45 protein-coding genes and 3 pseudogenes are annotated in these 57671 nt (G+C 53.5%); 25 read left to right on the top strand and 23 right to left on the bottom strand.

The genetic code is table 11. The features are described from left to right. The first annotated feature begins 68 nt into the window (after positions 1 to 68). Positions 69 to 1061: a 2-hydroxyacid dehydrogenase gene (locus H0248_RS09835; protein ID WP_180785798.1), complete on the top strand. Its 993-nt coding sequence runs from the start codon at positions 69 to 71 to the stop codon at positions 1059 to 1061. Between the two features lie 33 nt (positions 1062 to 1094). On the opposite strand, the gene H0248_RS09830 is transcribed toward H0248_RS09835, so the two are convergent. Then, entirely contained in the window at positions 1095 to 1385 is a 291-nt protein-coding gene (locus H0248_RS09830; RefSeq protein WP_039467674.1) for a putative hemolysin, read from the bottom strand. Positions 1386 to 1560: 175 nt separating this feature from the next. Next, on the bottom strand, positions 1561 to 1749 hold the full coding sequence (locus H0248_RS09825; protein ID WP_180785797.1) for a hypothetical protein: 189 nt from the start codon (positions 1747 to 1749) through the stop codon (positions 1561 to 1563). Positions 1750 to 1822: 73 nt separating this feature from the next. Between H0248_RS09825 and H0248_RS09820 the strand changes: the two genes are divergently transcribed. The 3 genes from H0248_RS09820 to H0248_RS09810 all read left to right on the top strand — a co-directional run bounded on the left by H0248_RS09820 (position 1823) and on the right by H0248_RS09810 (position 3868). Then, positions 1823 to 2095, top strand: a complete 273-nt coding sequence (locus tag H0248_RS09820) for a hypothetical protein (protein ID WP_180785796.1) — start codon at positions 1823 to 1825, stop codon at positions 2093 to 2095. A gap of 544 nt (positions 2096 to 2639) precedes the next feature. Further along, a complete protein-coding gene (ttcA, locus tag H0248_RS09815) occupies positions 2640 to 3575 on the top strand; it encodes a tRNA 2-thiocytidine(32) synthetase TtcA (protein WP_039496602.1) in 936 nt (311 codons plus the stop codon). 50 nt (positions 3576 to 3625) lie between these two features. Beyond that, on the top strand, positions 3626 to 3868 hold the full coding sequence (locus H0248_RS09810; protein ID WP_180785795.1) for a hypothetical protein: 243 nt from the start codon (positions 3626 to 3628) through the stop codon (positions 3866 to 3868). Positions 3869 to 3946: 78 nt separating this feature from the next. Here H0248_RS09810 and zntB read toward each other — a convergent pair whose 3' ends face one another. Both zntB and H0248_RS09800 read right to left on the bottom strand, forming a co-directional pair. Continuing rightward, positions 3947 to 4930 (bottom strand): zinc transporter ZntB, encoded by a 984-nt coding sequence (gene zntB / locus H0248_RS09805; protein WP_180785794.1) that lies wholly within the window; start codon positions 4928 to 4930, stop codon positions 3947 to 3949. Between the two features lie 123 nt (positions 4931 to 5053). Next, positions 5054 to 6670 carry a peptide ABC transporter substrate-binding protein gene (locus tag H0248_RS09800; RefSeq protein ID WP_180785793.1) on the bottom strand — a complete coding sequence of 539 codons (1617 nt, stop codon included), beginning with the start codon at positions 6668 to 6670 and terminating at the stop codon, positions 5054 to 5056. A gap of 165 nt (positions 6671 to 6835) precedes the next feature. Between H0248_RS09800 and mpaA the strand changes: the two genes are divergently transcribed. Both mpaA and tpx read left to right on the top strand, forming a co-directional pair. Further along, a complete protein-coding gene (gene mpaA / locus H0248_RS09795) occupies positions 6836 to 7555 on the top strand; it encodes a murein tripeptide amidase MpaA (protein WP_180785792.1) in 720 nt (239 codons plus the stop codon). A 79-nt stretch (positions 7556 to 7634) separates the two neighbouring features. Beyond that, the gene (gene tpx, locus H0248_RS09790) at positions 7635 to 8138 is read left to right on the top strand and encodes a thiol peroxidase (RefSeq protein WP_014915685.1); all 504 of its coding nucleotides are present in this window, start codon (positions 7635 to 7637) and stop codon (positions 8136 to 8138) included. A gap of 62 nt (positions 8139 to 8200) precedes the next feature. Here tpx and H0248_RS09785 read toward each other — a convergent pair whose 3' ends face one another. The 6 genes from H0248_RS09785 to H0248_RS09760 all read right to left on the bottom strand — a co-directional run bounded on the left by H0248_RS09785 (position 8201) and on the right by H0248_RS09760 (position 16185). Continuing rightward, positions 8201 to 9508 carry a DNA-processing protein DprA gene (locus H0248_RS09785; protein WP_180785791.1) on the bottom strand — a complete coding sequence of 436 codons (1308 nt, stop codon included), beginning with the start codon at positions 9506 to 9508 and terminating at the stop codon, positions 8201 to 8203. Continuing rightward, complete coding sequence (locus tag H0248_RS09780; protein ID WP_180785790.1) at positions 9505 to 11622, bottom strand: RecQ family ATP-dependent DNA helicase; 2118 nt, start codon at positions 11620 to 11622, stop codon at positions 9505 to 9507. Before H0248_RS09780 ends, H0248_RS09785 begins: the two co-directional genes overlap by 4 nt. 52 nt (positions 11623 to 11674) lie before the next feature. Further along, positions 11675 to 13243 (bottom strand): transcriptional regulator TyrR, encoded by a 1569-nt coding sequence (tyrR, locus tag H0248_RS09775; protein ID WP_180785789.1) that lies wholly within the window; start codon positions 13241 to 13243, stop codon positions 11675 to 11677. A gap of 136 nt (positions 13244 to 13379) precedes the next feature. Continuing rightward, positions 13380 to 13559 (bottom strand): hypothetical protein, encoded by a 180-nt coding sequence (locus H0248_RS09770; RefSeq protein WP_240346043.1) that lies wholly within the window; start codon positions 13557 to 13559, stop codon positions 13380 to 13382. A 188-nt stretch (positions 13560 to 13747) separates the two neighbouring features. Then, positions 13748 to 14791, bottom strand: a complete 1044-nt coding sequence (locus H0248_RS09765) for a YcjF family protein (RefSeq protein ID WP_180785788.1) — start codon at positions 14789 to 14791, stop codon at positions 13748 to 13750. Next, on the bottom strand, positions 14788 to 16185 hold the full coding sequence (locus H0248_RS09760) for a YcjX family GTP-binding protein (protein WP_039509632.1): 1398 nt from the start codon (positions 16183 to 16185) through the stop codon (positions 14788 to 14790). Before H0248_RS09760 ends, H0248_RS09765 begins: the two co-directional genes overlap by 4 nt. Positions 16186 to 16479: 294 nt before the next feature. On the opposite strand from H0248_RS09760, the gene H0248_RS09755 reads away from it, so the two are divergent. Genes H0248_RS09755 through H0248_RS09735 form a run of 5 tightly spaced genes read left to right on the top strand, consistent with a single transcriptional unit; the run spans position 16480 to position 26962 of the window. Then, positions 16480 to 18222 carry a ShlB/FhaC/HecB family hemolysin secretion/activation protein gene (locus H0248_RS09755; protein ID WP_039509633.1) on the top strand — a complete coding sequence of 581 codons (1743 nt, stop codon included), beginning with the start codon at positions 16480 to 16482 and terminating at the stop codon, positions 18220 to 18222. 11 nt (positions 18223 to 18233) lie between these two features. Beyond that, on the top strand, positions 18234 to 18749 hold the full coding sequence (locus H0248_RS09750; protein WP_039509636.1) for a toxin-activating lysine-acyltransferase: 516 nt from the start codon (positions 18234 to 18236) through the stop codon (positions 18747 to 18749). A 27-nt stretch (positions 18750 to 18776) separates the two neighbouring features. Further along, on the top strand, positions 18777 to 26150 hold the full coding sequence (locus H0248_RS09745) for a hemagglutinin repeat-containing protein (RefSeq protein WP_308415660.1): 7374 nt from the start codon (positions 18777 to 18779) through the stop codon (positions 26148 to 26150). Positions 26151 to 26153: 3 nt separating this feature from the next. Next, positions 26154 to 26411, top strand: a complete 258-nt coding sequence (locus tag H0248_RS09740) for a hypothetical protein (protein WP_039557263.1) — start codon at positions 26154 to 26156, stop codon at positions 26409 to 26411. Continuing rightward, positions 26408 to 26962: a hypothetical protein gene (locus tag H0248_RS09735; protein ID WP_308415659.1), complete on the top strand. Its 555-nt coding sequence runs from the start codon at positions 26408 to 26410 to the stop codon at positions 26960 to 26962. Before H0248_RS09740 ends, H0248_RS09735 begins: the two co-directional genes overlap by 4 nt. 92 nt (positions 26963 to 27054) lie before the next feature. Here H0248_RS09735 and pspC read toward each other — a convergent pair whose 3' ends face one another. The 3 genes from pspC to pspA form a co-directional block, all read right to left on the bottom strand. Next, positions 27055 to 27420 carry an envelope stress response membrane protein PspC gene (gene pspC / locus H0248_RS09730; protein WP_180785787.1) on the bottom strand — a complete coding sequence of 122 codons (366 nt, stop codon included), beginning with the start codon at positions 27418 to 27420 and terminating at the stop codon, positions 27055 to 27057. Continuing rightward, entirely contained in the window at positions 27420 to 27644 is a 225-nt protein-coding gene (gene pspB / locus H0248_RS09725; RefSeq protein WP_110163936.1) for an envelope stress response membrane protein PspB, read from the bottom strand. Before pspB ends, pspC begins: the two co-directional genes overlap by 1 nt. Before the next feature lie 80 nt (positions 27645 to 27724). Beyond that, positions 27725 to 28390: a phage shock protein PspA gene (gene pspA, locus H0248_RS09720; protein WP_010276756.1), complete on the bottom strand. Its 666-nt coding sequence runs from the start codon at positions 28388 to 28390 to the stop codon at positions 27725 to 27727. A gap of 225 nt (positions 28391 to 28615) precedes the next feature. On the opposite strand from pspA, the gene pspF reads away from it, so the two are divergent. After that, a complete protein-coding gene (gene pspF / locus H0248_RS09715) occupies positions 28616 to 29605 on the top strand; it encodes a phage shock protein operon transcriptional activator (protein WP_110163938.1) in 990 nt (329 codons plus the stop codon). A 68-nt stretch (positions 29606 to 29673) separates the two neighbouring features. On the opposite strand, the gene H0248_RS09710 is transcribed toward pspF, so the two are convergent. The 3 genes from H0248_RS09710 to H0248_RS09700 form a co-directional block, all read right to left on the bottom strand. Beyond that, positions 29674 to 31206, bottom strand: coding sequence for a cellulase family glycosylhydrolase (locus H0248_RS09710; protein ID WP_180785786.1), 1533 nt, complete (start codon positions 31204 to 31206; stop codon positions 29674 to 29676). 367 nt (positions 31207 to 31573) lie between these two features. Beyond that, positions 31574 to 32062 carry an RES family NAD+ phosphorylase gene (locus tag H0248_RS09705; protein WP_014915697.1) on the bottom strand — a complete coding sequence of 163 codons (489 nt, stop codon included), beginning with the start codon at positions 32060 to 32062 and terminating at the stop codon, positions 31574 to 31576. Then, positions 32059 to 32499 carry an antitoxin Xre/MbcA/ParS toxin-binding domain-containing protein gene (locus H0248_RS09700; protein WP_095699673.1) on the bottom strand — a complete coding sequence of 147 codons (441 nt, stop codon included), beginning with the start codon at positions 32497 to 32499 and terminating at the stop codon, positions 32059 to 32061. Before H0248_RS09700 ends, H0248_RS09705 begins: the two co-directional genes overlap by 4 nt. A gap of 171 nt (positions 32500 to 32670) precedes the next feature. Between H0248_RS09700 and sapA the strand changes: the two genes are divergently transcribed. The 6 genes from sapA to fabI all read left to right on the top strand — a co-directional run bounded on the left by sapA (position 32671) and on the right by fabI (position 39004). Then, a complete protein-coding gene (gene sapA, locus H0248_RS09695) occupies positions 32671 to 34359 on the top strand; it encodes an ABC transporter substrate-binding protein SapA (protein WP_180785785.1) in 1689 nt (562 codons plus the stop codon). Beyond that, entirely contained in the window at positions 34356 to 35321 is a 966-nt protein-coding gene (gene sapB, locus H0248_RS09690; RefSeq protein WP_180785784.1) for a putrescine export ABC transporter permease SapB, read from the top strand. Before sapA ends, sapB begins: the two co-directional genes overlap by 4 nt. Next, positions 35308 to 36198 carry a putrescine export ABC transporter permease SapC gene (gene sapC / locus H0248_RS09685; protein WP_180785783.1) on the top strand — a complete coding sequence of 297 codons (891 nt, stop codon included), beginning with the start codon at positions 35308 to 35310 and terminating at the stop codon, positions 36196 to 36198. The genes sapB and sapC overlap by 14 nt, the downstream gene beginning before the upstream one ends. A 16-nt stretch (positions 36199 to 36214) precedes the next feature. Beyond that, on the top strand, positions 36215 to 37207 hold the full coding sequence (gene sapD, locus H0248_RS09680; RefSeq protein ID WP_180785782.1) for a putrescine export ABC transporter ATP-binding protein SapD: 993 nt from the start codon (positions 36215 to 36217) through the stop codon (positions 37205 to 37207). Next, positions 37207 to 38022, top strand: coding sequence for a putrescine export ABC transporter ATP-binding protein SapF (gene sapF / locus H0248_RS09675; RefSeq protein ID WP_180785781.1), 816 nt, complete (start codon positions 37207 to 37209; stop codon positions 38020 to 38022). The genes sapD and sapF overlap by 1 nt, the downstream gene beginning before the upstream one ends. Positions 38023 to 38215: 193 nt before the next feature. Continuing rightward, on the top strand, positions 38216 to 39004 hold the full coding sequence (gene fabI, locus H0248_RS09670) for an enoyl-ACP reductase FabI (RefSeq protein WP_137739860.1): 789 nt from the start codon (positions 38216 to 38218) through the stop codon (positions 39002 to 39004). A 43-nt stretch (positions 39005 to 39047) separates the two neighbouring features. On the opposite strand, the gene H0248_RS09665 is transcribed toward fabI, so the two are convergent. Further along, on the bottom strand, positions 39048 to 39596 hold the full coding sequence (locus H0248_RS09665; protein WP_180785780.1) for an NAD(P)H-dependent oxidoreductase: 549 nt from the start codon (positions 39594 to 39596) through the stop codon (positions 39048 to 39050). Positions 39597 to 39706: 110 nt separating this feature from the next. Between H0248_RS09665 and H0248_RS09660 the strand changes: the two genes are divergently transcribed. Both H0248_RS09660 and H0248_RS22130 read left to right on the top strand, forming a co-directional pair. Beyond that, a complete protein-coding gene (locus H0248_RS09660) occupies positions 39707 to 40069 on the top strand; it encodes a winged helix-turn-helix transcriptional regulator (RefSeq protein WP_005972448.1) in 363 nt (120 codons plus the stop codon). Between the two features lie 301 nt (positions 40070 to 40370). Beyond that, on the top strand, positions 40371 to 40730 hold the full coding sequence (locus H0248_RS22130; RefSeq protein ID WP_257981545.1) for a hypothetical protein: 360 nt from the start codon (positions 40371 to 40373) through the stop codon (positions 40728 to 40730). A gap of 38 nt (positions 40731 to 40768) precedes the next feature. On the opposite strand, the gene H0248_RS09650 is transcribed toward H0248_RS22130, so the two are convergent. The 4 genes and pseudogenes from H0248_RS09650 to H0248_RS09635 form a co-directional block, all read right to left on the bottom strand. Beyond that, a complete protein-coding gene (locus H0248_RS09650; protein ID WP_180785779.1) occupies positions 40769 to 41740 on the bottom strand; it encodes an FAD:protein FMN transferase in 972 nt (323 codons plus the stop codon). A gap of 115 nt (positions 41741 to 41855) precedes the next feature. Beyond that, a pseudogene (locus H0248_RS09645) lies at positions 41856 to 44739 on the bottom strand (flavocytochrome c). 346 nt (positions 44740 to 45085) lie between these two features. Next, positions 45086 to 47452 carry a glycoside hydrolase family 31 protein gene (locus tag H0248_RS09640; protein WP_180785778.1) on the bottom strand — a complete coding sequence of 789 codons (2367 nt, stop codon included), beginning with the start codon at positions 47450 to 47452 and terminating at the stop codon, positions 45086 to 45088. A gap of 34 nt (positions 47453 to 47486) precedes the next feature. Continuing rightward, positions 47487 to 48797 carry an MFS transporter gene (locus tag H0248_RS09635; protein WP_180785777.1) on the bottom strand — a complete coding sequence of 437 codons (1311 nt, stop codon included), beginning with the start codon at positions 48795 to 48797 and terminating at the stop codon, positions 47487 to 47489. Between the two features lie 319 nt (positions 48798 to 49116). On the opposite strand from H0248_RS09635, the gene H0248_RS09630 reads away from it, so the two are divergent. Continuing rightward, positions 49117 to 50187, top strand: a complete 1071-nt coding sequence (locus H0248_RS09630; protein ID WP_180785776.1) for a LacI family DNA-binding transcriptional regulator — start codon at positions 49117 to 49119, stop codon at positions 50185 to 50187. On the opposite strand, the gene H0248_RS09625 is transcribed toward H0248_RS09630, so the two are convergent. Further along, the gene (locus tag H0248_RS09625) at positions 50178 to 51080 is read right to left on the bottom strand and encodes a LysR family transcriptional regulator (protein ID WP_180785775.1); all 903 of its coding nucleotides are present in this window, start codon (positions 51078 to 51080) and stop codon (positions 50178 to 50180) included. The genes H0248_RS09630 and H0248_RS09625 overlap by 10 nt on opposite strands. 169 nt (positions 51081 to 51249) lie before the next feature. Between H0248_RS09625 and H0248_RS09620 the strand changes: the two genes are divergently transcribed. From H0248_RS09620 to H0248_RS09610, 3 genes are all read left to right on the top strand, one after another. After that, positions 51250 to 53562, top strand: a complete 2313-nt coding sequence (locus tag H0248_RS09620; protein ID WP_180785774.1) for an FdhF/YdeP family oxidoreductase — start codon at positions 51250 to 51252, stop codon at positions 53560 to 53562. A gap of 237 nt (positions 53563 to 53799) precedes the next feature. Continuing rightward, positions 53800 to 55734 carry an exoribonuclease II gene (locus H0248_RS09615; protein ID WP_180785773.1) on the top strand — a complete coding sequence of 645 codons (1935 nt, stop codon included), beginning with the start codon at positions 53800 to 53802 and terminating at the stop codon, positions 55732 to 55734. A 59-nt stretch (positions 55735 to 55793) separates the two neighbouring features. After that, entirely contained in the window at positions 55794 to 56711 is a 918-nt protein-coding gene (locus H0248_RS09610; RefSeq protein WP_180785772.1) for an aldo/keto reductase, read from the top strand. A gap of 49 nt (positions 56712 to 56760) precedes the next feature. Here H0248_RS09610 and H0248_RS09605 read toward each other — a convergent pair. Further along, a pseudogene (locus H0248_RS09605) lies at positions 56761 to 57078 on the bottom strand (Tn3 family transposase); the annotation flags it as partial. 141 nt (positions 57079 to 57219) lie between these two features. On the opposite strand from H0248_RS09605, the pseudogene H0248_RS09600 reads away from it, so the two are divergent. After that, a pseudogene (locus H0248_RS09600) lies at positions 57220 to 57648 on the top strand (DegT/DnrJ/EryC1/StrS family aminotransferase); the annotation flags it as partial. Positions 57649 to 57671: the final 23 nt, after the last annotated feature.

Genomic DNA, 57671 nt, shown 5'->3' with positions numbered 1-57671 from the left:
CAGGTAACGGTTTGTCACCGCCCGATTTTCTGATAGCTTAACCTAAGGATTTTTCGGAGAAACTATCAATGAAACTGGCAATTTACAGCACGAAGCAGTATGACCGTAAATATCTGGAACAGGTCAATCAGCAGTTTGGCTATGAGCTAGAGTTTTTTGATTTCATGCTGACATCGCGCACCGCGAAAACCGCCGCGGGCTGTCAGGCCGTCTGCATCTTTGTGAACGATGACGGTGGGCGCGAAGTGTTGACAGAACTGGCTGCGTTGGGCATTAAAACGCTGGCACTGCGCTGCGCGGGCTTTAACAATGTCGATTTGGAAGCCGCTAAGGAGCTGGGCATCAGCGTGGTACGCGTTCCTGCGTATTCCCCTGAAGCCGTCGCCGAACATGCCGTCGGCCTGATGCTGACGCTTAACCGCCGCATTCACCGTGCCTATCAGCGTACTCGCGACGCGAACTTCTCTCTGGAAGGGTTGATTGGCTTCAATATGCACAACCGGACGGCGGGCATTATCGGCACCGGAAAAATCGGCATCGCCACCATGCGCATCCTGAAAGGCTTTGGCATGCGGTTGCTGGCCTTCGATCCCTATCCAAACCCGCAGGCCTTGGAATTAGGGGCGGAATACGTCGATCTCAAAACGCTGTATGCCAATGCGGACGTCATCTCCTTGCACTGCCCACTGACGCCGGAGAATCATCATCTGCTGAATCAGACGGCCTTTGCGCAAATGAAAAACGGCGTCATGATCGTCAATACCAGCCGTGGTGGCCTGATCGATTCACAAGCCGCTATCGACGCGTTGAAGCAACAGAAAATTGGTGCGCTGGGTATGGATGTTTATGAAAACGAGCGCGATCTCTTCTTCGCAGATAAATCCAACGATGTGATTCAGGACGATATCTTCCGCCGCTTATCTGCGTGCCACAACGTACTGTTTACTGGGCATCAGGCGTTCCTGACGGAAGAAGCGCTAATCAGCATTTCCCAAACCACACTACAGAACCTGAAAGACATCAGCCAGAACGCGCCTTGCGCAAATCTGGTTACCTCTTAAGTTTTCCTGCGGCAGTGCTGACTGCCGCAACACTCACCCTGCCGGACAACTCCCATTCATCAGCGATTGTTCGCTACAACGCTTACCGTTGGCCAACTGACAGGCTCCCACGCTCGCACCATCAAGCTGCCGGGAGATCGCCATCGTTCCACCAATCAACGTACAGTTAACGTCAACTGGCGAACTGCTTTTCAGCAACACCACGGCGCTTGTGTCATCATTTTGCGTGGCGTTTTGCTGGGTAGCAGCAGTGTTCTCACTATGATTACTGCATCCCGCCAGCAGGAGCGCAGCGGCAGTACATAGCCATGGCAATAATTTCATGTTTTGGCCTCGGATCGGGTGGAGCGAAAGTTCTGATACCACGTTTGGCATCAGCACCTATCGAATAGACTTTTCAGACGAAGACTATATCTATCACACCTCGGAATGGCAACACAGAGCTCAATGTGGGGAACTGGGAAAAGATCAAGGAAACAGCGTTCAGAACGTAACGTGGTTAGTCGATGGCTTGTTGCATAAACTTTTTGATATTTATATTTAAAAATATAATTACCACACTAATTATATTTTTAAATATCTTAATCACTAACATAAAATCTATTATTTTTTGATATGCTTTCACTTTATTCATATAAAGAGAATGGCGTTCTTTCTTGCCAAGAAAAATTAAATAACCTAGTCTCATCTTACTGTCCTGTAAATATATTAACAGGGAAACGCAGCGATATATTATCAATCAAATTAAATGAGGTGAAATAATGTCAGATCAACTTGCTGGTGGATGGACTGCTTTCCGTGATTTGAATGATGCTGATAAATCACTTTTTAAATCTACCGTACATTTACTGGGTGTGGCTTATACGCCGCTATTTGTTGCAACACAGGTGGTATCGGGCACGAACTACTCGTTCCTGACCAAAGGTACGATAACGACACCAGAGGCACCACTAAAAATTGTCAAAATTCATATTTATAAGCCGCTGAGCGGCGATGCGCACATTACTAAAATTGAAGAAGTCCTGCCGCAATAGCGCAATAAATAACGCTACAGCTAGTGGATTTAACTCACAAGCTGTAGCGTGGTTATATATCTCCTACTTCCCTGCTTTGCCAGAGCCACCTCCTGCCTTACCTGAATTGCCACCTGAAGATGAAGGAGCGTTACCTCTATTGCCACCCGATGGATTTCCGGTTGTGCTAGGCCAGTTCCCTCCCTGTTGAGGGTGACTTGACGATGCTCCTCTTGATGCACCTTTACTCATGATATCTTCCTCTCTTGTTTGAACACTCCTCTATCAGGATAGTAATAAGCGACACCGTTGCCAAAAATGGCTTCATGTCACGATTACAGCCAAACAGCATGCAGGTTGTGCTTTTCTGTTATCCCTGTGAAAAAGTGAGTAAAAGTAGCAACGTCCCTTCACCTACGGGGTAATTCTGGAACACCGCTGTAAAACGATCTGGCATTCGTCGCCGTAATCCGTACCATACACGCCATGATCGTGCAGACCGTGTTAGCGTCTGCACTGAACCGTTTTCCATCCGCAACGCCTTTTGCAACGAGCACAGATAAAAATGTCAGAAAATCAACAAATTAACCAGAAACAACAATACAATTTGAACAAATTGCAAAAGCGCCTGCGGCGTAACGTCGGCGAAGCTATCGCTGATTTCAATATGATCGAAGATGGCGACCGCATTATGGTGTGCCTGTCCGGCGGGAAAGATAGCTTCACCATGCTGGAAATTCTGCGCAATCTGCAACAGAGCGCGCCGATTAACTTTTCTCTGGTTGCGGTGAATCTGGATCAGAAGCAGCCGGGGTTCCCGGAGCACGTTCTGCCGCAATACCTCGATAGCATCGGCGTGGAGTACAAGATCGTCGAAGAAAATACCTACGGAATTGTGAAAGACAAGATTCCAGAAGGGAAAACCACCTGCTCACTATGTTCACGTCTGCGCCGCGGGATTCTGTATCGTACCGCGACGGAGCTCGGCGCAACAAAAATCGCCCTTGGTCACCACCGCGACGATATCCTGCAAACGCTGTTCCTGAACATGTTCTACGGTGGGAAGCTGAAAGGCATGCCGCCGAAGCTGATGAGCGACGACGGTAAGCATATCGTCATCCGCCCTCTCGCCTACTGCCGTGAAAAAGATATCGAACGCTTTGCTGAAGCCCGTCAATATCCGATTATTCCGTGCAACCTATGCGGGTCGCAGCCAAATCTGCAACGTCAGGTGATTAAAGACATGCTGCGTGACTGGGACAAACGCTATCCTGGCCGTATTGAGACCATGTTCAGCGCCATGCAGAACGTTGTGCCTTCTCATCTTGCCGATCATGCGCTGTTCGATTTTAAAGGCATTCGTCACGGTAGCGACGTGGTGGATGGTGGCGATCTGGCTTTTGACCGTGAAGAACTGCCGTTGCAGCCCGTTGGCTGGCAGCCGGAAGATGACGATGACGCGCCATCCGTGACCCGCCTTGACGTGCTGGAAATAAAATAAGCGCGACATTCCGGTGCAGGAATGGCATTACCCTAAAGAATAGAGACACGGTGGCAAGAAGCAGCGGTTGCTGTTTCACCACCGTGTTTTTTATTGTCAGCGTGGATGAAGAGGCAAGAATGGGAATAGAGGACAAAAAAAAGCCGACAAAACTGTCGGCATGGTGTGAATCAATTGTGCTATGCAGTAATTCAAAAAAGGAAGTAAGACAATATGGAGCGCAACGCCCATCGCTTGACGTTGCATTCACCTGCGGGAATGATAGTGCCGCACAACAGGGTAAAAAATGTTGATATTGCTCAATTTACGCGTGGTTTTTTAGCCGTTCGCCACAGTTTGTGATTATCTGCGCACCCACTCTCCGCAACTCGTTATAGCCATTTACTGCGTTTTAACCACCATGCAACGCCGCCCACCAATATCACCAACATCAGGCAGAACGTGAAAAAACCAAACGGTGCATCGCCGCCGGGAATTCCCCCTAAGTTGACGCCAAATAGCCCAGTTAAGAATGTCGTCGGCAGGAAAACCATCGCTAAAAGTGACATCGTATAGGTACGGCGATTCATCGCTTCGGTCATCAACGCAGTGATTTCATCCGACAGTACCGTGGTGCGCGCAATACTGGCATCCAAATCCTCCAGCCCACGCCCTAATCGATCGGCAATTTCCTGCATTCTGCGGCGATCGTCATCCTGCATCCAGGGCAGTTTCTCGCCGGAAATACGCGAAAATACATCACGCTGTGGCGTCATATAGCGGCGTAACACGATAAGCTGTTTACGAATCAGCGCCAGCTCGCCGCGCGGCGGGATTTTTTGCTCCAGCAAATCCTCTTCCAGATCGATGATTTTCTCATGCAAATCATCAATAAACTCGCTGGTATGATCGGTCAACGATTCTGCAATGGAAACCAGCCAGCTTCCGCTGTCCGTGGGGCCATTGCCTTCCTTCAGGTCGGTAAGAATCTCATCGATAGCCAGAATTTTACGGCGTCGGGTAGAAACAATCAGTTTGTCGGTAATGAATACCCGAACGGCCACCAGTTGATCCGGTCGCGCATTGGCATTTAGGTTAATGCTGCGCAGGGTGATCAGTGTACCTTCACCCAAACGCGTCACTCTGGGGCGAGCGCTTTCCCCCGCCAACGCATTGCGTACGCTGTCCGGCACCAGCATCGTTTTATTCAACCAGCGCACGCTGGCAGGCAATGTAGAATCTAGGTGTAGCCAGCAGGGTTTCTCGCTGTTAACCACATCCTGCTCGCCAATCGGAGTCACGCCCCCCTTTCCATCCAACTGATACGCATGAACCGCACCGCTGTGTTGCAACTCTTTTCCTGCCAAGGATTCCACGTCTTGCCTCCAACGGTTTTGCTATCAGTTCTTTTGCTATCAGTGTTGTACTCTGTCAGCCGGAGCGACCATCACGACCGCTCCGGCTTTATTGCCACATCATTCAATGTATGACTACGGGACTTAATGCTTTTCGATGTAAAGCATGTGGCTGTATGCCACGTCTTCCGGGTTAGTCATCGGATAGCCCTTCACCCACGGTTTGATCAAACGTCCGTTGGTGTATTGATAGATCGGCGCAATCGGTGCTTCATCCATCAAAATCTGCTCTGCTCGGTTGTAGTCCGCATTCAGTGTCTGCGGGTTAGTCTGATTACCCGCTTCATCTAGGACGCGATCGTAATTCGCATTTTTAAAGCGCGCGATATTCCCGCTGTGGTGCGACGCCAGCAACGAAAGGAATGTCGACGGTTCGTTGTAGTCGCCAACCCAGGACGCTCGCACGACGTCAAAATTACCGCTGTTGCGGCTGTCGATATAGGTTTGCCACTCTTGGTTGGACAAACGCACGTCTACGCCCAGCGTTTTCTTCCACATGGATGCCACGGCAATCGCGATCTTCTGGTGGCTTTCCGACGTGTTGTACAGCAGCGATAATTTCAGAGGATTGTTTGGACCATAGCCCGCCGCTGCCATCAGCGCTTTGGCCTGCGCATCCAGCTCATCCTGAGAATACTGCTGCAACAGGCTTTCCGTCGGTTTGAAACCCGCGGTGACGTCCGGCGTAAAGTGCCAGGCCGGCTTTTCCCCCGTGCCCAATACTTTTTCCGCAATCACTTTACGATCGATGGCGTAAGACAGCGCTTTTCGCACTCGTACGTCATTGGTCGGCGCACGCTGCGTGTTAAACGCGTAATAATAGGTGCCAAGCTGATCTGGCGTATAAACCTGGCCGGGCAAGTCTTTCAGCAGTTTCTGGTACAGGTTTTTAGGAAACGACTCGGTGATGTCGATATCCCCAGACAGGTAGCGCTTCGTCGCGTTCGATTCCTGATTGATCGGCACAAAGGTCACCTTTGTCAGGCGCGTGTGGGCGTTATCCCAATAATATGGATTCTGCGTGAGCACCAGCTTCTCATTGACGACGCGCTGATCCAGCTTAAACGCGCCATTGCCAATCAGATTGCCCGGCTTCGTCCAGTCGTTCCCGAATTTTTCTATCGTAGCCTGATGCACCGGAAACAGGCTGAAATTTGCCGTCAGGCTGACAAAATAAGGTACAGGCTTGCTGAGCTGCACTTTCAGCGTGTGATCATTGACGGCCGTCACGCCAAGCTGATCGACGGGCAGTTTGCCCGCGAGAATCTGCTCGGCGTTCTGAATTCCCGCCAGTCGAGCAAACCAGGCGAACGGCGAGCTGTTTTCAGGGGTGACCAGACGACGCCAGCTGTAAACAAAATCCTTTGCCGTAACGGGTTCACCGTTAGACCAGCGAGCATTATCGCGTAGGGTAAAGATAAATGTGCGGTTATCGGTCGTCTGCCAGCGCAGCGCTACACCGGGAACCAGATTCCCTTTCGCGTCCTGATTGACCAGCCCTTCAAACAGATCGCGCGCCACCTGAGCTTCGGGCAACCCCACCGCTTTTATCGGATCGAGAGAAGCAGGTTCATCTTTAATGTGGCGGACGATTTCTTGCTTCTCAGCCAGAACCGTTCCCGCCGGAACCTGCGCCGCGACGGCATTGCCCGTCATGGCCGCCATCAACGCGGCATAAAATGCAGAATATCCATAGTGCATGATGATTTGACCTGAAAGCGTAATGAATTGATTGAAGAATATAATAGTCAGAAATCAGCGCTATCATCCAGCGATACCCCCGCAATTTGTCAGCCCGCATCGCCGTTTGCGTCTCTGGGCCGATTTTTTTATGATGAAACGCATAGGTAACCACAGGGCAACAACATGGAAAACCCGATCATTCCTCTTCAGGCACGCCAGCAACGAGGTAATTTACCTTCGCTGGGCGAACCGTATGGGAAATCGCTGCTGGGCGCGCCGCTGCTGTATTTCCCCGCCGAATTAGCTCCCTCAGAGAGCGGGCTGATTATTGCCGGAACACACGGCGATGAAACCGCAGCAGTCGTGGCGCTTTCCTGCGCGCTTCGCACCCTCTTTTCAGGCCAGCGCCGCCATCACGTGATTCTTGCGGTGAACCCAGATGGCTGTCAGTTGGGCCTGCGTGCCAACGCTAACGGTGTCGATCTCAATCGCAATTTTCCGGCCAGTAACTGGCAACCGGGGAAGACAGTCTACCGCTGGAATAGCGCCGCAGATGAACGCGATGTCGAGCTATCCACGGGCGAAACGGCAGGTTCAGAGCCGGAAACAAAAGCCCTTTGCACGCTGATTGAGAAACTTAATCCTCACTGGGTTGTCTCTTTTCATGAGCCACTCGCGTGTATTGAAGATCCACATCATTCCGAACTCGGTCTCTGGTTGGCGCAGCGGTGCGAACTGCCGTTAGTATCGAGTATCGGTTACGACACGCCAGGCTCTTTCGGAAGCTGGTGCGCCGATCGTTCGCTTCATTGCATTACCGCTGAGCTTCCGCCAATCTCGGCAGATGCTGCCAGCGAATGCTACCTGAAGGCGATGGTGGCATTGCTAAGCCAGCAATTTTAATCGTAATTTTTATACCAATGTTGCTAATGTTGCCCTAAACTGAGCAGCGTGTTAATCACCTGTAATTAAGGACGCAAACATGTCACAGAACGTACATTTTCAAGGCAATCCTGTGCCAGTAGCAGGGTCATTCCCAGCCAAAGGAAGCAAAGCCCCGGCATTTACTCTGGTGGCTAAAGATCTGTCCGATACCCCGCTGAGCAACTATGCTGGCAAACGCAAAATCCTGAACATTTTCCCAAGCATCGATACCGGTGTTTGTGCCACGTCCGTGCGCAAATTCAACCAACTAGGTTCCGAGCTGGATAACACCGTTGTTCTGTGTATCTCTTCCGATCTGCCGTTCGCGCAGTCCCGTTTTTGCGGCGCGGAAGGTCTGAACAACGTTGTTGTGCTGTCTACCCTGCGTGGCGGTGAGTTCAAAGAGAACTATGGCGTTGCTATCGCCGATGGCGCGCTGAAAGGTCTGACTGCTCGTGCGGTTGTTGTTCTGGATGAAAACGACAACGTGCTGCACAGCGAACTGGTGAACGAGATCACCACTGAACCAGACTATGATGCTGCACTGGCTGTTCTGAAATAAGCTAAGCTACGCTGAAATTACGTAAAAAACGGCTGCGCAAGCAGCCGTTTTGTTATCCTGACTTAAGAAGGATGGGAATTAGCGATCCATTGATAACGAACCGGTCGGTTGTGTTTTTTAATAGCCCCCTCATCAACAGCCCGCTGTAACCAAACGGCAATCTGCGATTTGTGTAGCGCAGTGAAGCTAATGAGTTCCTCCAGACTGACTGCCTCTACCGCCAGCCGATTGAGCTCCTGTAAAAACAACGTATAAAAATCAATGGATTCACTCTTAATAACATTGATTCCCTCTGCTGTAGTAAGGCTATCTTCAATCGTCGCAGCAGTATTTTCGGCACATGTTTTTTGCGAGTCAGGCTGCTCGGGTAGTGTCGTTTGCGGCTCTTCGCGCAAACACAGGCTACCTTGTTCTCCCATGGCAACGGACGTCGATACAAGGCTAACCTGATCGAGTAATTTAGCAATATTCAGAGATCGCCAATCCATATCACACCAGCGTCCACCTGCGGCGACCAACTCCGCATTACCAGCAGACGCTTCGTCTGTTGGCTTTATCCACAGCGGTACCCAGCCTTTCTTCAGGTTTTCCTGGGCGCCGCTGAACGTCCCCCCCTTTTTACCTGAGTGAACGACTAAAGCACTTTCGGCAAGACAATAAATGTATTTATTCCGCGCCATTGCATTGCCCGTACTGAAACCCGCTTCAGGATAGAAAGGAGACACCAACACCGCTCGCCCTTCCATCAATCCTTTACGCCATTTCGTACTCGTACTCGCTTTAAGCAAGCTATCGGCCATTACGCCGATGACAACGCCCCCCTGACTCATAGCACCCAGCATCGCCGTTTCATCCACGCCTCTGGCTCCACCAGAAACAATGGCAATATCGTCAGCGGCAGCTTGCATACCAACCTGATGCGTAAACGATAAATCCATGTCATTAGCATTGCGCGAACCGACCACAGCCAGCCCTCTGGAATTTAAGAGCGCACGATTACCACAGCCAAATAATACGGGAGGAGAATCACTTTTCAGCCGCTGCTTTAAACGCTTGGGATAATCATAATCCGAACGCGTAACGACCCATAATCCCGCTCTTTGCCACTTTTCAATCGCGAGTGCCAAACTATGCCCTCGGTTCAACAGTTGCACAATCCGAGCGACGCTCACCCGTGAATCATGCCAACCACTGAGCAGTGCCGCAGGGTCAGGCACAAGGAGATCCGCAGGGCTCAGTGATTTTTCTTTTAACCACATTGCAAAGCGCCCCCACTCCGTATTAGTGAGTGGTTTGAGATCGTCAGCACTTGCTTTGCTGAAATAACAGGTCAAAAGCAGTGTCGCTTGTGCCATGGGAGATAAATTCATGCATCACTCACCGAAGCAGACGCGAGCGCGGCCGGATAAACACAACCACTGCCCGCTTGTTGTAATAAGGCAGCAATCACCGCCAACGTCCAGCCAGAATCAACAATATCATCAATCAACAACACAGCACCTTTTGGTATCGAGGAGATGACGGCAAACGCACCATCCAGATTACGGCACTGGTGGAAGCGATTTTGCTGACCTTTCTGTGGCTGGTTATCCCGTATTTTATGAATAGCATCCACAAACGGCAGGTTCAACCGTTTAGCCAGGCGCTGAGCAAAATCAGGCACCAATGTAGGGTGATTACGTGAAGGCACACAACAGATCCATTCAGGTGCGGGTTCAGGCTGCCAGCGTTGTTGGATCATCTCCGCCATCGCAGCAACCAATTCGTCACTAAAATGGCCTGCATATTTATTGTCTGCCACCTTCCGTCCCCATCCTGCGTCTCCCCAACGGGACAAGACGCGCCCTTCTTGAGTACGTAAGTTTTGCGCCAGATTTCCACGGAAACTGTATTTAATAAAAGCATTAGCGGCGACCTGTATGTTTGGTCGAATAACAGTTTCAGCCTGTTTGAGAAACATTCCTGCCCGATGAATAAGCTCAGCCTTAAGCGGAATAGCGATCACCGGACGTCCAAGGCAGGAAGTACACTGACCACACGGCGTCGTATCTCGGTCATCCAGTGCGTGACGCAAAAATGTCATCTTGCAACTCGTCTCTGCCAGATAAGCCTGCATCTCCTGCCATTCCCGTTCTCGTTGCCCAGTCAGATGAGCAATGCGACTACGATCCATCGCATAAGGGATAGGCGTCCTACGCCATTTCTGGTCAATTTTTATCACGGGTGCGGGGCTATCGACGCTGAGAAATTTCAACACTTTCTCGATCTGCCCATAACGCAGGTTGGTTTGTTCTTCAATTTCTCGCAATGTCAGACCATCCGCATTTGCGAGCGCCTGCAAAATCTCAGTCACTTGCGTCTCCGCAGGAAAAGCCGATCCCCTGAAAAATTCGTGAATCTCTCTATCTTCAACGCCAGACATCAGGATACCGACAGCTCGCTCGATACCGCGTCCGGCACGCCCCACCTGCTGGTAATACGCAACAATCGATCCTGGCATCTGATAATGAATCACAAAACCTAGATCGGGTTTATCGTATCCCATGCCGAGCGCCGTCGTCGCCACGAGCACCTTAATCTGGTTATTAAGCAGCAATGATTCAAGGTGTTGGCGATACCCATCTGAATCAGCTTTTCCTGCCGACGTCATAAAATCGTCATGCGTTACACCGCTGTAATAAGGCCGTGCGACGATACCCGATTGATTGAGCCAGCGAGAAACCATCTCCGCATCGCGCTGCGTCAGTACATAAACAATTCCGGTCCCTTGTAGGGTTGGAATCGCCTGTACCAGCCATGCAAGACGCGATGATTGGTCGGGTAATCTCATCGTCTGTAACGACAAGCTTTCACGAATGAGTGAACCACGCTGAATGCGAATATTACCTAGTTGAGCCTGAATATCCTCAACCACGCGATTATTGGCCGTGGCTGTCGTACCCAGTACGGGGGTATTAGCCGGCAGTTGGCGAAGAATATTCACAATGCGCCGATAGTCCGGTCGAAAGTCATGCCCCCAATCCGAAATACAGTGTGCCTCGTCAATCACCATCAGGGCAATATGGTCGGCAATAGGCTGCAATACCGTTTCAACGAATGAATCATTCGCCAGACGCTCTGGAGAGATCAGCAAGCAATCCACTTGATTCCGGAGCACGCGCTGTGTGACATTTTCCCATTCACTCTTGTTAGTAGAATTCAGCGTTTCCGCCACAATCCCTAATCGCCCGGCAGAATCTATCTGGTTACGCATCAGCGCCAACAGAGGCGACACAATGATAGTGGGCCCCATGCCGCGATCGCGGAAAATTTTCGTACTGATGAAATAGACCGAACTCTTTCCCCAGCCAGTACGCTGTACTACCAGTAATTTCTGCTGGCGGTTAACCAGCGCGTCAATCGCTTCCCACTGCCCGTCACGAAACTGTGCGGCGGGGTTAGCCAATGCCGTCTGTAGCAGTTGTCGAGCCTGTTCTTGATCCATAATCACTCCTTTGATTAATTATTCCCTACAATGCGTAGACCAAACGCTACTGTTATTCCTCGTCATCCCCAGCCGATTTGCGTTGGCTGAGTCCATATTCCCGCAGTTTGTTGGCTATCGCCGTGTGCGATACGCCTAACCGTTTCGCCAGTTTGCGTGTGCTTGGATAAGATTGATAAAGGCGGGTCAGCACGGAACGCTCGAAACGTTTGTTGATGTCATCCAGCGAACCATCAAGCAAGGTTTCATCTTGCGGCGCATCAATCGAAAACGCTGGGAGATCGATGTCCTGCATATGCAGTTCGTTGCCTTCCAACTGCGTCAGTGCGCGATAAATAGTATTTCGCAACTGCCTAACGTTACCCGGCCAGCCATACTGCGGCAAGAAATGCTCCACATCTGCGGCCAGTTTAGGGCGAGGAATCCCCTGTTCGTCGGCAAAGCGCGCCACAAAAAGCTCGGCCAGCGGCATAATATCCGCTGGGCGCTCACGCAGCGGCGGTAACGTCAGCGAGAGTACATTGAGGCGATAATAAAGATCCTCCCGGAACTCACCGCGCTGCACCAGCTCCAACAGGTTTTTCTTAGTCGCGCAAATCACCCGCACGTCGACATGGACTTCATGATCTTCACCGACGCGGCGGAATGTCCCGTCATTCAGGAAACGCAGCAATTTGGTCTGCATCTGCGCCGACATTTCACCGACTTCATCCAGCAGAACCGAACCGCCGTTTGCCTGTTCGAAGAAACCTTTTTTGCCTTCCTGCGCGTTGAGATACGCGCCGGGCGCATGGCCGAACAGCTCGCTCTCCATCACATCATCGGGTAAGGCCGCACAGTTCAGCGCCAGGAAAGGGTTCTTGCCGCGCGGCCCGCGCAGGTGGCAGGCACGCGCCAGCATATCCTTACCCGTCCCTGTATCGCCCACGATCAGCAATGGCGCGTCCAGCATCGCTAATTTGCGCGCCTGCTCCACCACCTGACGCATTTTCGGGCTAACAGCCACGATATGATCGAACTCATTTTCATCATTCACGGCGAGGTTCTGTAACTGGCGACCCATGCGAGCGGCCGATTTCAGCATCACCAGCGCGCCCGCCGTTGCCACTTTACCGGCATCATCTTCCAGACGGACGGGCGTCATTTCCAGCAGGAAATCCTGACCGCGAATCACCGCACGCTCCGCCACGACGGCGCTGCTCTTCTCCAGCCAACTGGCGAAATTGAAACCGGGGATCATGCTGCCAATCGTCACGTCGCTGATGGTCTCTGCCGATTGTTCAAACAGCGCCAGCGCCGCGGGGTTAAACAGCTCCAGCTTTCCTTTCATATCCAGCGAGAATACGGGTTCAGGCATCGATTCCAACAGCGCATTCAACGCCCGATGCTCGCGCTCAGACGGCATGAACGCCACGGTACGCACATCGCTGACGCTGTCAATACGGCGGATTTCCGTCATCAGCAGACGGAAATCATCAAAATCGAGGGTGGCAAAATTGAGGTAGATACGACCAATAGACGCAATTTCAATGCCGCGTAAATCAATATTGCGTGACGCAAGTAGATCTAACAGTTCACGGACCATACCAATACGGTCTTCACAAATCACTTCCAGATGCATCAACGGCTACCTTCTTCAAGAGACACGATAGGGCTATTACTACTGATAATACCCTTTCGTTTGCACCGGATGAAGTAAGGTGGCAGCAAAAGTTGACACATCTGTACGTTTTTTCCACGTCAATGACGAAACGGGGTTAAGACAGCGGCGTCGTGGCCATCGCCACAATGGTTCGAATACCTTCCAGATAGTTACCGAGGCGCAAATTCTCATCAAAACTATGCTGATTATTGTCGGCATTCACCAGAGGAACGATGACGTAAGGCACTTTCAATACGCTGACCGCGCCGCTCATCGGTAACGTCCCGCCCATCATACGATTCTTATCTGGTGCGATGCCGCGCGCTGCGGTTGTCGTCGCAACCGCCCAGTGACTCAGCGGGGAATCGATCTCACTTCTGACCGCATAGGCGCTTCACCGGCAATGATATGAAAGCCTTTGCTGGCGATGTTAAGCCACGATAAAACAACGATGGCACACTGCCTGTACCATCGTTTTCAGCTCTAACGCCCTTTTTGCAGCGTTTCTTTTATCTGACCAATCAGTTCGCGGCGGAAATCGCCGAGGCGTGGTTTGTCATCCAGCCACGGCAACGGGCGGCACAGTTCCATCGCTTTGATACCCAAGCGCGCGGTCAGCAGCCCAGCACCAATACCCTGCGCAGCACGAGTTGATAGACGTGCGGCCAGATCCTGTGACATCCAATCCATGCCAATTTCCCGCACCAGCTCCGATGCGCCAGCAAACGCGATATTGACCAGCACCAGCCGAAACAGGCGAATGCGGCTGAAATAGCCGAGTTCGATGCCGTACAGCGCGGCAATACGGTTAATCAGGCGCAGGTTGCGCCAGGCGATAAAGGCCATATCCACCAGCGCCAGCGGGCTGACGGCAATCATCAAGGTGGATTCCGCCGCCGATCGGCTGATTTCACGCCGCGCCTGCGTGTCCAGGACGGGCTGAACCAGACGCGCATAAAGCTCCAGCACTTCGCGGTCATTGTGGGTTTCATGGAGCGAAGCCTGCCAGCGCTGTATCGCCGGATGGCCGCTATCCAGCCCTGCCTGACGTGCCAACTTTTCACAGAATTCGCGCCCGCGCCCCACGCCGTGGCTATGTAACAGCTCGCGAGCCACGTCGCGCTCTTCCGCCCGTTCCCGCAAGCGGTAGAGGCGTCGCCACTCGACAGCCAGCGAACCGACGCCCGCTGCCACAATCAGGCTGCCTGCGGTAATGCCGCCCAGCGCGATCCAGTCATGCTGTACCCAGGCGTTATGCAGTGACTGCACGCCCTGTGCCAGCGCGCTAACACCAAACAGCCCAATTCCCGCCATCACCATACGCCGCCACAGGCTGCGCTTAGGACGCAGCGCCGCGCTAATCGCTTCTTCCGCCGCACCTTCTTCCGGTACTTCTTCTTCACGGCTGATCGGGGAAAATGGTGTGCAGCTCTGCTCGTCAAATGCTAACCCGGCACGTAGTTGCGGCTGTGGCTCTTGCGGTGAAACGTCATCGAACGTGACGCGGGGTTTCAGTGGCTCGTTCATCGCAATTTATCCTTTAACAGAAAGTCCATGACTGTATCCAACCGGATATGTGGCAACGGCGTGTCTACCGTCATTTCTCGCGGACGAAATTGATCGAAATGGAAGCCCTGCGTTTGCCAGAATGCCGCCCCCGGTAAACGCGCAGGCACTTCACCAGGGTAGACCGTCAACGGCTGGCCGTCGCTGAGCCGATGCCCTTTCAGCGCCGGAATTTTCTGTCCCTGATGATCGACCACCCCGCTCTGCGTTGACTGGATCGACGCAATGCCTTCGCAGCGCATGTCGATGCCTTCAAACGCCGCGTTCTGCCACGCTTCCTGCACCAGTTGCTGAAGCAGCGACACCAGATTGGCGTGCTGGTCGGCGGTAATGTGATCCGCTTTACTCGCCGCAAACATCAGTTTGTCGATGCAGGGCGAGAACAAACGCCGGAACAGCGTGCGCTTCCCGTAATGAAAACTTTGCATCAGTTGGGTGAGCGCCAGCCGCATATCGTTAAACGCATGAATGCCGCTATTGAGCGGTTGCAGGCAATCGACCAGAACAATCTGCCGGTCGAAGCGTACAAAGTGATCCTTATAAAATCCTTTGACGACCGACTGACAGTAATAGTCAAAACGCTTGCGCAGCATGCCGATGTTGGTTTTTTCATCCGCCTGCGCCAGCTTAGCTTCACCGATCTGATTCACCTGCGGCCAGGGGAAGAATTGCAGCACCGGCGCGCCAGCCAGATCGCCCGGCAGCACAAATCGCCCCGGTTGAATAAAGTGCAGCCCTTCCTGTTTGCAGCGATGCAGATAGTCGGTGTAAGCCTGCGCCACCTCGGCAAGCTGGTTTTCATCCGCCGGGGCCAGCGGATCGACTTTCTCACACAACGCCAGCCAGGGTTTGGCCCACTCGGTGCGCGCCCCTTGCAGCAAACCACTCATCTGCTGCGACCAGCTCAAATACGTTTGCTCCAGCAGCGGCAGATCTAGCAGCCATTCGCCGGGGTAATCGACAATTTCCAGATAGAGCGTCGAGGTGTCTTTGAAATGACGCAGCAAGGAATCCTTAGAGCGATAGCGCAGCGCCAGACGAATCTCACTCACGCCGCGCGTCGGCGTTGGCCAAGCCGGCGGCGAACCATACAGCGCGGCCATGCCTTCATCATAAGCAAAACGCGGCACGCCCAGATCGCGCTGCGGCACACGCTTCCCCCCCAGCAAACGCTCTTCGCGCACGGGAGAAAACATCGGCAAATGCGCACCGCTGTGGGTATTCAATAATTGATTGACGAACGCGGTGATAAACGCGGTTTTGCCACTGCGGCTCAACCCAGTGACGGCAATCCGCAGGTGGCGATCCACGCCGCGATTGACCAGAGAGTTAATTTCGTTCTGTAGTCGACTCATCGAATGAACCATTACTCCTTTGGTTGAGAGATATATCGTATCAATATAATAAAGTCAGACAAACGCCTCACGCTCACGCCGATATAAGTTCAACCCCGCTCACCTATCTCATACCGTATTTTTACCGCCAAAATGTAAAGAAACGATATTTTTAAGACAACTCTTAGCAAGCAATAAGACAACTCTTAGCCAACAAATTGTTAACGTATATAACCTGAAATTGTACCAAGTAACCAATTGTTTCTGGAAACGAATGGTGTCCCAATAACAATTAATAATTCAGGTTAATTCATTATGCTACGGAATGCGTCATTCACTGACGGGTATCAATCTGCGCGTCTCAGCCCGCTTGCGCTATTTATTTTATTGACCACCTCAGCAAGCAGTTGGGCGGCAGATAATAATCTTACGCCTCTTGCCGCACCGAACCGGGTGGATGAACAGCTAAATATCAATCAGCAGGATCGCCAGCGTGCGATGCAGCAGCAATTAGCGCCGCAAACGCCTGATGTGCGTTTGCAACCACCTTCCTCATTCTTTACTAAGTTGCAATTCCCGCAGGAGCAACAGTGCTTTACGCTGTATCACATCATACTGACCGGCAAAGACGATTTCCCCTCCTGGCTGCGTATCCCACTGCAACAGCTGGCCGATCAGGGTAAAGGTCAGTGCCTGGGCGCTCAGGGTGTCAACCTGCTGATGAGCGCACTGCAAAACCGTTTGATCGACCATGGCTACGTGACCGCGCGCGTCATGGCGCCGCCGCAAAACCTGAAAACCGGCACCCTGCATATCACCCTGATTCCGGGCAAAACGCGCCAGATCAAACTGACCAAAGAGAGCGATCGCTACGTGAACCTCTGGAGCGCCCTGCCGGCGCGTGAAGGCGAACTGCTGGATTTGCGTGACATTGAGCAGGGACTGGAAAACCTGCAGCGCGTGCCCACCGTACAGGCAGAGATGGCGATTGTGCCGGGCGAACAGCCCGGTGAAAGCGACATTGACGTCACCTGGAAACAGGAAAAAATGTGGCGTCTCGGTGCGACGCTCGATGACTCTGGCACCGAAACCACCGGTCGTTATCAGGGCGGCTTGACGCTGTATATCGATAATCCCTTCTCACTCAGCGACCTATTCTACATTTCCGGCAACCATGACCTTGAATCCGGCAGCGAAAAAGGCAGCAAGAACTACATGCTGCACTATTCCGTACCGTTCGGTTACTGGATGGCGGGCGTCACCGCCAGCGGCTACGACTACAACCAGAATGTGGCGGGCGCGTATGAAGACTACAACTACAGCGGCAACAGCAAAAACCTTAACTTCCAGTTGAGCCGGGTGCTGCACCGCAGCGGCAGTCAGAAAACTTCAATGAGCTATGAAATTCTGACGCGCGAATCGCAGAACTTCGTCAACGATACCGAAGTGGATGTGCAGCGGCGTAAAACCAGCGCCTGGCGTCTGGGTCTGCAGCATCGCCACTACTTCGGCGCTACCACCCTTGATGCCGCAGTGAGCTACCAGCGCGGCACCCGCTGGTTCGGCGCTATTCCGGCGCAGGAAGAGTATTTCGATGAAGGCACCGCGCTGGCGAAAATTATCCAGTTGAATGCACAACTCGATATGCCGTTTACGCTGGGCAATCAGACCTTCCGCTACAACGTGCAGTATCTGCGCCAGATCAACCATACCAAACTGACGCCACAGGATCAGCTGTCGATTGGTAACCGCTGGACCGTGCGCGGCTTTGATGGTGAACGCACCCTGACGGCCGACAACGGCTGGTTCGTGCGCAACGATCTGGCCTGGCGCACCCCGCTCCCTAATCAGGAACTGTATCTCGGCGCTGACTACGGCGAAGTAGACGGCACGCGTGATTACCTCGCCGGAAAACATCTGGCGGGCGGCGTGCTTGGTCTGCGCGGTAACGCCTTTAACACCGGCTACGACCTGTTTGTCGGTGTGCCGTTCTCCAAACCGGAAGGTTTCCACACCAGCCCGGTCACCCTCGGTTTCAACCTGAGCTGGCAGTACTAAGGAGGCGCGTGATGAAGATTCCTGTTAATGGCTATCAGTTAACCGCCCCGCTGCTCGGCGGTCAGTTCAGCGAAGCGGAAGCGCTTGGCGCGGCGGTCTGGCTGTGGATGCATTCGGAACAGCACCGCGATATTCCGCTCAGTGTGCTGCCGACGCTGCTGCTGCCCGCGATCAAACATCAGCAGTTTGTTATTGCCAGCCGCGATGACAAGCCCCTGTTTTTCCTCAGTTGGGCGTGGATGGACGAAGAAGCGGAACAGCGCTACCTCACCGGCCCCGGCATCCTGGTACAACCGCAGGACTGGACCAGCGGCAACCGCCTGTGGTTCCGCGACTGGGTCGCGCCCTTCGGCGATCAGCTGGCATTTCGTCGCATCGTCGGCGGCACGCTGTTTCCCCACTTATGCGGCCGTGCGCTGTACCACAAAGGGGCGGAACGCGGGCAACGGGTACTGCAATTCCGTGGCGATGACGTCACCCAACAACAATTCAGACTCTGGCAGCAGAACACGCCGCTGGTTGCTTAACATCACTTTTAGCAGGGATAACTTTTCGTGAATAAGAACCTCTATCGCATCATTTTCAACAAGGCTCGCGGCCTGTTAATGGTGGTTTCCGACATCAACCGCGGCCAGGGTAAAAGCGGTGCCAACGGCGTCGGCCATACGCTGAGCCAGCTGATTGGCCGCATGAAGCCTACCGCCTTCCTGACCATGACCGCACTCGGTCTGGTCACGCTCGCGCCACAGACGCTGGCGGCCGGAATTGTCGCCGACAAGAGCGCCCCGGGCGGCCAGCAGCCGAATGTGATGCAGAGCGCCAACGGCATGCCGCAGGTCAATATCCAGACGCCGAGTGCCGGTGGTGTTTCGCATAACAAATACACCCAGTTTGACGTCGATAACAAAGGCGCCATCCTCAATAACTCGCACAAACAGGTGCAGACTCAGATGGGCGGCTGGGTGGCGGGTAACCCATGGCTGGCGAAAGGCGAAGCCAAAATTATTCTTAACGAGGTCAACTCGCGCGACCCGAGCAAGCTGAACGGCTATGTCGAAGTGGCAGGCCGTAAGGCGCAGGTAGTCATAGCCAACCCGGCGGGCATCAGCTGCGACGGCTGTGGCTTTATTAACGCCAACCGTGCCACGCTGACCACCGGCACGCCGCAGATGGCCAATGGTGAACTGCGTGGTTACCGCGTGGGCAAGGGTGAAATCGTGGTGGAAGGCGCTGGCATGGACAGCAGCCGTCAGGATTACACCGACCTGATTGCCCGCACCGTGAAGGTCAATGCCGGTATCTGGGCAAAAGATGTGACCGTCACCACCGGTAAAAACGAGGTGGCCGCCGATAACAGCACGGCCACAGCCAGCAGCGCGGCGGACAGCGACAGCAGCGACGTCAAACCGACGCTGGCGATCGACGTCGCCCAGTTGGGCGGCATGTATGCCGGTAAAATCCGTCTGGTGGCGACCGAGCAAGGGGTCGGCGTCAGCAACAAAGGGACGCTTGGCAGTCAGGCGGGTGACATCACCATTAACGCCAATGGCGATATCGTCAACAGCGGTACGGTCAATGCCGGTCAGGATCTGCTGCTGGGCGGTAAAAAAGTTGACAACAGTGGCACCCTGTTTGCCCAGCGCGATCACAGCACTACCGCCAGCGGCGAGGTGACGAATACCGGCCTTATCGCCGCCAAAGGCAATACCCATGTGCGCGGTGCCAGCATCCGCAACAGCAAAGGCGCGGCCATTGCCGCCGGGATGAAAACCGATGGCACCCTAGCCGACAGCGGCAATCTGACACTCGCCAGCGACGGTAAACTGACCAGCCGGGGTCAGGCGCTGGCCGGTGGCAATCTGAACGCCAGCGCCAGCCAGATTGATCTCAGCGGCAGCGATACCGCCGCGCATCACGCCACGCTGACCAGCAGCAGCGATATCATCACCGACGACGCGCAACTGCTGGCGAGCGGCGATTTGAAACTCTCCGCCGCCGGTAAACTCAGCAACGATCGCGGCGTGATTAACGCCAATGCGCTGCAGGTCAGCACCCCGGTTATCAGTAACCGCGGTGGTCAGTTGCTGCAGAGCGGCGACAGCGATCTGCAACTCAGCAGCGACAGCATTGATAACCAGAATGGCCGCATCGCCGCCAATGCCAAAAAATTCAGCGTACAGAGCGCCAGCCTGAATAACCAGGGCGGCACCATTATGGCGGCCGGTTCCGGCTCGCTGAATGTTGCGGCCAGCAGTGAACTGAACAACCAGAACGGTACGTTGGCCGCTGCCAACGATCTGGCGATCGCCACGCCGGTGCTGAATAACAATCAGGGACAGATCTCCGCCAATAAGCAATTGACGCTCGATCAGCAAAACAGCAGCGCCCTCGCACGCACCGCAGCCACCAGCAGCGATCTGCGTATCAGCAATGAAGGTGGCCGTCTGGTGGCGGGTCAGCAACTGACCTTCCGCAGTCGCGAGATTAATGGCAGCGGTGAAATTCTGTCGCTTGGCGATATGGATCTCAGCTTCGCGGACGGCTTCAGTAACAACAATAAAACGCTGGCAAATGGCGATCTGACGCTGAACGTCAATAACAGCCTGATCAACACGGCACTGCTTGGCGCAGGCGGTAAGCTGAATGTGCAGGCCAGCAACATCGACAACCAGACCACTGGCGAACTAAGTTCCCAACAGACCACGCTGAACGCCAGCGATACGTTGAGCAACCGTGGCCTGATCGACGGCGTGCTGACCCGCATCAACGCCAGCACCGTGAATAATATCGGCACCGGCCGTATTTATGGCGACGGCCTGGCGATCGGCGCAGCGACGCTAAATAATCTGGCGGAAAATAACAGCAGCGCTACCATCGCGGCGCGCCAGCGTCTGGATCTGGGCATCGGTACGCTGAATAACCGCGACCACTCCCTGATCTACAGCAATGGGGATATAGCCATCGGCGGCGCGCTGGATGCGGATACGCTGGCGACCGGCAAGGCAGGCGAAATTAACAACCACAGCTCGACTATCGAATCTGTGGGCAATATGGCGCTGAGCTTCACCGCGCTGAACAATATCAATGACAACTTCGCCACCAGTATGGTGCAGTTGTCGCAGCGGCAGAAAGATGAGTACATGGTGGTCGACCTGAATAATGGCGTCCACTACAGCCCTGACGACTACAACATCAGCTTCTACAAAAATGAAGTGCGCCATATCTGTATCGAAGGCGTGGTGTGTGGTCGCGACCATTACTATCAGTACAGCTATACCGAGACCATTCGCGAAGAGCAGATCGCCCAGAGCGACCCAGCGAAAATCATCGCAGGCGGTCAGATTTCGCTCTCCGGCGATAAGCTGCTGAACGACAAGAGCCAGATTATTGCCGGTGGCACCCTGCTGACGGCGGTGAAGGAACTGGTGAATACCGAAGTCACTGGCCAGAAACTGACGGAGAAAGTCGGTCAGGTCATCGAATGGGATCGTATCCATAAAAAAGGCAAAGACAGCCAGAAAGCACGCGCTTCGGCCTATACACCGCCAACGGAAATTCAGTCCATCAGCCTCAGCCCGACCGTGATGAAGGAGAATACCCAGGCGACCAGCAGCGCACCATCGCTGGCTGAGTATGCCGCACAGCGCGTGGACGTGGCCGGACAGAACACCGATGTGATTCGTTCGATGACACCGGATGCTTCCCTGCCAACCGGCAGCCTGTTCACCACCCTGCCAGATGCCACAAGCAGCTATCTGATCGAAACCGATCCGCGCTTCACCAATCAGAGAACCTGGCTGAGCTCCGACTATATGCTGCGCCAGTTGCAGACCGACCCGTCGATCACGCAAAAACGCCTCGGCGATGGTTTCTATGAGCAACGTCTGGTGCGCGAGCAGATCGTTGAGCTGGTCGGCCAGCGCTATCTCGCCGACTACACCAGCGATGAAGAGCAGTATAAGGGCCTGATGGAAGCGGGCGTCAGCTTCGCGAAGCAATTCAATCTGGTGCCGGGCGTGGCGCTCACCGCCGAACAGATGAAGCAGATCACTCAGGATATGGTGTGGCTGGTGGCGCAGGATGTGAAGATGCCGGATGGCACCACCCAGAACGTGCTGGTACCGCAGGTGTATGCACAGGTGCAGCAAAGCGATATGGACGGCAGCGGTGCGCTGCTGGCCGGTAAGAACGTCAGCATTGGCGTCAGCGGAGGCATGCTGAACAGCGGACGCATCAGCGCCACACAGCTGGTCAGCGTTTCCGGCGACGATATCGTTAACGTCGGCGGCATCATTGCGGGTAAATCCGTGTCGCTGCAGGCGACCAACGATCTCACTAACACCGGCGGTACAATACGTGCCACCGATACCCTGCTGGCGCAAGCCGGACGCGATATCACCGTTGCCAGCGAGACCAACCACGCGGAAAGTCAGAACGGCAGTAACCGCTTCAGCCGCGACAATATCGACCGCGTGGCAGGCATGTATGTGCAGGGTGACGATGGCAAACTGCTGCTGCAGGCAGGCCGTGATGTCAATCTGCAGGCCGCACAGGTGGTCAGCTCCGGTGAAAACAGCCAGACGCAGATCGCTGCTAACCGCGATATCACTATGACCACCGTCACCACCGGCAGCCGCGACAAAGTCGTGTGGGATAAAGATAACCACGTCACGCAGACGCTGACTCAGGTACAAGGCAGTGAAGTTACCAGCGACGGCAATATCTCGCTGAATGCCGGCAATAATATTAACACCCAGGCGGCGAAGCTGAATGCCGATCGGCAGCTTGCGCTGACCGCCACCAATGATATCAACCTCGGCAGCGCCAGCAGCCAGGAATATCTGGATATGAATTCCAAGGTGAAAGGTTCCGGCTTCCTGTCGAAACGCACCACTACCACCCGCGCCGGTTACGATGCCACGCTGGCAAATGGCAGCAGTCTGGGCGGGGAAAATATCTCCATCAGCGCGGGTAACAATCTGAATATCACCGGCAGCGATGTGGCGGCTGATCGGGATCTGGCACTGCGTACCGGTAACGACCTCAACGTCACGGCGGCAGAAGAAAGCCGCGACAGCTGGTCGATGAAGAAAACCACCAAGTCGGGCCTGATGAGCAGCGGCGGCATTGGCTTCTTTGTCGGTTCAATCAAAGAGAGTTCGACCTCCGATACTGCGGCGCTGACCCACAACAACAGCACGCTGGGCAGCGTCAATGGCGATACCAGTCTGGTGGCGGGCAATAATATCGCCGTGCAGGGCTCCGATGTGATCGCCGGTAACGACATCAATATGGTGGCGAACACTATCACCATTGATGCCGCGAATAATCAGAGCACCACCGACACCACCTATGAGCGTAAACAGACGGGTCTGACGCTGGCGCTGTCCGGCGCGATCGGCAGCGCGATTAATGCCGCTTACACCAGCGCGAAAGCCGCCGATGAGCAGCAGGATGGCCGTATGGCGTCACTGCAAAAGCTGAAATCCGGTCTGGCAGGCGTACAGGCCGCTCAGGCCGCGGTACTGGCTTCGCAGAATACCGCGGATCAGAATGCCATTGGCGTCAGCCTGTCGCTGAGCACCTCAAAGTCGAAGAGCGAGAGCCACAGCGAAGCGGTTAACGCTTCCGGCAGTACCGTGCAGGCGGGCAACAATATCAATCTGGTGGCGACCGGTTCAGAAAATGGCGCAGATGGCGATCTGACCATCGGCGGCAGCCAGCTGAAAGCGGGCAACGATGTGCTGCTGTCGGCGAACCGCGATATCAACCTGCTGTCGGCGCAGAATACCCAACTGCAGACCGGCAAGAACAGCAGCAGCGGCGGCGGCGTGGGCGTCAGCATCGGCGCTGGCCAAGGCGGCGCGGGGATCAGCGTATTTGCTAACGCCAGTAAAGGTTCCGGCAACGAAAATGGCGAGGGCCTGACCCACACCGAAACCACGATCGATGCAGGGAATAAGCTGACGGTTAACAGCGGACGTGACACCACCCTGCGCGGCGCACAGCTGAGTGCCGCGCAGGTGGTAGCGAATGTCGGACGTGACCTGACGCTGCAGAGTGAGCAGGACGTCAATAACTATGACTCGAAGCAGAAGAACAGCTCGGCAGGCGCCAGCTTTACCTTTGGCAGCATGACCGGTAGCGTCAGCGCCAGCGTGGCGAAAGATAAGATCCACAGCACCTATAACAGCGTGCAGGAGCAGACCGGTATCTTCGCCGGTGACGGCGGCTTCGATATCACCGTCGGCAATCACACCCAGTTGGATGGCGCAGTGATTGGTAGCACCGCCAGCGAAGATAAAAACCGTCTCGATACCGGCACGCTGGGCTTCAGCAATATCGACAACCGTGCAGAATTTGAAGTATCGCACAGCAGTGTCGGTATCAGCACTGGCGGTCTGGGCGCGCAGGATCTGCTGAAAAATGCCGTACAGAATCTGGCGGCTAATGGTCTGGGAGCGGGTGGCAGCGATGGGAATGCCTCCGGCACCACCTATGCCGCCGTTTCGCCGGGATCGCTGATTATCCGTGACCAGGCGAACCAGCAGCAGGATGTCAGCGAGCTGAGCCGCGATGTCGAGCATGCGAATCAAAGTATCAGCCCAATCTTCGATAAAGCGAAGGAACAGCAGCGTCTGAGCCAATTGCGGTTGATTAGCGATATCGCGAATCAGGCCGTCGATATTACTCTCAAGCAGGGTGAAATTATGGCTAACAGTGCCGGCATTGAAGAAGCTGGTGAGTGGGATGGTAAAGAAAAGCGTGATGTTTACTGGAATCGTGTCAAAAATACAGACGCTTATAAAAGCGTGAGTGACCAGTATAAGGCTGGAGGCGATCTTGACCGCGGAGTTCGCGCTGCTGCTGCTGCAATTACGGCTCTGGCTGGTGGCGACCCAGCGAAAGCGCTGGCCGCCGGAGCTGCGCCTTATATGGCTGGAGTAGTAAAAGGCATGACAGTAGGCTTTGATGAAGACCCGACGGCCGGTCAAATTGCAGCAAATGCTATTGGGCATGCTGTATTAGGTGGTGTTGTGGCTGAATTGTCGGGAACAAATGCTGCTGCAGGCGCCATCGGCGCGGCGAGTGGAGAACTCGCTGCACGTGCTATTCGTGAATATTTATACCCTGGTGTTAAAACGGAAGATCTCAAACCAGAACAACGTACTAAGATTAGCAATCTGGCATCGCTGGCAGGGGCTCTTGCTGGCGGACTCAGCACGGATACTTCTGCTGGCGCTGTCACTGCGCATGATTCCAGTAAAAATGCGGTGGACAACAATGATCTGTTAAGCCCTGGCATGATGTCCTGGGGTTCTGGTGCGGTGTCACTCGCCAAATATGAGATTGAGCATGGCAAAACGCCTGAGCAGGTCAGTGAATCATTACGCATCTACAACAGAGGCACCCTTTCCGAGAATCAGGATCCGGTAAGAGGATTACTGCAAGCCTGGGGCTTCTTTATGGTTAATGCCCTGACACTCGGTGGAGGGAGTACAGTGACGGGTGGAGCGATCACCGTCAATGGACTCATCGGTGGCGCAGCCAATATCAATAACCAGGTAATCACCATGAAACCGGGTGAAAGCATAAGTTACACTGACGCTTTAATTGCTACAGGCGTCAGCGCCGTCACCACAGGAAAGAGTTTCTTGGCAACCCAAGCTTGGGGGATGAGCGGAGCCTATGTTGGTAGTAAAATTAAGGGTGATAAAGATTCTACTGGGGCTGTTACCGGCGCTGGAGTCGGTAACGTTGCCGGTGCCACTACCTCGACTATTATCAGTGGCGCAGCGGGTACAAAATTGCCGAAACCTGCAGCGGACATGCTGGGGAGTACTTTTGGAGCCGCTGTTTCTGAAGGTACAGGGACGATAATCCAGAAAGCGATTGATAAGAAGCCGCAGGATCAACAAGGAAAATAAGCAGTGAGTACAAAAAAACCTGGTTTTAGTACGCTTTTCTATCTGATGGCTGGCTGCTTCCTGGCGCTCTCCTGCACGGTGGCACTCGTCTATTTTGGGGTATGGCTCTACTACCAGTTTATCCTGCAAATGCCATCAGGTATGCAATGGCAACCTTTACTGACTAAGGCTCTGCGAATTGGCATCGCTTCAGGGCCAGTCATTGGCCTGGGTGTCTGGATACATATGCGCATGGAATACAGTAAAGGAGATAAACGGTGAAACGGTTGCTGCGTTCTGCGAACGCAGCGGTCATTCTGACCGCTGCGGGCTGTGCCTTTATTCCAGACCATACTTTTTTCGTCCCCCCACCTCAACGTGCTCATGCCCCATGGCTGAGAATTGTCGATAACACTGAGCAAACCAGCCTTTATCAAATGCTCAATGGTGAAAGCAAAGGTGGACTGATACGCTCCAGTGAGTGGGTATTACAGAATACAGTGGATCGGGGGATGCCAAAAGTTGCCGGAGAGAAATACAATATTGACTACTACGAAACGCAACTCATTGCAGGTGCAGAAACCGAAGTAGTCAATGTTTACGTTGAAGGTAAGCATACCTGCCTTGTGGATACTTATTTCACGCCCGAAGAAGGGAAGCTTTATCAGTTCCAACTGGAAACCGATACATTGCGGTTCCGCTGTCGCGTTCATGCCAGCGAAATCGAGCAAGACAGCAATGGGCAGTGGCAGCGCATACCACTGCAAAATATTCGCTACAGTGCAAAAGAAGGAAATGGCTGGCATCCCATGCACAGCGGGATCGGATCATAGAGATTGCAGCGAAAAAGCAGCGCGACATTATCCACTCTCGACTCAAGTCGTAAGGTGGATAAGGTCAGCGAAAGCGTATAACTGATGACAAATTACAGGTGACGAAAGCGGTTCTGAACGCCAAACGTATCCGAGGTGACATAGCGCTCAATGTTGCGCAGGCGCTGTTCGCTAGCCTGCAAGGTCGCATCCGCCTCATTCAGCAGTTGGCTGGGTGTGCGAGCCGTCTTTTCATCCTCAAATCCCATTCCCGATGGAGCCGGATCGAGCATAAAGGTCAGAATGATGTAAGCCACCATGGTGAAAAAGAACAGGCCGAAAAACATCGACAGCACCACGATTATCCGCAGGAGCTTCACCGGCACGTCAAAATAACGCGCTAAACCAGCACAAACCCCTTTCAGCATGCCTTCTTCCGGTATGCGATATAACGTTTTACCTGACCACGTATTTTTCATTACGATTTTCTCCAGTCCGGGTGTTCTGCATCCAGAATGTCTTCCAGCGCCCTGATACGCTCACGCATACGGTTGGACTCTTCCGTTAAACGTGTCAGACGTTGCATATCGTTTTGTCCCAGTTGAGCACCGTTTTTACGCTGACTGTAATGTAGCCAAAGCCATATCGGTGCCACAAACAACATGAAAATGGTCAGCGGAATGGCAAGAAACAACGCACTCATTGTGTCTCCTTAGTTATTATTCACACGCCGGTGGCTGCCGTTTTCTAACGACAGCCCATCCGATGGCGTTTACGCTCTTATTACTCTGCTGGCTTAACTTTAGCCTTAAGTGCTGCCAACTGCGCGCTGATTTCATCGTCCGCTTTCAGTTCGGCAAACTGCTGATCCAGCGATTTTTGTTTCCCCAATCCGTGGCTTTCAGCTTCGGCTTCCATCGTATCGATACGGCGTTCGAACTGATCGAAACGCGCCATCGCTTCATCCAGCTTACCGCTATCCAACTGGCGACGCACATCACGCGACGATGCCGCAGCCTGGTGGCGCAGCGTCAGCGCCTGCTGGCGAGCGCGGGTTTCGCTCAATTTGTTTTCCAGCTCACCGATTTCACGCTTCATGCGCTCCAGCGTTTCATCCACGCTTTCGGCTTCATGCTGCAACACCGCGATCAGGTCGGTCAGCTTCTGCTTTTCAATCAGCGCCGCACGGGCCAGATCGTCTTTATCTTTACGCAGCGCCAGCTCGGCTTTTTCCTGCCACTGATCCTGCTGACCGTGCGCTTGTTCAATACGACGGGCAATCTGTTTCTTTTCTGCCAACGCCCGCGCCGAGGTTGAACGCACTTCAACCAGCGTATCTTCCATTTCCTGAATCATCAGCCGCACCAATTTCTGCGGATCTTCAGCTTTATCCAGCAATGAATTGATGTTGGCGTTCACGATGTCGGCAAAACGAGAAAAAATACCCATAATTACATCCTCTTCATGATTTCCAGCGTCTGATTACGCCTGATTTATCACCGTGACCAGCCGAGCCAGTCGCGATCTCCCTATAGGTATATCAATAAGCATGCCAACTTTTAATTCAATTTAACTAACTGAAAATTAAAGAATAGATAATTTTGACTATTTTCCCCTTTCCGCTAGATTAGTCAAATACGCTAACAGTTAGTAAAAATAACACGGTGAAACATCATGCTTCAGGAAAAAGAGAACCTGCTGGGCGAAGCCAACAGCTTTCTGGAGGTTCTGGAACAGGTGTCGCAGTTAGCACAGTTAAATAAGCCCGTGCTGGTGATTGGCGAACGCGGTACCGGTAAAGAGCTGATCGCCAGCCGCCTGCATTACCTTTCCCCGCGTTGGCAAGGGCCGTTCGTTTCCCTCAACTGTGCGGCGCTCAACGAGAATCTGCTCGACTCCGAGCTATTTGGTCATGAAGCCGGTGCTTTTACCGGGGCGCAGAAGCGCCATCTGGGACGTTTCGAACGCGCCGACGGCGGAACGCTGTTTTTGGATGAACTGGCTACCGCGCCGATGCTGGTGCAGGAAAAATTATTGCGGGTGATCGAATACGGCATGCTGGAGCGCGTCGGCGGCAGAGATCAGCTACAGGTTGACGTGCGTCTGGTGTGCGCGACCAACGACGATCTGCCTGCGCTTGCCGCCAGCGGTAAATTCCGGGCAGACCTGCTCGATCGTCTGGCTTTTGACGTTGTGCAGCTCCCACCGCTGCGTGAACGCCAGCAGGATATCATGCTGCTGGCGGATAATTTCGCGATTCAGATGTGCCGCGAATTGCATCTGCCGCTGTTTCCCGGTTTTACGCCTGCTGCGCGCGAAACGCTGCTGAATTACGATTGGCCGGGCAATATCCGTGAGCTAAAAAACGTGGTTGAACGTTCAGTGTACCGTCACGGCGACAGCGAACAGCCTCTTGATGCCATCATTCTGAATCCTTTCCGCCGCACTCCCGCCGTTCAGGAAACGCCACCGCGTGCGACAACCGGCCAGCCGGATTTACCACTGGAGATGAAACCGTGGCTATTGGAACAAGAGAAAGGCTTGATCGATCGGGCATTAACTCAGGCAAAATTTAACCAGCGTAAAGCCGCTGAGCTGCTGGGATTAACCTATCACCAACTGCGTGGATTGCTAAAGAAACACGACATTGTGGTAAATGAGTGACGGTCTGGAAAGAAAATACGGGCGAATTCACGCCCGCAGGATTACTAGATTAATAGGTCAGCGACGTGCTATTTCGGCTCCACACCCCATACCAACGTGCCTTTATCGTGCACGGTGATCTTATCCCAGTTGGCATAGCTTGTGACGTTAGCGCCATATGAATAGTCATTCGTTTCATTCACGTTGCTCCAGTCACCCGCGTGGATACGCACCTGCACTTCACCGGTTTCCGCACCCGGCTGGAGGGAACCGGCTCCGCTGCTGAAGGTCACCAGAACGTAGCGGTTGGCTTTGTCGGTGCTGGCGGCTGGTGTCCCTGTACTGGTCACGATGTTGTGAGGGCCAACGTTCGCCCAGTCAACAAACAGGTTCGCGCCGGGTTTGCCATCATCATGGAAGTAGTAACGCACTTGCAGATCGCTCAGCTTGATCGGCGTACTTCCGGTATTTTTGATGTTAACGGCCATACGAATAGCATCATCGGACGGGTTGTTATCCACATTGCGATATTGCAGCACGACGTCACCCGTTGTTCCATTACCTGGGTTAGTCGGTTCCGTTGGCGGAGTCGGCGTATCGCCACCGTTATCGCCATTGCTCAGATCCGCACCCGCGCGAATCTGCTCTCTGACAAATTTACCTGACGTCGACAGATTCTGCTCTGTCCAACCACCTGATTTGCTCGCTCCCGGTGCCAGCGCGGCGGATGCCTCAGCCTTGTCGGTAAGCGACCAGTTCACCCAGCTTACGCCGCGGTTATTCAGGAAATCGATCCAGGTCTGCGATTCAGGCAGGAACGGCCCACCGTTGCCGGACGCATCGCTGGTGCCCCACTCGCTGACGAAAATCGCGGCGCCACGGCTTTGTGCATAGTCAATGCGGTCGCGCAGGAACTGCCCGTGCGTGCCGGCATAGAAATGCAGCGCGTACATCGTATTCGGATCGGGCAGCTGATTATCCGCCGCGTCGTGGATATCCTGACTCCAGGTGCCCGTACCGACGATAATGAGGTTATCGGGATCTTTGCTACGGATGGTGTCAGTCACTTCCAGCGCATAAGGCCGAATCTGCCCGTTCCATGTCACGCCACCGTTTGGCTCATTGGCGATTTCATAAATCACGTTCGGCGAGCTGCCATACAGCCCAGCCATTTCGGCAAAGAAGGTTTTTGCTTGTGCTTTATAAATATTGGGATCGTTATCCGACAGGATATGCCAGTCGATGATGATGTAAACGCCGAGGCTTTGCGCCGCCGCAACGGCCTCTTTTACCTTATTGGCGAGGGAAGGATTGGAAATATAGCCATCCGCTGCCGTGTACATGGCGACACGGAATACGTTAATCCCCCAGTCATCACGCAGCCACTTCATCGAATCTTTGTTGACATAGTCGCCAAACCACTGCAAACCGTGCGAACTGACCCCTCTCAGTTGCACCCTTTTCCCCTGTTCATCCACCAGTCGTCCGTTTTCGATGGACAGCTGACCATGCGTTTCTACTGGCGTAGCGGATAATGCTGAAAAGCTGAGCGACATCCCCAGCACCGTTGTTACCACCCCTAACGTCAATTTCCTGACAATTTGATTCCTTCTCATCCACATATTCCTTATCTCCATTGTGAACACCCATGATCTTGGGTGTAGGCATGATAAGGGAGATTTTCGTTCCCGCAAACAATTTAGGAAACATCCCAACCATATTGATTTTATTAATTATTTATAGAGAAATAGTAAGTAAGATAAGTATCTGGTGAGGTCATTTTGCAGGCAAAAAAAAGCCAGCACGTCGGCTGGCTAAGATAATACTGGAAGCAATGTGAGCAATGTCGTGCTCTCCTTCAGTGCCTGCGAGAAGCCACCGTCGAAGTGCGAAAATGATGATAATAGTTATCAGTATCATCTGTAAAGCACTTTGTTGAGAATTTTTCTCATTACCATACTGACTATAGGGTTCCTGCCGATGGCAAACCTAGTGTCCTACCGGATTAAACAGCCTATGACTGTAGAAATCCGGGATCGCCTCAATCAGGCGTAGCTGGCTTAACGCGGGATGTAGCGGGTTAATCAGCGCATTACGCATGCTGCCAAATGGCTTAACGGCGCTGGTCGGTACCCAAATCACCAGCGATTGCCCAGCGTTCAGGCAGCGCGATCCCAGTGCTTGCACGTCCGGCATAAACGGATAGCGATGCCAGTCTTCGGGCAGCATATCCAACGTGATGGATTCTTGCGGGACGTCGTCCGGCAGTTCATATACACCCAAACGATAGCTGGCGGGCAGCAACTGCGGCGAAGGGAGATAATTCCCCATTTCCAGCATCGCGACGGCGGGCGTTTCACTGAAATAGAGCACTGGCGTGTTGGGCTGATTGAAACGCGCACCGTGCTGGAAACTTACGCCTGTTTGTCCTGAAAACGCCTCCAGCCAGACCGCTTTAGTAATGCGGTAAAGCCTCATATAAATTCGCCGTATTCAATACGATTCAGCGCGTTATCAACCAACTGGCGCCCTTTGTGCGTATCCAGCATTTCCGCCGGCGTTTTCCCGCCAAAGGCCGGAATGCCGCTCTCCATCCACAGTTGCGCCTTCACTTCATCTTCAAACGTCGTCATGGCTTTCAGCCACAAGCGGAACGTCTCCAGCGCCGCTTCCCCCTGCTCCAGCGTTAAATGCTTACGACGGAATAAGCGGGAGATATTCGACGGATCGACGGACAGCGCCGAGCCAATCAGCTTACGGCTTAGCCCGCTGGCATCCGCACCACGCTTCAGCATCGCGCCGGAGATCCCACCGCGCACGACATTAACGAACATCAACGGGTCATGGAAAACGCCATCAGGCAACTCGGCTTCACGAGCAAAGTTTTCAACTTTAAGACTGATTTCTGCATTCATAGTTATTTCCTCGTCATTGTGACTTAACTATAGCATTCATTATGACGCTTTCAATCATTCATCTGGTGGCTCAAACGGTTGGAAAGTCGCCAGACGCGCATAACAAGAGTGGGGAGGATGCCAAGAGTGCGATACACTCTGTGTATAACCGTCTTGACTGAAAAATCCCGTATGTTCGGAAAAACCTGTTTCGCACTGGCACTCACCTGGCTGACGTTGCCTGCACTGGCCGCACCGCCGTCCGTGCTAACGCCGCCTGCTCCGCTGGACAATATTCGCCAGAGCGGTTTTGTTTATTGCGTCAATGATGTCCTGAACACATTTAATCCGCAGATGGCGCGCAGCGGTGTCACCATTGATACGCTGGCGGCGCAGCTTTACGATCGCCTGCTGGATGTCGATCCTTATACCTATCGTCTGATGCCTGAACTGGCCCAGCGCTGGGAAGTCTCGGACAACGGTTCGACATACCGTTTCTACCTGCGCCGCGATGTGCCGTTTCAGCACACCGCCTGGTTCAGCCCAACCCGCAATATGAACGCCGACGACGTGATATTCAGCTTCCAGCGCATGCTGGACGAAAAGCACCCGTATCATGATGTCAACGGCGGCGAATATCCCTATTTCGACAGCCTGCAATTTGCCGATTCGGTGCAAAGCATCCGCAAGCTGGGCGAGTACAGTATTGAGATTCGGCTCAACAGCCCGGACGCCTCTTTTCTCTGGCATCTGGCCACGCACTACGCGCCGATTCTGTCTGCGGAATACGCGCAGCGTCTGGCCAAAGAGGACAAAAAGGAACGGCTGGATCGCGAACCGGTCGGCACCGGCCCTTATCTGCTCGATGAATACCGCAACGGGCAATATATTCGCCTGACGCGCAACGGTAATTACTGGCGCGGCCTGCCACGCATGCGGCAGGTAGTTGTCGATCTCGGTTCCGGCGGGACGGGTCGCTTATCCAAACTGCTGACGGGCGAATGTGACGTCCTCGCCTATCCGGCTGCCAGCCAGTTGACGATCCTGCGTAACGACCCCCGTCTGCGTCTCTCGCTGCGTCCCGGCATGAACGTCGCCTACCTGGCCTTCAACGTGCGTAAACCGCCGCTGGATGACCGCCGCGTGCGGGAAGCCATCGCACTGGCGATCAATAACGACAGGCTAATGCAGTCGATTTATTACGGCACGGCGGAAACGGCGGCGTCTATTCTGCCCCGTGCATCGTGGGCATACGACAATGAATCGCAGATTACGGAATATAACCCGCAAAAAGCGCAACAAATCTTGCAGGAACTGGGGCTAACTAACCTCAACCTGCGCCTGTGGGTTCCCAGTGCTTCACAGTCCTACAACCCTAGCCCGCTGAAAACGGCAGAGTTGATACAGGCCGATCTAGCGCAAATTGGCGTCACCGTAACCATCGTTCCGGTGGAAGGCCGTTTTCAGGAAGCGCGGCTGATGGAGCTTAGCCACGATTTAACACTGGCAGGCTGGGCAACGGACAGTAACGACCCGGACAGCTTTTTCCGACCATTGCTAAGCTGCGCGGCGATACGCTCCCAGAGCAACTACGCGCACTGGTGCGACCCCACGTTTGATGAAGTGCTGCAAAACGCGCTCTCGTCACAGCAGCTTTCTAAGCGGATTGACTATTATCAGCAGGCACAGCGCATTCTAGCGGAACAGTTACCCGTTCTGCCGCTGGCGTCGTCATTACGACTGCTGGCTTACCGCTATGACATGAAAGGGCTGGTATTAAGTCCCTTCGGCAATGCCTCGTTCGCGGGCGTCTTCCGCGAAGATCAACAGGCGCAGCAGAAGCCTTCTGCACCGGAAACCGTGGAGGAAGCACAGCCGTGATTATCTTTACCTTGCGACGTCTGGTGTTATTGATAGTGACCTTGTCACTGCTGACGCTGGTTGGCTTTAGCCTCAGTTACTACACGCCCAACGCTCCGCTCAACGGCGCAGCGCTGTTTGATGCCTATCACTTTTACCTCACCAGCCTGCTTCAGGGAGATTTCGGTCGCTCCAGCATTAACGGACAGGCCATCAGCGAACTGCTGAAAGAAGTGTTTCCGGCCACGATCGAGCTTTGTCTTTTGGCATTTGCGCTCTCGCTGCTGGTCGGTATTCCGCTGGGGATTACCGCTGGCGTAATGCAGAACCGCGGCGCGGACATTGTGATCAGCACGCTGGCGCTCATCGGTTTCTCCCTGCCGGTGTTCTGGCTAGCGCTGCTGCTGACGCTCTTCTTCTCGCTGCACCTCGGCTGGCTGCCGGTTTCAGGCCGCTTCGACCTGCTCTATCAGGTGAAAACCGTCACCGGATTTGCACTGATTGACGCCTGGCTGTCAGATTCGCCACATCGCGGTGAAATGATCGTCAGCGCCATTCGCCACCTGATTTTGCCGATTACCGTGCTGGCCGTCGGGCCGACCACCGAAGTGATCCGCCTGATGCGCGTCAGCACCACGGAAATTATCAGCAAAAACTACATGAAAGCGGCGGCAACTCGTGGACTGTCGCGCTTTACGATCATTCGTCGTCACCTGATTCACAACGCGCTGCCGCCGATTATTCCCAAACTAGGGTTACAGTTTTCCACCATGTTGACGCTGACGATGATTACCGAAGTGGTCTTTAACTGGCCGGGGATTGGTCGCTGGCTGGTGAACGCCATTCGCCAGCAGGACTTCGCGGCGATTTCTGCGGGCGTGATGGTGGTCGGCGCAATGGTCATAACGGTCAACATCCTGTCCGATATTTGGGGTGCCATGGCAAATCCGTTGAAACATAAGGAATGGTATGCCCTACGATAACGTCTCTAGCGAAAAACGGCTGCCTAGCCGACTAGGCGATACCTGGCGAGCATTCCATCAGGATATGCTGGCGATGATTGGGCTATACGGTTTTCTGATTCTGATCGGCCTGTGCCTGTTCGGCAAATTTCTCGCGCCTTATGAAGTTGACCAGCAATTTTTGGGCTATCAGTTGCTGCCCCCCTCCTGGTCTCGCTACGGTGAAGTCTCGTTCTTTCTTGGCACCGACGATTTAGGTCGCGATCAGTTAAGCCGCCTGCTGAGTGGCGCAGCGCCGACCGTCGGCGCATCGCTCATCGTCACCTATGCAGCGGCGCTGTGCGGCATCGTACTGGGCGTCTTTGCGGGCGTCACACGCGGGCTGCGCTCCGCGATGCTCAACCATATTCTGGATACGCTGCTGTCTATTCCATCGCTGCTGCTGGCGATTGTGGTCATCGCCTTTATCGGCCCCAAGCTCGAGCACGCGATGCTCGCCGTCTGGCTGGCACTGTTGCCACGTATGGTGCGAACTATTTACAGCGCCGTACACGATGAAATGGATAAAGAGTACATGATCGCCGCGCGTCTTGATGGCGCGTCCACGTTTTATCTGGTGTGGTACGTCGTGCTGCCCAATATCGCCGCGCTGCTGGTTGCCGAATTTACCCGCGCGCTGTCGATTGCCATTCTGGATATCGCCGCGCTGGGCTTTCTCGATTTGGGCGCGCAGTTGCCGACGACCGAATGGGGTGCCCTGCTTGGCAACTCGCTGGAGCTGGTTTATGCCGCTCCCTGGACCGTCATGCTGCCCGGCGCGGCTATCGCGCTGAGCGTGTTAATCGTCAACCTGCTGGGCGACGGCATCCACCGCGCGCTCGTCGCGGAAACGGAATAAGAGGCGACAACTCCCTATGCCATTACTTGATATCCGTAACCTGACGATTGAATTTCTGACCGCCGAGGGCGCGGTAAAAGCCGTCGACCGCGTCAGTATGACGCTGAACGAAGGTGAAATTCGCGGGCTGGTCGGCGAATCCGGTTCCGGTAAAAGCCTGATCGCTAAAGCCATTTGCGGGATCACCAAAGAAAACTGGCGCGTGACAGCCGATCGCTTCCGCTTCAATGATATCGACCTGCTGCAACTGTCGTCACGCGAGCGGCGTAAGCTGGTCGGCCATAACGTCTCCATGATTTTCCAAGAGCCGCAATCCTGTCTCGATCCGTCCGAAAGCGTCGGTAAGCAGCTGGTACAGGCGATTCCAGGCTGGACGTACAAAGGCCGCTGGTGGCAACGGTTTAACTGGCGCAAACGCCGTGCAATTGAACTGCTGCACCGCGTCGGGATTAAAGATCACAAAGATATTATGGGCAGCTATCCCTATGAGCTGAGCGACGGCGAGTGTCAGAAGGTGATGATTGCTATCGCGCTGGCGAACCAACCGCGCCTGTTGATTGCCGATGAGCCGACCAACGCGATGGAATCCACCACGCAGGCGCAGATTTTCCGCCTGCTGTCGCGCCTGAACCAGAACAATAACACGACGATTCTGCTCATTAGCCATGACCTGCAAACCATGAGCAAATGGGCCGACCGGATCAACGTGCTCTATTGTGGGCAGACGGTGGAGAGCGCCACCTGTGAAGATTTGATCACCGCGCCGCACCACCCTTATACGCAGGCGCTGATTCGCGCCATGCCCGATTTCGGTCGTTCTCTGCCGCACAAAAGCCGACTGAACACCCTGAACGGCGCGATCCCCTCGCTGGAGCACCTGCCGATTGGCTGCCGGCTTGGCCCACGCTGCCCGTATTCGCAAAAGCAGTGTATGCAAACGCCGCCGCTGCTTTCCGTTAAGAACCACTTATATGCCTGCCACTTCCCGCTCAACATGGAGGAACCGTAATGGTTGAGATGCTGCTTGAAGCCCGCAACCTGACCAAGACGTTCCGCTATCGGACCGGGCTGTTCCGTCGTCAGCATGTTGAGGCTGTGAAGTCCGTCAGCTTTACGCTACGTGAACGGCAAACGCTCGCCATCATCGGCGAGAACGGATCGGGGAAATCGACGCTGGCTAAAATGCTGTCGGGCATGATCGCGCCGACGTCCGGCGAGCTGGTTATCGATGATCATCCGTTGCGTTACGGCGATTACGGCTACCGCAGCCAGCGCATCCGCATGATCTTTCAAGATGCGAGCAATGCCCTCAATCCGCGTCAGCGCATCGGGCAACTGCTGGATGTCCCGCTGCGGCTGAATACCGATCTCAGCGCCGAAGCGCGTGAAAGAGCGATTAATCAAGCGCTGCATCAGGTCGGGCTACGTCCCGATCACGCCTATTACTATCCACATGCGCTCGCGCCGGGGCAAAAACAGCGCGTCGGTCTGGCGCGGGCGCTGATCCTGCAACCAAAAGTGATTGTCGCCGATGAGGCGCTGGCGTCACTGGATATGTCTATGCGGTCACAGATTATCAATCTGATGCTGGAGTTACAGGAAAAGCACGGTATCTCTTATATTTACGTGACGCAGCATCTGGGCATGATGAAACACATCAGCGACCAGATTCTGGTGATGCAGGCTGGCGAAGTGGTCGAACGCGGCAGTACCGCCGATGTGTTGTCCGCCCCGCTCCATGACCTGACGAAACGTTTGATTGCCAGCCACTTCGGCGAAGCGCTCAGCGCCGACGCCTGGCGACGCGACGGCGCACAACGTTAATCTCCGCGCACCACGGCAGCATCCCCGAGACAGCCACAGGGCTGTGGAAAAAGGCGGATACTGCTCGGAGTACCGCTACCGTCCCCAACATGGTAGAATTGCGCGGTTTATTCATCTCGGTCGTCACTTGCCACGTAGATTTACGGGTACAAAGGTGGCGATCGCAGCAACAATGATCACAAGGATTACTTCTATGGGTTTTCTTACCGGTAAGCGCATTCTGGTAACAGGTGTTGCCAGCAACCGTTCTATTGCCTACGGTATTGCACAAGCAATGCAGCGCGAAGGTGCCGAACTGGCGTTCACGTATCAGAACGAAAAATTGAAAGCACGCGTTGAAGGCTTTGCCAGCGAACTGGGTTCCAGCATCGTTCTGCCGTGTGATGTCGCTGAAGATGCCAGCATCGAAGCACTGTTTACCGAACTGGCTAACGTATGGCCGAACTTTGATGGCTTCGTGCACTCCATTGCTTACGCACCGGGCGACCAACTGGACGGTGACTACGTTGATGCCGTTACCCGTGAAGGTTTCAGCATTTCTCACGATATCAGCTCTTACAGCTTCGTCGCGATGGCGAAAGCCTGCCGTAAGATGCTGAACCCGAACTCTGCGCTGGTTACCTTGTCCTATTTGGGTGCTGAGCGTGCCATCCCTAACTACAACGTAATGGGTCTGGCAAAAGCGTCTCTGGAAGCGAACGTTCGTTACATGGCGAATGCGATGGGTGCTCAGGGCGTGCGCGTTAACGCCATCTCTGCGGGCCCGATTCGTACACTGGCTGCATCCGGCATCAAAGACTTCAAGAAAATGCTGTCGCATTGCGAAGCTGTTACGCCAATCCGCCGTGTCGTTACCATTGAAGACGTGGGCAACTCTGCTGCGTTCCTGTGTTCCGATCTGGCAGCCGGTATCTCCGGTGAAGTCCTGCACGTTGACGGCGGCTTCAGCATCGCTGCCATGAACGAGCTGGAACTGAAGTAAGTCATCAAAAGTAGCCTATCTCTGATAGGCTACTTTCTCTAATTCAAATATCCCGACTCCTATTTATTATTCCTCTTAGTCTTTGGCTGTGAATTTCTGCTTTATATCTAATATCTGATTCAGTATGCCCAGATACTGTTGAAGTATCGTACAAAACAACAGGGTCGATATAGTGCATTTGAGCATATTCCGCCGACATCTTTATAGGCATCAATATACTTTCCATTAACGGATCGCTATTTCCTCGTGCGAAATTATATTCAGGCTGACCAACGGTAAGACTGGGTAATAGCGTTTTATCTTTAAGTTTATCGCCTTTTGAACCATAGGCGAATTGATAGGTAAAAACCAGATCAAACCAAACTTTCAAAATAGCAGGCATATTGTACCAATACATGGGGTATTGCAGAATAATCAGTTCATGGCGTAATAAGGCAGCCTGTTCTTCTTTTACGTTAATTTTGTAGTCAGGATTTAGCTGAAAAATATTACGTATTTCCAAGTCAATAAGACCCTGCTGTAATTCAGTTACAATGGTTCTATTTGCTATAGAGTTATCGATATCTGGGTGTGCCAGTATGATTAATGTCATACAATCTCCATTAATAACAGCTCATAGCTATCAAAATGATAGCTTTCGTGGTAAGTTTATCGCGTCGGTTGTCATTGACAATAACTATCAGGAACGATAGTGGAGATAGCATGAAGAAGAAAATCACTAAAAATGCAGCTTGTAAGGTATTTTTGGATGACAAAATCTATCCTTGCCCAGTTAGCATGGTGATGGATTTAATCGGTGGAAAATGGAAAGGCGTTATTCTCTACTATTTGAAAAACAGCAATAAAAGATTCAGTGAATTGCGCAAGGATATTCCTCACATCACTGAAATGACGTTAAGTTTACAGCTTAAGAAACTCGAAAAAGATGGGCTGATCACACGAGAAGTTTTTGGTGATAAACCGCCGCTCAAAGTTGTTTATTCCCTTTCCGAGTTCGGGCAATCATTTAAACCCGTACTTGAGGCGATTTCTCTATGGGCAGATACTGAAATAGTCGAAATTTAATATTTTACATGGAGTGTTATATTTTTATTCAAAAAGTCTGTGCAAACGACTGTTTTATTGAGCAATTGTTAAATGGGTGGATTAGCGCAAATAAACGCTATATTGAACTATTAAACAGAACAGATTGTTGCTGGTGGTACAATGAACGCACGAATGTCAGCGTTCTCGCTGGGCGGCGTGGTCATTAGGCTGGACGGCGATTGAAGAATACCCGTCAGGCAAAAAAATAAAGGGTGATACAGGAGAAAACCCTGATAGCGATACAAGAAAAGGCCGAGTTGATCTTTATATAAAAAATGAATTGGAAAGTATTGCCCTTGAGGCTAAGCAGATATGGCACAACCTAGATGAAGATATAAACAATGATATCTGTTATATCGATTATGCACGCAGCGATGCTGGATATCTAATAAAACAAGCAAATCGCCATTTTGCGGCAACATTTATGGTTTTCTACACGAAAGAAAACCTAAACGCATTCATTCTCGAAAAGCGTATCACTGCCACCATTAATTATACGATTAAAAACATCAGCAATGATGTCATCTCCTATACCTATCTTATTGATAATAAATCCCCATTTATGAATGAGGCAAAATCTTACTATCAAAGCGTTGCCTTGATATTGGAACAGGTTCAGCTGAACCCAGAGATTGATTAAGCGCGTTGCTGGATACTACGGTGATGTATTTCCAATGTTCAACATACCATCACCGAATAATCCTTATCCAATAATTCAAACGTATAATCCCGCTGCGAAGAGAAAATAATCTCTCGTGCTTTTGTCACAAATATCGCTTCGATATCCGGCTGGTTTTGTAGAAAGGTAATGCCTGCGCTGACGCCCATGCCATAAAGCAGCGTGGTGTAGATATCACCGTCGAGAGAGTCGTTCGAGATAACCGTGACGCTGTGCAGCTCATTATCCAGCGGATAACCCGTCCGGGGATCGAGAATATGATGATAGATACGATCGTCCACGGTAAAAAAGCGTTCATAGACGCCGGATGTCACCACGGATTTGTTCTTCACCTTAATGATGCCAAGCAGGCTATCGCGATCCGCGAAGGGCTTCTGCAACCCGACGCTCCATAGCCCTTGCTCATCCGTCAGTGCGCTGCCGATAGCCAGCACGTCCCCCCCCAGATTGATCAGCGCATCCTGAATCGCATGTTGATGCAGAACGTCCCGGACGATATCGGCAATATAACCTTTCGCAATCGCGCCCAGGTCGATCTCCATTCCGGCACTTTCTAGCAACACGGCGCAGTCCTGCTCTCTGAGAATAATGCGTTCGGGATGCGTTAATGCCAACGCCCGTTGTATTGACTCGTGGTCAGGCACCGTGCTGCCGCTAAAACCGATTTTCCATAGTTTCACGACAGGGCCAATCGCAACATTAAAGCCGCTGTTTTCAATCAGACTGACCGCTTTGGCGCGCTTAATCAGCTCAAAGACCAACGGGCTGACCGGAACGTATTCTTTCCCAGCCGCATGGTTGATGCTCATCACTTCCGACTGCGCTCGATTAACGGTTAGCCGATCTTCGAGCTGTTTGATGCGTTGGAAAACCTGCCTGACGGCGGTTTCATCATGGACAAACAGTTTGAGCAGAATGGGGCTGCCCATCAGGTCAACGGAATAGACGTAGGCGTTATTGACAGAAGGCATACGGTGACTCCCATGATCGAATGGCGGTATAGAGAGGAAACGGTGGGAAAATCGCGAGCGCCCTTTGAGACGCCCGCCATCAGCCTTACTCTTTTATCACGTTCTTTTCTATCACTTATTCTGCGACCAGTATCGGCTGCTTTTCAGTCGTTTTCGCCGCCGCTTTCGCAAACTTTGGCTTACGCGCTTTCGTTGGAAAAACGTCGGAACGACGCGGTGCCCGCGCATAGGCCGCAGCCTGCATCCCCGCCTGAATGCCGAAGATAATAATATCCGCCACGGCGTTGCCGCCAATGCGGTTCGCCCCGTGAATACCGCCAACCACTTCCCCCGCGGCATAAGCCCCGGAGATCGTCTCTTTATAGCGGTTCAGCACTTCCGCTTTCTCGTTGATGGTGACGCCGCCCATCGTGTGGTGTACGCCCGGTGCTACCTTAATCGCGTAGTACGGCGCTTGATTCAACGGATCGCGCATCCCCGTGGTACGGCCAAAGTCTTCATCGTGTTTGTCGGCGATAAAGGCATTGTAACGTTCGAGCGAGGCGTGCAGCGCAGCGGGCGGCATATCGAGCTTGTCGGCCAGTTCAGCGACGCTGTCCGCGCTGACGGTCAGCCCTTGTGCGACATATTCTTCAACTGCACGGTTGCGGTTTCTGACCTGCTCGTCGAACAGGATGTACGCGTACTCTTCCGGCAGGTTGACGATGGCGGACGAGACGTTATCCCGCGTCTCCATTTCGTTAAAGAAACGTTCTCCACGCTGCGACACCAGAATGGCTCCGCCGCCGCGAATAGATTCGGAGATCAGATAAGACGTCGTCTGTTCAACCGTCGGATGGGTTTGAATTTCCCCCATGTCCACCGTATCTGCGCCGATCTGTTCCAGCAGGCGAATGCCGCCGCCCGTTGCGCCTTTATGGTTGGTGGTGACGAAGCCTTTCAGGTCTGGGCGGTATGACTCCACCATCGCCTGATTGGCACTAAAACCGCCTGTGGCAACAATCACCGCTTTTGTCGCAATCAGGCTTTCTTCGTGCTCATCATTGACGACTCTGACGGCGGTCACTTTGCCCTTCTCTTGCACAATCTCCGTCACCGACGTTTCCAGCAGCACCTCAATATTGTATTTATTGAGGTTCTTAATCAGGCCGCTGACCAGATAGCCGCCCACCGCAGCCCCATTGGCAGGGCGATGCGTTCTGTCAACGCTCATGCCGCCCGTTGTGGTGATATCGCTAAGCTCAATATCGTGCTGCGCCAGCCAGTTAATCGCGTCAGGCGCGTGCTCGACGAAATATTGCACCAGCGCCGGGTTATTCTTCTGCTTTCCACTTTTCAGCGTTTCGTCATAGAACAGCGCCTGGCTATCTTCAATACCTTTATTTTGCTGGAAGACAGTGCCCGCCGCGTTCATACCGGCAGAGGCCTTGATGGTATTGCCGCCGATGACGGGCATCTTTTCAATGACGATAACGCGCGCGCCCTCTTCGCTGGCCTGAATCGCCGCCGCCAGACCCGCACCGCCGCTGCCAATCACCACCACATCCGCTTCACGACGCGCGTCTGGGTTACCGCCGTCGGCAATAATGGCGTCTTTGCTCGATTTCACCATCGCTTTGGTAACGGCTTTTTTAATCGCTTCACTCTGCGCCGTTGCACCCGTTACGGCATCAACGTGGGGACTATTGGTATCCAGAATGCGTTCACGGATAATTTCAAAACTGATTTTTAGCGATTCATCCATTTCGCTATTCTCCAGCGCAATATCGGCGACCCGATTCTGCTCAAAATGAACATGAATTCGCAGCTCGCCACATTCATCCTGAACGTTTTCCTGATAAACCCCGGATTTAAATTTTTTGCCGGTTAAATTCACGTCCCGAATCATGGCTTCAACTNNCAACTAATGAAAAACGCCACAGCGGTTCAGGAATCGTTAATGCTTCACGTTTATCGCTGGCAATATAGAGTTCGAGCTTTTCCTGTTCGGCAATACGATCCGTCCAGTCTGGATAAGCAATACAGGCTCTGCCGACGGCAATCAGGTCATAACCATTTTCCAGCGCTGCATCGGCGTCTGCCTGATTGACAATATCCCCTACGCCAATAACCGGAATCGCCGCTAATGTCGCGGAACGGCGGGCAACATATTTTTTAATCAGCGGCGTCGGGTCATCTGTTTCGACAATGGACGCGCGCAGAATATTGCCCATAGAGAAATGAACGTAATCCAGCCCGCGCGCCGCTAATTTTTCCAGCAAATAGAGTGAATCATCAAAATGAATGCCGGGTTCTTCGATCTCTTCCGGCGAGAAACGATAGCCGATAATAAAGGCAGGATCGGCGTATTTATCCGCGACCTCATGAACGATATCCAACACCGCCAGCGGGAAGGCCGCGCGTTTGTCACGGCTGCCGCCCCATTTATCTGAGCGTTGATTAGAGTGTGGAGAATAGAACTGTTGGATCAGGTAGGTATTCGCGCCGTGAATTTCCACACCATCGAAACCCGCCTGAATGGCACGATGAACGGCATCGCCAAACTTGCCGATCATGGCGTCAACCTCGTCGCCCGACAGCGCCATCGGAACGATGGCACCCGCGCGCGGCGCGGCAATAGCACTCGGCGCAACCGGCGTCGCGCCACCGATAAAACGCGGTTCGACCATCCGGCCGCCGTGATAGATTTGCAGGATCGCCGTCGAACCTTTTTCTTTAATCGCCGTCGCAATTTTGGCCAGCCCGGCAATTTTGTCGTCGTGGTCTATTCCTATCGCACCGGGAAAAGCCAACCCTTTGTCATCAATAAAACAGCATTCCACAATCACGGTACCAATGCTGCCTGCTCTGGCCTGATAATATTCCACCAGCTCTTTGGTCACGCTCCCATCGTAAAACCCACTACAGGTGGTCATGGGTGCCATCAGTACCCGATTTTTCAGCGTCGCGCCGTTGGGGAGTGTAAAAGCGGCAAATAGATCATGGTGATTATTCTTCATAGCGAATACTCCACTTAAAATAGAAACTCTGTTCGCAAATGAATCAGAAGCCGCCATGTTTGTTTTTATTAATTCTTTTGGCTGATAATTTGCGAACTTATTACTTACCAAGTATCTATTTTTTTTGATGTTATAAAATGTTTTCTTACTATTTAAACTATTTTGTAGATCCGCTTTTATTAAGGGTATTCGCACAACTCTTTTTTATATTTAATATTCCATTCACTTCGTTAACATTTTCTTATCCTGAAAATAACCAATCGAATATTATTGATATTCTGCATAACAAAAAAACGCCCCGGTAAACAAATAAGACCGGGGCGCAACAGGAAATAAAATGGGATGGCTATTGGTGTTGATAGGTATTCGTGTGGACGCCGTTAATGTACAACTGACGCTGCTCACCCGCCGGCAATCGCAGTGTCGCGTGCCGCCAGGCAGGCTGATATCGCCCTTCCGATGTGAACGTCACGTCAATACGCTGGCTATCCGCACGGATTTCCCAGCGTAGCCACAGCGCGTTTCCTTCACGCCATTGCCACGTCTCGCCATCGTCCTCAAACAGCAGCCCGCAATCCGTACCGCCTGCGGCAGGAGGAAAGAGTAGAAACTCACGCTGATCATCTTCATGTGGGCTGACGTGCGCCTTTCGCCACGACAGCGGGATCATCGCGCCCGCGCGAACCAAAAGCGGGAGACGTTCCAACGGCGCATCCAGCACGATAGTCTGTCCGCCGCTGAACCACTGGCCGGAATGAAAATCGTACCAGCCTGACGTATTCGCCGGCAGGTACACCGTGCGCTGGCGCTGCCCCGCTTCAACCACGCTGGCGACCAGAATATCTCGTCCCAGCATGAAATCGTCGGTTTCTTCCAGCGTCGCGCTGTCCTGCTCGTGGTCGAGGAACATCGGGCGCAGCATCGGCTCATCGTCCGCGCTGGCCTGCCACAGCAAGGTGTAAAAATACGGCAGCAGACGGTAACGAAGCTCAATGGCGCTGCGTATCGCGGGCGTTACCGCGGGGTACATCCACGGTTCGTTCACCGTATGGTCGTCATTCCAAGAATGAATGGTGAAACGCGGGTGCATCACGCCGTTTTGTACCCAGCGCACAAAAAGTTCGGCGTCCGGCTTATCGCCCGAAAACCCGCCGACGTCGTGCCCGACATTAAACAGACCGGACAGGCTCATCCCGATTCCCATCCGCGTGTTGTAACGCAGCGTCTGCCAGTTGGTGCGGTTATCGCCGCTCCAGGTCTGCACGTAGCGCTGCATTCCCGCACAGCCGGAACGCGAGATCAAATAAGGACGCAGCGTCGGCGCAAAGCGCTGCTGTGCCTCCAGCGAGGCGCGCATCATCAGCAACGGCATCAGTGGGCGAATGTGTTTGATCGCCATCGTGTCGCCGAATCCGTGGCAGCGGGCTTCGCCATCCCAGACTTCATATTCGTTATTGTCATTCCACGTCGAATCAATCCCTTTCTCCAACAACTGCCGGGTGACGTTCTCCTGCCACCACGCCACCGTTGCCGGGTTAGTGAAATCAAGATGTGAACCTTCATCGTCCCAAAAGCTGGAGCGTTCTGGCACATCGGCTTCGGAATCGAGGATAAATAGCCCCTGCGCCGATACCTCTTCATATTTGGGATGATCTTGCAGTAGACAGGGCTTGATATTGGCAGCCAGCTTGAGGCCCGCATCGTGGAAGGCCTGCGACATCACCTCCGGCTGGGGGACTTTGTCGTAGTTCCAGTTAAACACATAGCGCTTATTGTTAATCGACGTGTAGCCCGATGAGAGTTGGAACGAATCACACGGAATATGGTGCTCACGACACAGCGCGATAAATTTCATCAGCTGCTGCTGCGCATCGGGCGCGTCGGTGTAATGCATGGTGGAACCGCTATAGCCGAGGCTCCACTTTGGCCCAAAGAGCGTTTTACCCGTCAGGCGCACGAACGCTTTTGTCACATCCAGCACGCGCGGCCCGATGAACAAGTAATAGTCGAGATCGCCCGCTTCCGCCTGATAACGTCGATAAGCCAGATGATAGTTATCGATTTCATTGCCGAGATCGAGCCAGGTCGTGCTCAGGTTATCGTAAAACAGGCCGAAGCTGACATCGTCGCGTCGGGTAATGGTAAACGGGACATGCTTATACAGCGGATCGGTGCTCGCCGCGTTGTAGCCCATCGCATCCAGATTGCGAAACTCAAATCGCTGTCCGGTGCGTTCAAGATCGCCCGCCTTCTCGCCCAGACCGTAATAACGCTCTGTCGCGAAACGGCGCTGATAATGCGCCACGCCGTCACCATGCGGGTTCAGCAGATAGGCGCTGGTGGGGCGATCGGCGGCAAACGGCTGCCATTCGCCCTGTTCATTGAGGTACTCCCATGCCAGCCACAGCGGTTGATGAATCGTAATTCGCATCCGCGCGGTGCTGATGCGCAATGCATCGTCCAACTGTTCCAGCGAAAATCCCGGCAGGCTAAATCCCTCACTACTTTCGCGGCTGCGCCCCTGCCAGGGAACATCCTGCTGCGGCGCGATGCTCCAGGTGCGGTTCAGCTTGAGTTCACCATTTTGTTTAACCAGCACGCGGGCCAACATCGGTTCCAGCACGTACAGACGGAAAACATGTTTATCATCCACCAACAGCTCAACATGATCGGCGCTCTGATGACGAAACACCCAATTTTTCAACGTTTTCATACAGCGTCCTTTTCAGGAAAAAATAAATGAGCCGTTATGCCTGCGACCGCGTTTTTCCACGACGTTCAGCAATAAATGCGATCAGGAAGATGGCACCGATCAGATCGAAGAATCCCATCGCGACAAACAGCGGGTTAAACCCAATTTTGTCGGCGGTGACGCCAATCAGCAGCGAGAACAGGAAGCTGGCAATCCAGGCAAACGAACCGCGCATCCCGTTCACGGTTGCCATCTGCCCTTTATCGAACGATTCCACCACCAGTGCGCTCAACATGCAGGAAATCACCTGATGACCAAACCCACCGATGGAAATCAGCAGAATCGCCACCCACGGATCTTTACTGATGGCCACCAACGCCAGCGACAGCATCAGAAACGCGCCCGTGACCGAACTCGCCACAATCGAGTTAACGCGCGAGCAGCCGAACCAGCGGGTATAAAGTCGGGTGAGATAGCCACTGGCAATACTGCCCAGATCGGCGGCAAGAAACGGCAGCCACGCGAACATCGCAATTTGTTTCAGATCCATCCCGCGTTCATTCGCCAGATAGAGCGGCACCCAAAAGCTGAGCACGGCCCACGCGGGCTCCGCCATAAAGGCTGGAATCGCGATACCGTAAAAGCGTTTGTTTTTTGAGACCGTTTTCAGTGCGGTGAAGAAAGGCAGTTTGACCGGAGGCGCCTCATTGTCCTGACGGATGAAATCCAGTTCCTCTCGGCTTAAATTCGGGTGATCTTCGGGGTTGTGGTAGAACAACCACCACAGCGCCACCCACAGCAGCGCCAGCCCACCGCTGAACATAAACGCGCCCTGCCAGCCCAGATAGGCATGCGCCACAACGATAATCGGCGGTGCCAGCATCGCACCGATGGAGAAACCGACACCGGCCCAACCTGCCGCAACCGGTCGTTCCTTTTTAGGGAACCACTCGCCCAGCGTTTTGGCATTCGCCGGTGTCGCTGCCGCTTCTGACGCGCCCATAAAGAAACGCAAGATCGCCAGATGCAGCCAGCTTCCCGCCCCTGCGTGGAAGATACACATCAGCGCCCAAATCACCGCGCAGATCATAAAGCCCATTTTCAGACCGATGACATCGATCAGCCAACCGCAAATCGGCTGGAAAATGGTATAGGCCAGTTGGAATGCACCGACAATCCAGGAATATTGCTCGGTGGTAATACCCATACTGGTTTTCAGTTCTGGTGCCAGAATGCCCAGCGAATTACGGGTGATGTAATTCACAGTAACGCCGAGCAGGAACAGGCTCAGCACCCACCAACGCAGGTTTCTGAATGTCCGTTTACCTTTGGTAGCGATGGAGGACGAATTGATGTCGAGACTCATGGTGACTCCTTTACAGGAAGTAGGGTGACATTGGTCTGATATCTCGACGGCATTTTTGTATTTATAGCCTATCGAGCAATCAAACCATTTTCATATCATTGTATTTATTGAGTTAAATCCTGTTTTACTGCCTCTAGCCACTGAAATTGGTTTACCAAATCGAGAGTAGAACAATTGAAAATCGTGAAACACTCACTTTTTTGAAAACATTTTCATGCTATGGTCAAAATGCAGACAAAAACCTGCCTATCGCGCCTGAAAATAGGCAACAGATAGCCATGAAAACTTTGTCATTTTCGAAGGTGAACGGGATCACAAAATGAAAGGAAACCTGAAAATACGCGAAATTGCGCAGCGGACGGGCTACTCGATCAGTACGGTTTCACGCGTGCTATCTGGTAAGTCCAATACTAGCGAACAGGCCAAAACGGACATTCTCAACTGCGCCCGTCAGTGCGGCGTACTGGCCGATCTCGCCAACGGCCGTCTGCTCTTGAACGGACTGACCATTTTTGCCCCACCGCGCGCTTTTGATATTCGGTCCGACATCTTCTACCACAAGGTGGTACAGAGCATCATTGATGCCCTGAAGCCGCACGATGTGCGAGTGCGCTACTGCGGGCTGGAGGAAAATGACAGCGATGCGGCGCTATTTTTAGACAAAATGCGCGATCCGGCCACGGAAGCGGCGCTGCTGATCGGCATCGACGATCCCTATATTCACGCGCTGGCGGCGGACAGCGGCAAGCCCTGCATATTGATTAACTGCATTGACCGTAAGATGCGATTGCCGGGTGTGGCGCCCGCACATCGCTTGATAGGCGAGTTCTCCGCCCACTATCTTTTCGAGCAAGGGCACCATACTGTGTTGACGCTGCTGTGCCTGCGTCGCTACACGATGGAGCTGCGTCTGGACGGGATTCGGGATGCCTATCAGCACCATAATCTGCCGTTTTCCTCTGAGGATAATTTTCTGGCGTTGGATAATTTCAGCACGACAGATGCCGAACAGGCGATGACGACCTTTTTAGCCCGCTGCCCGCGAGATAAATGGCCTACGGCTATTCTCGCAGGCGGTGATTTCATTGCGGTCGGGGTGGTCAATGCGTTGACCAAAGCAGGACTGCGCGTGCCGCAAGATGTCTCGGTGATGAGCATGGATGGCTTCAATCTCTCGGCCATTCACGATGTCCCGCTCACATCGGTACATGTGCCACGTGAGGCGCTGGGCGAAGAGGCCGTAAGGATGTTGCAATATCGCCTGATCCGCCCCGAAGCCCCTCTAGGCAACTTGCTACTAAACGGTACGCTGGTGGTTCGCCAATCCGTGAGACGTCTGCGCGCCAGTAAATCAGTGGCGCCGATACAGGATGAAAGCCTCTACGACTGAGCCTGCAACCACACCTGCGCCGCGTCAAAGAAGTTCTGCGCCAGCGGCGTCGCTCGGCCAGCCTGAGCGACAACAACAGCCGCACGACGGCGCATCGGCGGAAATTGAAGCGGTCGCAGCGTTAACGCAGGTGTCATGTCCGGGATCAGGCTGCCGTGGGGAACAATGCCGCATCCAAGCCCGACATAGGCACTTTGGATCAATTGCAGAACAGAAGAACTTTCCACCTTGACCCACGGCGAGATGCCCATTTCGCGGAAATGGCTATCCAGATAGCGGCGGAAGTAGCGGCTGGCTTCCGCCAAACAAAGTGGCACGTCAGAAAGCGCAGCGAGAGGCAGCGGCGTCTCCCCTACCAGCTGTGGGAAATGGTGCGGATGGAACAATAGATCAACGCCCTGCTCCGTCAGCGGCGACGCCTGAAAGTGCAGCTCCTGTAGCGTCGAAAACTCAAAAAAGCCGATGCCGACATCCACCGAATGCGCATTCAGCGCTTCCAGCAACTGATCCGCACTGAACAGCGAGATCTGAAAATCCAACTGCGGGTAAACCTTGTTTACCGCTGCCAGCAGGCTCGACAGCGCGATACTGCTTTGCGGCACCGTGCCGATGCGTAATACGCCGCTCACACCGCGTTTCAGCGACGCCACTTCCAGCTTTAGCCCCTGATAAACCGAGACGATTTCCCGCGCCCAGGCCAGCACGCGCTCGCCTTCGGCGGTAAAGCCTTCAAAATTGTTACCCCGATTGATTAACGCCAGATCCAGCTCCCGCTCCAGATTTTTCAACCGCATGGAGAGCGTTGGCTGACTGACAAAACTGGCTTCCGCTGCCCGGCCAAAATGGCGCTCTTTCTCCAGATTGCACAGGTATTGCAGTTGCTTAATATCCATCGTCAGACTCTGTAGTGGGTAAGCCCGGAGTATATACCGATAAACCGCCTCTATCCCACCATAGCCGCATTTGATTAGACGCGATCGCCGACGGCACCTAAACTTCCCTCAAGAGCAAATATTTAAAATTTTGTTCACATAAAAAAACATCATCACCTGCGGAATGTCTATGAAATTCAAACCATCCATCAAGCCATACCGCAATGCGGCTGGCGGCTGGGGCTCGTTGGAAGCCACCACGCGTTTTGTTCTCGACAGCAAGCAAGCGCTGAAAAATATCCGAAACTTGTTGCGGGTCAATAAATCGAAAGGATTTGACTGCCCCGGCTGTGCCTGGGGGGATGACAACAGCAGCACGTTCAGCTTCTGTGAAAACGGCGCGAAAGCGGTCAGTTGGGAAGCGACGCGCAAAGCGGTCGATCTGGATTTTTTCGCCGCCCACAGCGTCACGACGCTACGCCAGCAAAGTAACTATTTCCTGGAGTATCAGGGCCGTTTAACCCACCCGATGCGCTACGATCGTGCCAGCGATCGCTATGTCCCTATCAGTTGGGACGCGGCGTTTGCGCTGATCGCTCACCATATCGGTAACATGGCACACCCCAATCAGGTCGAGCTTTATACGTCTGGCCGTGCCAGCAACGAAGCCTCTTATCTGTATCAACTTTTTGGCCGCATGCTGGGCACCAACAATTTCCCTGACTGTTCGAACATGTGTCATGAAGCGAGCGGAATCGGTCTGAAACAGAGTATCGGCGTCGGTAAAGGTACTATCCGGCTGGATGATTTCGAACACGCTGACGCGATTTTCGTCTTCGGGCAGAACCCTGGCACCAATCACCCACGCATGCTGCACAGCCTGCGCCATGCCGCCGATCTCGGTACGCACGTCGTCTCGTTTAATACGCTACGCGAACGCGGTCTGGAACGTTTTGCCAATCCGCAGAACCCGCTGGAGCTACTCACGCCGCTGTCTGGTACCATTAGCGAAACCTACCTGCAACCCAATCTGGGCGGCGATATGGCCGCCGTACGCGGCATGGTCAAAGCGCTGCTGGAAACGCATCGCCAGCGCCTGTCCGCTGGGGAAGCGGGCTTATTCGATCAGGATTTCTTGTCTACGCATACCCAACAGGTGGACGAGTACCTTGCGGTGGTTGATGCCACAAGCTGGCAGAAAATCGAACAGCAGTCCGGCCTGAGCGAAGCGCAGTTGCGCTATGTGGCAGCAATTTATCAGCAGTCGCCGCGCGTGATTTGCACCTGGGCGATGGGGATTACCCAGCACAAACATTCCGTCGCCACCGTGCGGGAGATCGTGAACCTGCAACTGCTGTTCGGACAGCTAGGAAAGCCGGGCGCGGGGCTGTGTCCGGTACGCGGTCATAGCAATGTGCAAGGCAACCGCACCATGGGGATCGATGAGAAACCGACGGCCGCGTTTCTCGATCGTCTGGCCGCACATTATGGCTTCACACCGCCTTACGCAGCAGGCCACAACACGGTAGAAGCGCTGGAAGCGATGCTACGTGATGAGATAAAAGTACTGATCGCGCTGGGCGGTAACCTCGCCGCTGCCGCACCGGATTCAGCACGTACCGAAGAAGCACTCAGCCGCTGCGACCTGACGGTGCACATAAGCACCAAACTCAACCGCAGTCATCTGGTGACCGGCAAAGTCGATGCATTGATTCTGCCGACACTCGGCCGTACCGATCTCGATATGCAGGCCAGCGGCCCGCAGTTTATTACCGTCGAAGATTCTTTCAGCATGGTGCACGCGTCACAGGGCGTCGGGCAGCCGCTTTCGCCGTTGCAGCGCTCGGAAACCGCGATTGTGGCCGGGATTGCCAACGCGGTGCTCGGTCATGAAAAGCTCGACTGGCTGGCGCTGGCGGACGATTACTCACGTATTCGTGACCATATCGCCGCGACGATTCCCAACTTTACCGATTTTAATGCCAACTGCGACCTGCCGGGCGGATTCTATCTCGGTAACGCTGCCGCCGAATTGCACTTCAGTACCCTCAACGGGAAAGCGCAATTCAGCCATGCCGCGCTGCCCGATACGCTGTTTCCGCAGCTACAAGGCAGCGATGTGCCCTTTACGTTGCAAACCCTGCGCTCACACGATCAGTACAACACCACGATTTATGGTCTGGATGACCGCTATCGCGGCGTGTACGGGCAGCGAGAAGTGCTGTTCATGCATCCGGATGACATCAGCGCGCTGGGGCTGGAAGACGGCGATCTGGTCGATATCGAAACACTGTGGAATGACGGTATTACGCGTGTCGTCAACGGCTTCAAGCTGGTGAGCTACGCGATTCCGCGCGGCAATCTGGCAGCCTACTACCCAGAAACCAACCCGCTGGTGCCGCTGTCCAGCTTTGGGGATGAAACGCACACGCCGACCTCTAAATCGGTGCCGGTTGTCGTTCGTCGCAGTACGCAAGCAGCGTCTCTGCTCCGTATCGCTTAAAAACCTGCCCAGTAGGCGGCAATTCATAAACATAAATGACGCTGTCGTGCCGTGAAATCAGTCGCGTGCACGGCAGGTGGATACATTCCAATCAGCGTTGACTTTACTCGGGTTTCTCCGCGCTTCTGCTGCCGTTCGGCACCCATGCTACCCCCGATTATTCTTGCCGCCAGCACCCGATTCGAGTAAAACTGTGAGTGGCTAATTGAGCTACTCACAACCGTATTTCTGGACGCTATGTTTCAAGATAATCCGCTGCTTGCACAGCTAAAACAGCAACTTCACTCTCAGACACCGCGTGTTGAAGGTGTCGTCAAAGGCACCGATAAAGGATTTGGCTTTCTTGAAGCTGACGGACAAAAAAGCTATTTCATTCCCCCTCCGCACATGAAAAAAGTGATGCACGGTGACCGGATTACCGCCACCCTGCATACGGAAAAAGAGCGGGAAATTGTCGAGCCAGAAACGCTGATCGAACCCTTCCTTACCCGATTTGTTGGGCGCATCCATAAAAAAGACGACCGCTTATCCATTACGCCTGATCACCCGCTGCTGAAAGATGCCATTCCTTGCCGCGCCGCGCGCGATGTCACGCACGATTTTCAGGAAGGCGATTGGGCCGTAGCAGAAATGCGCCGTCACCCGTTGAAGGGTGACCGTGGATTCCATGCTGAACTGACGCAGTACATCACGACGGGCGATGACCCGCTGGTGCCATGGTGGGTGACGTTGTCACGTCATAATTTGGAGCGCACGGCCCCAGAGGTTGAAGCGACGGAGCGCCATGATGGCGAACTCGTCCGTGACGATCTCACCGCGCTGAGTTTTGTCACTATCGACAGCGCCAGCACTGAAGATATGGACGATGCGCTATACGTGCAGGACAACGGGGATGGTTCGCTGCAATTAACCATCGCGATTGCCGATCCGACCGCGTATGTTGCGGCAGGTAGCGAGCTGGACAACATTGCACGCCAGCGCGCCTTCACCAACTATCTGCCTGGCTTTAACATCCCGATGCTGCCGCGCCCGCTGTCGGACGATATCTGTTCCCTGCGCCCGGATGAGCGTCGCCCTGTCCTCGCCTGCCGCGTGACGATTGCCGCCGACGGTGCGCTGGGTGACGACATTCACTTCTTTGCTGCCTGGATCGAATCCAAAGCCAAGTTAGCGTATGACAACGTCTCTGACTGGCTGGAAAATCAAGGCGAATGGCAGCCGCAAAACGACGCGATTGCTGAACAAATTCGTTTGCTGCACCGCCTCTGTCTGGCTCGTAGCGAATGGCGTACCACCCACGCGCTGGTGTTTAAAGATCGCCCAGATTACCGCTTCCTGCTGGGTGAGAAAGGCGATGTGTTGGATATCGTGGTTGAACATCGCCGCATTGCTAACCGTATCGTTGAAGAATCCATGATTACGGCCAACGTCTGTGCGGCCATTGTGCTGCGCGATAAGCTGGGCTTCGGCATCTATAACGTGCATAACGGCTTCGATCCTGCCTCGATCGAACAAGCGGTTGCCGTGCTGGATACCCATGGTGTTCAAGCTGACGCTCAAGCGCTGTTGACGTTGGAGGGCTTCTGTACGCTGCGCCGCGAGCTGGATGCCCAGCCGACGCAGTTCTTGGACAGCCGCATTCGCCGCTTCCAGTCTTTCGCGGAAGTCAGCACAACGCCGGGGCCACACTTTGGTCTGGGGCTGGAAGCCTACGCTACCTGGACATCGCCGATCCGTAAATACGGCGACATGGTGAACCACCGTTTGTTGAAAGCAGTTATCACCGGACAGGCTGCGGAAAAACCGCAGGACGACGTCACGGTACAACTGGCCGAACGCCGCCGCCTTAATCGTATGGCTGAACGTGATGTTGGCGACTGGCTGTACGCTCGCTACCTCCGCGACAAAGCGGGTACCGATGTGCGCTTCGACGCGGAAATCATTGACGTCACACGCGGTGGTTTGCGCGTTCGCCTGCTGGATAACGGCGCAGTAGCATTTATCCCGTCCTCCTTTATCCATGCCGTGCGCGATGAGCTGGTGTGCAGTCAGGAAATGGGCACCCTCTCAGTGAAAGGCGACGTGGTTTATCGTCAGGGGGATACGCTGGACGTGGTCATCGCTGAAGTGCGTCTGGAAACACGCAGCATCGTGGCAAAACCTACCGCCTAAGTGCCATGCCGCCGAGCCATCTCGGCGGACATGCAACCCTCATCACAGGAGTGTTCACGATGAAGAAAATGACAATCGGTACATCCGCGATACAGGCTTCCAACATTGCGTTGGGCTGTATGCGAATGGCGAAGAAAAGCACGAGTGAAGCGGCTGACATCCTCAATGCTTCCGTCGAAGCAGGCATCGATTTCTTCGATCACGCCGATATCTATGGCTCAGGGTTGTCAGAAGAGATTTTCGCCGCCGGTTTACAGAAGACTGCCATCCGCCGGGAATCCATTTTTCTGCAATCCAAATGCGGCATTCGTCAGGGCTTTTTTGACTTCTCTAAGGCGCACATCATCGCGTCCGTCGAAGGTAGCCTGAAACGCTTGAAAACGGACTATCTTGATACGCTCCTGCTGCACCGCCCGGACACGCTGTTCGAACCCGATGAAGTCGCGGCCGCTTTCGATGAGTTGGAAAGCAGCGGAAAAGTACGCCATTTCGGCGTCAGCAATCAGAACCCGTTGCAGATTGAGCTGCTGAAGCAATCCGTACGCCAGCCGCTGATCGCCAATCAGTTGCAGTTCAGCATCATGCACACGGGCATGATTGATGCCGGCTTTAACGTGAATATGACAAACCCCGCATCGGTGAATCACGATGGTGCGATTCTGGAATACAGCCGTCTGAATACCATGACGATTCAGGCCTGGTCGCCCTTCCAGTACGGCTTTTTTGACGGTGTTTTCCTCGATAACGAGAAATTCCCTAAGCTGAACACCACCCTTGATCGCATCGCCGAGCAACATCGCGTCACCAATACCGCGATTGCCACCGCGTGGATCTTGCGTCACCCTGCCGCGATGCAGGTGATTATCGGCACCATGAGCTCGGAGCGTATCCGTGACATCGAGGCAGCGTCTACCCTGTCGCTCAGCCGCGAAGAATGGTACGAAATTTACCGCGCCGCCGGAAACGTTCTGCCTTAAGAAAGGTGTTGTCTTCGGGGTTTGGGGGCCAATGGAACGAAAACGTACGCTAAGAAGATAATTCATTGTTTATATTGTAATTTAATGTTCTCAGTTCTCCCTTTAAAATATCCTCTGGTAGCGTGAACGTATAATGCCCCAGCATATTGATATGCCCGTGCATCAGTGGGGATAACCGGGCGATATCTTCAACCCCGGTTTCTTCTCCATTACTGCGCATCCAGCTCAGGGCTTCCTGCATATAAAGTGTGTTCCACAGTACCACTGCGTTAGTGACCAGGCCCAGTGCATCAAGCTGATCTTCCTGCCCTTCACGATAGCGCTTTCTGATCTCCCCACGCTGATTATAACAGATGCCCCGGGCTACAGTTTCTGCATATTGCTAAGGCGGTAAGTAGCCCCATTAATTATGTAACATAATTGTGAACATCTTCGCTTATTTGTGATTCCGGTGTGAAAATATCGTTTTTCTATGTTTTGTTTTCTCTGACATTAAATGGAGGTATTTATGGAAGATGTCAGCGTTTTGAATGAAACGATTTTCAGTGCATCAACGGAAAATGAACTGCAGGAACGATTTAAAGATATATACCAAAGTATTAATAATGAAAGTGAATATGATGATTCAGGTTCAGTCTCATTTTTGCCACTTTCAAGGCTGAACTCCCGTTCTGAACGGGCAGAAGCAAAGGACATCATTTCAGTTGTGATTGAAAGCGGATGTTTTACCAGTGGCCCCTATATCGGAGAAGTAGAAGAAACATTAAGAATATTTTATGGTGCTCATACCTGTATTTCCACCAGTAGCGGCACCGATGCGTTAAAAATAGCCCTTAAATCTGTTGGTGTAGGACCCGGTGATGAGGTCATTGTTCCTCTGAACTCCTTTGCTGCTACGGAAAATGCAGTGATGGCCGTGGGGGCCGTTCCGGTCTTCGGAGCCTGTAATTAAAATTGTGT

The sequence above is a fragment of the Pectobacterium brasiliense genome (assembly GCF_013449685.1).
Taxonomy (GTDB): domain Bacteria; phylum Pseudomonadota; class Gammaproteobacteria; order Enterobacterales; family Enterobacteriaceae; genus Pectobacterium; species Pectobacterium brasiliense_A.
The sequence above is the reverse complement of the archived record's forward strand: the minus strand, read 5'-3'. Positions and strand labels throughout refer to the sequence as shown.

Bases quoted from the DNA above. Each gene is read 5' to 3' on its own strand.
- H0248_RS09835 (WP_180785798.1), top strand. From the start codon at position 69: ATGAAACTGGCAATTTACAGCACGAAGCAGTATGACCGTAAATATCTG.
- H0248_RS09830 (WP_039467674.1), bottom strand. From the start codon at position 1,385: ATGAAATTATTGCCATGGCTATGTACTGCCGCTGCGCTCCTGCTGGCG.
- H0248_RS09825 (WP_180785797.1), bottom strand. From the start codon at position 1,749: ATGAGACTAGGTTATTTAATTTTTCTTGGCAAGAAAGAACGCCATTCT.
- H0248_RS09820 (WP_180785796.1), top strand. From the start codon at position 1,823: ATGTCAGATCAACTTGCTGGTGGATGGACTGCTTTCCGTGATTTGAAT.
- ttcA (WP_039496602.1), top strand. From the start codon at position 2,640: ATGTCAGAAAATCAACAAATTAACCAGAAACAACAATACAATTTGAAC.
- H0248_RS09800 (WP_180785793.1), bottom strand. From the start codon at position 6,670: ATGCACTATGGATATTCTGCATTTTATGCCGCGTTGATGGCGGCCATG.
- mpaA (WP_180785792.1), top strand. From the start codon at position 6,836: ATGGAAAACCCGATCATTCCTCTTCAGGCACGCCAGCAACGAGGTAAT.
- tpx (WP_014915685.1), top strand. From the start codon at position 7,635: ATGTCACAGAACGTACATTTTCAAGGCAATCCTGTGCCAGTAGCAGGG.
- H0248_RS09785 (WP_180785791.1), bottom strand. From the start codon at position 9,508: ATGAATTTATCTCCCATGGCACAAGCGACACTGCTTTTGACCTGTTAT.
- H0248_RS09780 (WP_180785790.1), bottom strand. From the start codon at position 11,622: ATGGATCAAGAACAGGCTCGACAACTGCTACAGACGGCATTGGCTAAC.
- tyrR (WP_180785789.1), bottom strand. From the start codon at position 13,243: ATGCATCTGGAAGTGATTTGTGAAGACCGTATTGGTATGGTCCGTGAA.
- H0248_RS09770 (WP_240346043.1), bottom strand. From the start codon at position 13,559: ATGATGGGCGGGACGTTACCGATGAGCGGCGCGGTCAGCGTATTGAAA.
- H0248_RS09765 (WP_180785788.1), bottom strand. From the start codon at position 14,791: ATGAACGAGCCACTGAAACCCCGCGTCACGTTCGATGACGTTTCACCG.
- H0248_RS09760 (WP_039509632.1), bottom strand. From the start codon at position 16,185: ATGAGTCGACTACAGAACGAAATTAACTCTCTGGTCAATCGCGGCGTG.
- H0248_RS09755 (WP_039509633.1), top strand. From the start codon at position 16,480: ATGCTACGGAATGCGTCATTCACTGACGGGTATCAATCTGCGCGTCTC.
- H0248_RS09750 (WP_039509636.1), top strand. From the start codon at position 18,234: ATGAAGATTCCTGTTAATGGCTATCAGTTAACCGCCCCGCTGCTCGGC.
- pspC (WP_180785787.1), bottom strand. From the start codon at position 27,420: ATGAAAAATACGTGGTCAGGTAAAACGTTATATCGCATACCGGAAGAA.
- pspB (WP_110163936.1), bottom strand. From the start codon at position 27,644: ATGAGTGCGTTGTTTCTTGCCATTCCGCTGACCATTTTCATGTTGTTT.
- pspA (WP_010276756.1), bottom strand. From the start codon at position 28,390: ATGGGTATTTTTTCTCGTTTTGCCGACATCGTGAACGCCAACATCAAT.
- pspF (WP_110163938.1), top strand. From the start codon at position 28,616: ATGCTTCAGGAAAAAGAGAACCTGCTGGGCGAAGCCAACAGCTTTCTG.
- H0248_RS09710 (WP_180785786.1), bottom strand. From the start codon at position 31,206: ATGTGGATGAGAAGGAATCAAATTGTCAGGAAATTGACGTTAGGGGTG.
- H0248_RS09705 (WP_014915697.1), bottom strand. From the start codon at position 32,062: ATGAGGCTTTACCGCATTACTAAAGCGGTCTGGCTGGAGGCGTTTTCA.
- H0248_RS09700 (WP_095699673.1), bottom strand. From the start codon at position 32,499: ATGAATGCAGAAATCAGTCTTAAAGTTGAAAACTTTGCTCGTGAAGCC.
- sapA (WP_180785785.1), top strand. From the start codon at position 32,671: ATGTTCGGAAAAACCTGTTTCGCACTGGCACTCACCTGGCTGACGTTG.
- sapC (WP_180785783.1), top strand. From the start codon at position 35,308: ATGCCCTACGATAACGTCTCTAGCGAAAAACGGCTGCCTAGCCGACTA.
- sapD (WP_180785782.1), top strand. From the start codon at position 36,215: ATGCCATTACTTGATATCCGTAACCTGACGATTGAATTTCTGACCGCC.
- sapF (WP_180785781.1), top strand. From the start codon at position 37,207: ATGGTTGAGATGCTGCTTGAAGCCCGCAACCTGACCAAGACGTTCCGC.
- fabI (WP_137739860.1), top strand. From the start codon at position 38,216: ATGGGTTTTCTTACCGGTAAGCGCATTCTGGTAACAGGTGTTGCCAGC.
- H0248_RS09665 (WP_180785780.1), bottom strand. From the start codon at position 39,596: ATGACATTAATCATACTGGCACACCCAGATATCGATAACTCTATAGCA.
- H0248_RS09660 (WP_005972448.1), top strand. From the start codon at position 39,707: ATGAAGAAGAAAATCACTAAAAATGCAGCTTGTAAGGTATTTTTGGAT.
- H0248_RS09650 (WP_180785779.1), bottom strand. From the start codon at position 41,740: ATGCCTTCTGTCAATAACGCCTACGTCTATTCCGTTGACCTGATGGGC.
- H0248_RS09640 (WP_180785778.1), bottom strand. From the start codon at position 47,452: ATGAAAACGTTGAAAAATTGGGTGTTTCGTCATCAGAGCGCCGATCAT.
- H0248_RS09635 (WP_180785777.1), bottom strand. From the start codon at position 48,797: ATGAGTCTCGACATCAATTCGTCCTCCATCGCTACCAAAGGTAAACGG.
- H0248_RS09630 (WP_180785776.1), top strand. From the start codon at position 49,117: ATGAAAGGAAACCTGAAAATACGCGAAATTGCGCAGCGGACGGGCTAC.
- H0248_RS09625 (WP_180785775.1), bottom strand. From the start codon at position 51,080: ATGGATATTAAGCAACTGCAATACCTGTGCAATCTGGAGAAAGAGCGC.
- H0248_RS09620 (WP_180785774.1), top strand. From the start codon at position 51,250: ATGAAATTCAAACCATCCATCAAGCCATACCGCAATGCGGCTGGCGGC.
- H0248_RS09615 (WP_180785773.1), top strand. From the start codon at position 53,800: ATGTTTCAAGATAATCCGCTGCTTGCACAGCTAAAACAGCAACTTCAC.
- H0248_RS09610 (WP_180785772.1), top strand. From the start codon at position 55,794: ATGAAGAAAATGACAATCGGTACATCCGCGATACAGGCTTCCAACATT.